Raw genomic sequence first — 54,375 nt, forward strand, 5'->3', positions numbered from 1 at the left:
CGGCGGCGATCCGCAAGGTCTACAACCTCGGCGGCAGCCTGTCGCCGCTGCCCGGCGCGGGCTTCCTCGACGGGCCCGCCGCCCTGTGGGCCGAGCAGCTCACGGAGCTGGTGTTCGAGGCCGGCATGAGCGGGTTCGTGCTGGCCCCGGGGGTGGAGGCCGAGCGGGACCTGCGGGTGTTCACCGAGGAGGTCGCGCCCGCCGTACGGGCGGCCGTGGCCAGGGAGCGCGGCCGGCCCGCGCCCGAGCCGGTCCGCCCGCAGGTGACGATCCCCGACCTGGACGAGGCCGGCCGGCCCAGGACGGCGGGCGGCGACCCCGCGTCCCTGACCCCCGGCCAGGCCCGGCTGGGCCGCCGCCTGGTGGACGTGCACGACGGCTACCGCGCCCAGCTCCGCCAGGTCAGGGACGCGGTCGAGCAGGTCGCCGCCGAGACCGCGGCCCCGCACCAGGACGGCGACCGGCTCGCGCTGCGCCAGAACCACTGGACGCTCGGCGTGTTCTGCGCGACCTTCCGCCGCCTGCTGACCGTGCACCACGACGTCGAGCACGACAGCACCTTCCCCGCCCTCACGGAGCGCGACCCCGCCCTGGAGCCGGTGGTCAAGAAGCTGGAGCAGGAGCACGAGGTCATCGCCGAGCTGCTGGACCGCCTGGACCGGGCGTGCGCGGAGATGATCGCCGACCCGGCCAGGATCGACCGGGTCCGGACCGGCGTCGAACGGCTCTCGCAGGCCTTGACCTCGCACTTCGCCTACGAGGAGGAGGAACTGGCCGAGCCGGTCGGCCGCCTGGAGATCGGCCTCTAGCCCGAGGAGCGTTCGTGGACGTGTCCGCGCCCGTGTGGTGGCTGACGATCCTGGGGATCGTCGGCCTGCTGCTGTTCGACTTCTTCTTCCACGTGCGGCAGGCGCACGTCCCCGCGCTGCGCGAGGCGGCCGTCTGGTCGGCCCTGTACGTCGGGATCGCCCTGCTGTTCGGTGTGGGCGTGTGGGTGTTCGGCGGCGCCGAGCCGGGCGCGGAGTACTTCGCCGGGTACGTGACCGAGAAGGCGCTGTCGGTCGACAACCTGTTCGTCTTCCTCGTCATCATGGCGAGCTTCCGGGTGCCGCGCGCCGACCAGCAGAAGGCCCTGCTGTTCGGCATCGTCTTCTCGCTGGTGGCCAGGACCGGGTTCATCCTCCTCGGCGCCGCGATGATCGAGACGTTCGCCTGGGTGTTCTACGTCTTCAGCCTGATCCTGCTGCTCACGGCGGGCAACCTGCTGCGGCCCGAGACCGGCGAGGGTCACACCGACAACATCATGGTCCGCCTGGCCCGCCGGCTGTTCCGCGCCACCGAGACCTACGACGGCGACCGGCTGTTCACGGTGGTGGACGGCCGCCGGGTGATGACGCCGATGTTGCTGGTCATGATCGCCCTGGACGGCACCGACGTGCTGTTCGCGCTCGACTCCATCCCGGCGATCTTCGGCCTCACCCAGAACGTCTACCTCGTCTTCACCGCCACCGCCTTCTCCCTGCTGGGGCTGCGGCAGCTCTACTTCCTCATCGACGGCCTGCTCGACCGGCTCATCTACCTCGCCTACGGGCTGGCGGTCATCCTGGCCTTCATCGGCGTCAAGCTCGGGCTGCACGCCTTGCACGAGAACAACGTGCCGTTCGTCAACGACGGCGAGCCGGTGAACGTCACCGAGATCAGCACCGGGCTGTCCCTGTCGGTGATCGTCGGCGTGCTGCTGGTCACCGTGGCCGCCTCGCTGGCCAGCCCCCGCGGCCGGGCGCAGAACGTGGTGTCGGCCGTCCGCCGGCACGCCCAGGACTACCTGGAGGTGGAGAAGGACGCAGGGCGGCGCGAGGAGGTCTACCGCGACCTGCTCGCGTCCGAGGCGCAACTGGCCGGGCTGCCGGAACGGCAGCGCGCCGGCGTCGCCCGGGACGAGCGGCTGGCGGCCCTGGTGGCGCGGGCGCACGCCGAGCACCAGGACGGGCACCAGGGCGGGCACGGCCCGGCTAGGTAGAGGTGGCCTGGCGGGAGGTCAGTGGGGCCGCGATGTGCTCCAGCGGTGTGCGCTCGGCCTTCACCCCGAAGACGATCTCCACCAGCCCGGCCGCCACCATCATCCCCGCGCCGAAGCAGTAGCCCCAGAACAGCCTGGTGGGGTCGGGGTTGCGCTGGTCGCCGATGAGCGAGGCGAAGACCGTCGGCCCGAACGCCCCCGCGACCTGCCCGAGCGCGAAGAAGATCGCGATGGCCTGGGCCCGCAGCTCGATCGGGAAGATCTCGCTCACGGTCAGGTACGCCGAGCTGGCCGCCGCCGAGGCGATGAAGAAGATCACCGACCAGAGCGCGGTCTGCGTGACCGCCGTCAGCAGCCCCTCCTTGAACAGCCAGCCGGTCACCGCCAGCAGCAGCCCCGAGGTGATGTAGGTGGCCGAGATCATCTGCCTGCGCCCGACCGTGTCGAACAGCCTGCCCAGCAGCAGCGGCCCGAGCAGGTTCCCGGCCGCGAAGGCGAACATGTACTGCGGCACCGAGCCCGCCGGGACGCCGTAGAAGTGCGTCAGCACCAGCGAGTAGGTGAAGAACACGGCGTTGTAGAGGAACGACTGGCAGATCATCAGCGTCGCCCCCAGCACCGAGCGCTCGGGGTAGGTCCGGAACAACGTCCTGGCGACCTGCGACAGCGGCGCGTGGTGCTCGGGGACGATCTCCAGCGCCTGCTCCTGCGGCACCGGCTCCAGCCTGACCCGGTCCTCCCGCTCGACCTCCCGCTCGATGCGGGCGACGACTTGCTCGGCCTCCTCCTCGCGGCCGTGCGTCATCAGCCAGCGCGGGCTCTCCGGCAGGTGCCGGCGCAGCCCCCAGATGGCCAGGCCGATCACCGGCCCGACCGCGAACCCGAGCCGCCAGGCCAGGTCGGGGTCCAGCGGCCCGCCCGGGTGCAGCAGCAGGAACGTGGCCGAGGTGGCCAGCAGCGACCCCAGCCAGTAGGTGCCGTTGATGGCCAGGTCGACGTGGCCCCGGTAGTGGGAGGGGATCATCTCGTCGATGGCGGAGTTGACGGCCGCGTACTCGCCGCCGATGCCCGCCCCGGCCACCAGACGCAGCACCAGGAAGCTCCACAGGTCCCACGACAGGGCGGTCAGGCCGCTGGCGACCAGGTAGATGCCGAGCGTGAGGATGAACAGCTTGCGGCGGCCGAGCCGGTCGGACAGCCAGCCGAAGTAGAGCGCGCCGGCCACCTGGCCGATCAGGTAGACGGTGGCCGACAGGCCCACCTCGGCGGAGGTGAAGCCGAGCGTGTCGGGGCGCTGCAGGAACGCCCCGACGTTGCTGGCGATGGTGATCTCCAGCCCGTCGAGCACCCAGGCCACGCCGAGCGCGATCACCAGCCGGGTGTGGAACGGCGCCCACGGCAGGCGGTCCATGCGGGCGGGGACCAGGCTGCGCACGACGCCGTCCTTGTTCATGCGTCCTTACTCTAAGTGACTATGTGATCACCCATCGGCCCGGGTCCCGTTGCCGTTGCCGGTGCCGTCGTAGCCGAGCAGCCGCATGGCCGTGTCCGGGTCCATGGCCGCGGCCAGCAGCTGGGCCCGCCGGTGGGCCTCGTCGCGCTCGCGTTCCGCCTTGGCCTGCGCCGCCCGTACGCCCCTGGCCGCCACGAACGCGAGCCCGGCGCCCACGACCACCCCGACGACCACCACGAACAGCAGGAGCAGCAGCGCCGGCGAGGCGAGCACGGGAGCCGCCGCGACGTCGGCGCCCGCGCCGGGCACCGCGCCGGTCACCGCCAGCGCCGTGATCAGGGCCAGCGCGATCAGCCCGAGCAGGCTGGCCACGACCAGCCAGGCCCGCCCGGCGCGCCGCCGCGGCCGGACCTCGGCGACCGCCCCGGCAACCGGACCGAAGCCCGCGTGCGGGACGCCGGCCGGAATCCCCGCCGGAACCGCCTGGACCGCCTGGACCACCGACGGGACCACCGACGGGACCGCCGACGGGGCCGCTGACGGGCCCGGGACCGCCCGCGGGCCTGGCGCCCACGGCACGAACTCGGGCCGGTCACCGCCCTGTTCGACGCCCCCGACACCCTGCCCGACGCCCTGCCCGCCGCCCTGGTCGATCCGGGTGACCTCGGCCGTGATCACCTGGGCCGTGGCCGTGCCGGCGGCCGGGGCGGCGAAGGCGCCCGCCCGCGGCTCGGCCTCCTCCGCCGCCGGGCCGGGCAGCTCGCGCTCGATGCGGCTGTGCTCCTTGTGCGCCCTGGCCGCGTCGTGGTGGTAGTCCTCCAGCTGCTCGTAGAGCTCGTCGGAGGCGTAGATCGTGCCGTCCACGAGCGGTCCGCGCTCGCCGCGGATGACGGCCACCACGTCGTCGCCGTTGAGCGTCTTGTGCGTCTCCAGGGCGTGCGCCAGGCACAACACCTGCCGGCGGTGCTCCTCCAGCAGCCGCTCGGTCTTCTCCAGCAGCCGCACCAGGTTGAACTCGATGCGCTCGCCCAGCACGTCGGGGGTCAGGTCGGGCGCGGCGCGCACCGGCTCGCGCTCGGTGATGCCGATGCCGCCTCCCCCGCCGCCCCGGCCGCGCATGGCCTTGCCGCCGTGGATCTCCAGCTCCTGCAGCGCGGGCAGCGACGTGACGCCGGAGCCCATCCCCCAGTACGACTCCATGAGCGCGGTGAGGAACGTGGCCGCGTGCAGGTCGCCGGAGACGCCGGAGGAGTTGTCCTCGCCGAAGAACATGCGCTCGCCGGCCAGCGAGGCCAGGGAGACCATGATGTCGGCCTCGTACTCGGACTTCCAGCGGGTGAACTGGTCCTCGGGCTTGATCGAGGCGACCATGCCCAGGTAGTCGGCGCCCTTCTCGATGGTGGCGATGTCGATCTCCAGATGGAACCGGGTCACGTACGCCACCACCGCGTGACACGCCTCGTGCACGGCCACGGCGTGCCGCTCGCGCTCGATGTACTCGACGTCCTCGGGCGGGCCGAGCTGCTTGAGCCGCTTGGCGCGCAGCACGTCCGACCAGGTGATGACCTCCCGCCCAGCACGGATGGCGGTGATCAGCGACTCGTTGACCAGGTCCTTGATCGTGGCCCCGGTCGCGTACGGCGTGATCGTGGCCAGCTTGTCGATCTGCTCCCCGGTGAGCTCGTGCTCGACCTTGTCGAAATAGCCCTGGTACGTCCGCACCCGCCCGGCCTTGGACGGATAGCCGACCTTGTAGATGCGGTCGATGCGGCCCGGCCGCAGCAGCGCCTCGTCCAGCGCGTCGGGCCGGTTGGTGGCCATCATGACGAGGATGCGGTATTTGGGCGGCGGCTTGGGCCGCATCCCGAGCAGCCGCCTGACCAGCCGGTTGAAGAAGCCCCGCGGCTTCTTGAGCCCGGACAGCTCGGTGAGCAGCGCCTGGAGGGTGCCGGGGTCGCCGCTGTTCATCATGCCGCCGCCGGCGAAGAAGCGCTCGCGCCAGGTGCCCGGCGGGTCGGCGGCCTCGCGCCGGCCCTTGAAGGCCAGCACCGAGCGGCTCTCCTCCGACAGGTACGTCATCCCGTGGCAGCCGGAGTACGCCGAGAAGCCGGAGTGCGCCGACCAGCCGGTGTGGGCCGAGAAGCCGCCCTGCCCCGGCGGCCCCTGCTGGGCCAGCTTGCCGCGCTTGCCGAGCGAGTCGGCCTCGTCGAAGAAGACGATCACGCCGCCGTACCGCAGCGCCAGCTTGCGCAGCTTCCTGAACAGCCCCTTGACCTTCAGGATGCCGACGCCCATGAACATGTTCGTGAAGGCTCCCGGATCCACGAACACGTACGGCTTGCCGGTCTCGCCCGCCACGGCCTCGGCCATCAGGGTCTTGCCGGTGCCCGGCGGGCCCCACAGCAGCAGGCCGCTGGGCACGTACCCGCCGCGCCGCTCGATCTCGTCGGGCCGCTCCAGGAAGACGATGTTCTCCTGGACCCGCTCGACCACGTGGTCCTGGCCCCAGACGTCGGCGAAGCGGGTCTTGATGTCGTCGGGGAAGTACGTCTCCACGCCGCCCCTGGACAGGAACCAGAACAGGCCGACGAACTGGATGATGACGAAGAAGAACAGGAAGACGATCTGCAGCAGGAACGGCAGCGCCTGCCAGATCAGCGTCGGCGCCTGCAACAGGGCGACGAACGGGCTGACGTCCAGCACCGCCCCGGCCACGAGCGCGGTCAGCGTGACGAAGAAGGCGATCTTCAGGGCCCTGGAGATGCGGTACCTGGTCCAGTCGTCGAAGCGCCGGTGCGTCCACCGCTCGAAGCCGCCGAAGACCTTCTGGCTCCAGAACCGGTGGTAGCCCGACCAGTGCTCGCTGACGAGGAAGTGCAGTTGCCGCAGGACCTCGGCGCCGAGCAGCCAGAAGATCCACTGGTACTCGTAGCCGATCTTCCAGGCCGCCTCGGGGAAGGTCACGACGCCCGTCCAGTCGGCCATCACCTTCCAGGTGAGGATCAGGTAGGCCAGGACCAGCGAGATGAGGAACTTGCTCCGGTCCCAGAACTGCATCTTCTTCCTGGTCACGGAGTCCGGGTCGGAGGGCCCGCTGCCGGGGGCGCGCAGCCCTTCGTGCTGAACGGTGGTGGTCACTGACGTCCCCTCATCCGGGCAGCCGGAGCAGCTTGAACGAACCCGCGATCTTGTCGAATTCGGCGCCGCGCTCGCGGTAGCAGGCCGCCCGGCAGCCGATGAGCATGACCGAGACCGTCGCGCCCTTCTCGTCGAGGATGGCGGTCTGGTCGAACGTCTGGACGTCGGCGCCGATCTGGTAGTTGAAGCGCACCCGTACGCCTCTGGCGCCGTTCTCCAGGGCGAGGACGTCGTCACTGAGGAGCTCGAACTTGGCGAACATGGGCGGCCGGCCGGTGCTCATGGCCTGCTGCTCGTACAGCTCGCGCATCGGGTCGGTCACGGGCAGCACGAAGTCGCGCAGGCGGTTGAGCGAGATCGCGTCGCGCTGCTGCTCGGTGAGCTTGTGCACGGTGGCGTACACGAACGGGTCGGACGAGCTCAGCAGATGGTTGACCGACGGCTCGGCCGACTGGTCGAAGGCCGTGGACCAGACCCGCTGCGCGCGGGTCGCCGCCGCCAGCGAACCGGGCCGGTCACCCGTCAGATACAGTTCGATCGGATAGGCGTTGAGCTGCTTGAACGAGGCGGGCACCTTGAAATAGGTGGTGCCTTCCCTGTCCCGTACGTAGGTGAACTCCGGCTGCCCGCACGCCGGCAGCACGGAAATCGCGACCATGAGCGCGATCCAAGCCCGTGTCCTTTTCACCAGGGCTTACCTCCGCTTTACGGACCAACGCAGTTGTTGTGCCCGCTTTCATGCGGAATGAGGCCGGATGCACGATGAGAAATCTTGACCAAATCTTGGCCATTGATTGGCTTTACTTGTTACAGATCACCAAATGATGGTATGCGCCAGGTCGCCACACTCTACGGTCGCCCGGGATACAACGTTCGTGCAACCCCCATTGGTAGACCACAGGAAGTAGCAAAGGATATGAGGACGCCCATCCCGAGCCCCGGAGCGCACCATGAAAGAACCCGCGATGGAGACCGTCGACTCCTTCGGCATGACGGCTGAGCGGCAGTTCGCCGACCTGTGGTCGAGGACCGCCCTGTCGGTCAAGGAGCGCCGGCTGCTGCTGCTCGGGCTGCTCGTCGGACAGGGGCTCGACGAGCTGACCGCCGTACAGCTTGACGTCGCGCTGCGGGCGGGCGACCTGAGCGAGAGCGAGCTGCGCGAAGTGGTGGTCTTCCTGACCCACTACGCCGGCTGGACCCGCGGATCACGGCTCAACGACCAGGTCGAGGAGCTGATCGAGCGGGTCAGGCAGGCTCGATCCGGTAGAGCGGACCCCGCAGGCTGAGCGCGTAGAGCTCGCCGTCGAGCCCCTCCCCGAAGGAGGAGAGCTGCTCGACCCGGCCGATCTCGGCCGCCTTCGACGGCTCCGCCACGGGCGCGGCCCTGACCCAGCCGGCGCAGAAGTCCCCGTACAGGAAGCTGCCGCGCAGCCAGGGCAGCGCGGCGCCGCGGTAGACGTACCCGGCGATCACCGAGCAGGCGCCGTCCTTGTGCAGGGGGTAGGTGATGACCGGCTCGGTCAGGCCGCGGCCCGTGCCGCCGCGGAAGGGCCGCTCGCCCTCGCGCAGGTTCCAGCCGTAGTTCTCGCCGCCCCTGGACGCCGCCGGCTGGCGGTCGACCTCCTCCACCTCGTCCTGGCCGACGTCGCCGATCCACAGGTCGCCGCTGTGCCGGTCGAAGCCGAACCGCCAGGGGTTGCGCAGGCCGTAGGCCCAGATCTCGGGCCGCGCGCCGTCCTTCCCGGCGAACGGGTTGTCCCGCGGCACCTTGTACGGCCTGCCGCGCGGGTCGATGCGCAGGATCTTGCCCAGCAGCGTGCCGAGGTCCTGGCCGTTGCCCTGCGGGTCGCCCGCGCTGCCGCCGTCGCCGAGCCCGACGTAGAGGTGGCCGTCGGGGCCGAAGGCGAGCTGGCCGCCGTTGTGGTTGGCGTACGGCTGGTCCTGGGTGAGCACGTCGCGCCGGCCGGTGGCGCGCCGGCCGTCGAAGGCCCATTCGGTGACGTGGGTGGCGCCGCGCGCGTCGGTCCAGTCGAGGTAGAGCCAGCGGCCGGAGGGATGGAAGGCCACGCCGAGCAGGCCCTGCTCGTTGCCGCCGCTCACCTCGCCCGACAGGTCGACCAGGACGTCGCCGTCCGTGGCGCGCAGCCGGCCGCCCTGCTCGGCGACGTAGAGCCGGGCGTCGCCCTTGCGCACGGCGAGGGCGACCGGCCGTTCGAACCGGCCGAGCTCGCGGAAACGCACCTGCCGGGGAGCGCCCTTCGGCTCGGGGCTCGCCGGCGTGGCAGCCCGGGTGGAGGCCGGCGGGGCGGAGGTCGCAGGGGCCGGGCCGGGCGGGGGCGAGGCGGCCGAGCAGGCGGTGAGGGCCAGGAGGAGCACGGCCGCGAGGGGGCGCACGCCGTCCATACTCGCACGCCCGACCGGGGACGTTAAGGTTCAGGACATGCCTACCGCATTGATCACGGGCGCCACCGCCGGCATCGGCGCCGCGTTCGCCCGCCGCCTGGCCGCCGACGCCTGCTCGCTCGTCCTGGTCGCGCGCGACGAGCAGCGGCTCGTCCAGGCCGCCGACCAGCTCAGGCTCAGGTACGGCGTCGACGTCGAGGTGCTGCCCGCCGACCTGGCCACCGAGGAGGGCCTGGCCAGGGTCGAGTCGAGACTCCGCGACGGCGTCGACCTGCTGGTGAACAACGCCGGCTTCGGCCACCCCGGCGACTTCCTGAAGGTGCCGGTCGAGGACGAGCTGCGCATGCTGAAGGTCCACTGCGAGGCCGTGCTGCGGCTCACCCTGGCGGCGCTGCCCGCGATGCGCAAGCGCGACCGGGGCGCGGTGATCAACGTGGCGTCGGTCGCGGCGTTCTTCTCCCGCGGCACCTACAGCGCCTCGAAGGCGTGGGTGGTCAACTTCAGCGAGTCCGCGGCCAACGACGTGCGCAACCCGCGGATCAAGATCATGGCGCTGTGCCCGGGCTTCGTGCGCACCGAGTTCCACCAGCGGGCGTCCATGGACACCTCGGGCATCCCCGGGTTCCTGTGGCTGAAGGCCGACAACGTGGTCAGGGACGCCCTGCGCGACCTCGCGCTCGGCAAGCGGGTCTCGGTGCCCGACCTGCGCTACAAGGTCATCGTGGCGATCGGCAAGCTGGTGCCGCACAACCTGGCCGGGCGCGTCTCGGCCAGGCTCGGCCGCCGCTGACGTCGGGGCGGCCACAGACGTCGGGGCGGCCACAACAGAGTGGGCCCCCGCCGCGGGAGGGGGTCGCGGTGGGGGCCCGGGACGGCCGTGAGGAACTCACGGCCGGGAACCGGCAGATCCGGCTGGACCTGCTAGCGGTTGGCCTCGTGGCCGATGGCCAGGCCGCTCGTCGGGTCGAAGAAGTGCATGTTGTGCGTGTCCAGCACCAGGTCGATGCGCTGGCCGGGACGCACGTGGCTGCGGGCGTTGACGCGGGCGGTCCACAGGGACTTGTCGCCCACCAGCGGCAGCGCCGCCTCCTCGTCGTCGCCCGTGTCGGCGGCGGCGACGGTGTCCTTGTGCTCGACCGGCGGGGCGTCGATCAGGAACAGCACGTTGATCTCGGAGCCCAGCTCCTCGGTGACCTCCGCCTTGACGGGCAGGGTGGCCCAGCCGTTGGCGTGGTTGCCGGCCGAGTTGGCGTCCTCGAAGTCCGACGGGCGGATGCCGAGGATGACCTTCTTGCCGATGTACTGGTCGAGGCCCGGCTTGTCGGCGAACGCCGAGTCGGGGATCGGCAGGCTGATGTCGGCGAAGCGCACGGCCGCGCCGTTGTCGCGGACCAGCTCGGCGGTGACGAAGTTCATCGAGGGCGAGCCCATGAAGCCGGCGACGAACAGGTTGACCGGCTTGTCGAACAGGTTCTGCGGGGTGTCGACCTGCTGGAGCAGGCCGTCGCGCAGGACGCAGACGCGGTCGCCGAGGGTCATGGCCTCGACCTGGTCGTGGGTGACGTACACGGTGGTGACGCCGAGGCGCTCGTGCAGGGTGTTGAGCGAGGCGCGCATGGAGACGCGGAGCTTGGCGTCGAGGTTCGACAGCGGCTCGTCCATGAGGAAGGCCTGCGGCTCGCGGACGATGGCGCGGCCCATGGCGACACGCTGGCGCTGACCACCGGACAGAGCGGCCGGCTTGCGCTTGAGGTAGGTCTCCAGGCCGAGCATCTTGGCGGCCTCGTTGACCCGCTTCTGGATCTCCGGCTTGGGCATCTTGCGGAGCTTGAGGCCGAAGGCGAGGTTCTCCTCGACCGTCATGTGCGGGTAGAGCGCGTAGTTCTGGAAGACCATCGCGATGTCGCGATCCTTGGGCGGAAGGTGGTTGACCACCTTGTCGCCGATGGCGATCTCGCCGCCGCTGATGTCCTCGAGGCCGGCGATCATCCGGAGCGCGGTCGACTTACCGCAACCCGATGGGCCCACCAGGACCATGAACTCGCCGTCCTTGATCTCAAGGTTCAGCCCGTTCACGGCCTTCACGCCACCGGCGTAGATCTTGTCGACGTTCGTCAGAACGATGGATGCCATGACATTCCTTCGCGCTCCAGGGCGATCGGCCCGGACGTTGGTTCTCGGTTCCCGTGGATACGTTTTCACGTATCTCACCCGAAACGGACATCGGTGTCAAGGGGTACCGCGTGACCAGCCTTTGTAGGCGCGGCGCCCTTCCGGTGCCGCGGAATCCATGATGGAATCGTTTCCATGGAGAAGCGGGCGACGATCAAGGATGTGGCCGAGGCGGCGGGCGTCGGCGTCGCGACCGTGTCCCGGGTGTTGTCGGGCGGCTCGGCCAGCCCCAGCACCAGGGAACGGGTCCTGGCCGTCGCCGCCCAGCTCGACTACCGGCCCAGCGCGCTCGGCCGCAACCTGCGCCAGCGCCGCACCGGCGGCCTGGGCCTGCTGGTGCCCGACCTCACCGACACCTTCTACGGGCAGCTCTGCGAGGGCGTGCTCGCCTGCGCCCGGTCGGCGGGCGAGCCGGTGGTGCTGGGCTCGACGGGCGGCGACCCCGAGCAGGAGGCCGAGCTGATCGGCATGCTGCTCGAACAGAGCGTCGACCGGGTCATCGCGGTGCCCTCCGGCGACGCCGAGACCTGGGCCCCCGCGCTCAGGGCGGGCATGACGGTGGTCTTCGCCGACCGCCTGCCGCCCGAGGCCGGGCGCGACGGCGACCGCGACCCCGCCGAGAGCGCCCTCGACGATCTCATGCTCCTCGACGGCGTGCCCCCCCGCGGACGCGTCCCCGAGGGCGCCGCGCGTCCGCTCGACGTGCCCGCCGTGCTGGCCGACGACCGCGCCGGCATCCGTACGGCCGTGCGCTACCTGCGGGGCCTCGGCCACCGGCGCATCGCCTTCCTCGGCGGCCCCGGCCACGACCGGCGGGCCGACGCCTTCCGCGCGGCCGTGGGCGCCCCGGTGGACGAGGAGCTCGTGGTGTTCGGCACCGGCAGCCGCGACTCGGCCTACGCCGCCGCCTCCGGCCTGTTCCAGAGCCGTCCCGACCTGTCGGCCGTCGTCGCGGGCGGGAACGTCCTGGGCGAGGCGGCCGTGCTGGCCGCCCGCGAGCTCGACCTGCGGGTGCCGAAGGACGTGTCGCTGGTGATGTACGACGACGTGCCCTGGGCCGAGCTGTGCGCCCCGCCGCTGACCGTGATCGCCCAGCCGGGCCGGGACATGGGGTACCGGGCGTGCGAGCTGGTGCTGCGCGAGGGCACCCGGCGGGCGCGCACGGTGGTGCTGCCCACCGAGCTGATCATCCGCGGGAGCTGCGGCCCCCGCAGGTGACCGCGAGGGGCACGTTCAGCCTCCGCCGAGGACGTCCCGCGCGTGCGCCTCGATCACCTGGGCCACCTCCCGGGGCGCCCGCAGGTGCGCGCCGTGCCCCTGCCCGTGCAGCGTGACGCGCCGGGCGCCGGGGATCACCTCCCGCAGGGCGTCGAGCCGCGTGCCGAGATGGGCGGGGCTGCGGTCGCCGCCGAGCAGCACCACCGGCGTGCGGATCGCCGCGTACGCCGCCCGCCGGTCGCCCAGGGCGTCGATCGCCAGCAGGTCGTCGATCTGGCGGGGCGCGCGCAGCCGCGTCGGCCGATGGCAGGCCACCGCCACGGAGGCCAGCCAGGAGACCGCCGGCGACAGGCCCACCACGTCCCTGAAGAAGATCCGCATCGCCCGGCCCGGCCGGCCCGCCGCCACCGCGGCCTCGGCCGCCTGGCTCGCCGCGCCGCCGAGCGAGGGTCCGAGGGCGACGGGCGGCTCGTACAGGACCGCGCCCGCGAAGGCGTCCGGCGCGAGGAGCAGGGACTCCAGCGCGGCCACCGCGCCGGACGAATGCCCCACGAGCAGGACGGGCCCGCCGAGCGCGGCCGCCACCGCCACCGCGTCGGCGGCCTCCTGCGCCATGGTGGCCGGCCCGGCCAGGTCCGGCCGGTACTGGCGGCGCCGGACGCGCACCACGCGGAACCGCGGCGCGAGCAGCCCCGCGACCTTGCCCCACTGGGTGCCGTCGTCGAGCCCCGCGTGCAGGACGAGGACGGCCGGGCCCCGCCCCTCCTCGACCACCCGGACGTCGGTCCCGTCCGCGGATGTCACCATGAGCATGGCGCCTCCTCAGTGCGGCCACTGTACGCCTCCTCAGCCCCGTAGTACCTCAGAGCTACGCGAAAGGTGCATCCCCCAGCGGGAAGCCGACTACAAGGCGTGATCCCTACCTTCGGTGCCGGAAGGAAGAACCGGCACGGAAGGGGACCATCCGCCATGGCATCGCTGAGGAACCGCCTGCTCGCCGCGCTCGTCACCGCTTCGGTGGCGGTGCCCGTGTCCGGCGCCGGCGGGTCCGCGGGGGTGCCCGCGCCCGTTCCCGCCGCCGTGGCGCCGCTGCGCGCCGCGACCCCTGCCGCGTTGTCCGCCGGGCTCGCCGGGCGGTACGCCGCCGGGCGCGCGGCCGTCCTGGCCGCCGAGCGCACCGCCGCCGCGCGGGGGCACCGCCGGCGGGCGGCGGCGCTGCGGGCCATGGCCGGCCCGTCGCGCACGTTCCTGTCCTTCGACGGGCGCGACGGCGGCCGGACCGTGGAGGTCTTCGGCGACCTGGCGACGGCCCGGCGGATCGCCGTCCTGGTGCCCGGCTCCGACACGAACCTCGACCGGTACGGCCGCCTGCACGCCGGCGCGACGCGGCTGCGGGAGGCGCTCGGCGACGGCTCGGCGGTCATCGCCTGGGCCGGCTACCGCGCGCCCGGCACGCTCAGCCTGGACGTGCTGACGCCCGCGCGGGCCGACGAGGCCGTGCCCGGGCTGCGCGCGTTCGTCCGGGAGCTGCGCGCGGTCAAGCCCGGCGCCCGGCTGTCGCTCGTGTGCCACTCCTACGGCTCGGTGGTGTGCGGACGGGCCGCGCCCGGCCTGGACGTGGCCGACATCGTCCTGATCGGCAGCCCCGGCGCGGGCGTCCGCGACGTCGCCGCCATGCGCACCCGCGCGGTCGTGTGGGCCGGGCGGGGCGCCGCCGACTGGTTCTCCGGCGTGCCGCACGCGCTGGTCGAGCTGCCGTTCGTCACGGTCGGACTGGGGGCCGACCCGGTCTCGCCCGGGTTCGGCGCCCGCGTCTTCGCGGCGGGCGACGGCGGCCACAGCGACTACCTGCGGCCCGGCTCCCCCGCCCTGACGGCCGTCGCCCGCATCGTCTCCGGAGAGGCCGCCCGTGATGTCTGACTCCTCCCTCCGCATCGTCTCCGGAGAGGCCGCCCGCGATGTCTGACTCCTCCCTCCGCACCCGCTCCGGCCCGCGTGGGCTCGCCGCGCGCGTCGAGGCCGGCACGCCGCCGGAGCGCGACCGGGCCCTGGACGCCCTGCGGGCCCTGGCCATCCTCGGCGTGGTGGCCGGGCACTGGCTGGTGACCGCCGTGGTCAGCGACAGCGGCAGCCTGCGCGTCACCAGCCCGCTCAAGTACCTGCCGCAGCTGGCCCCGATGTCGTGGGCGTTCCAGATGCTGGCGATCTTCTTCCTGGTGGGCGGCCTGGTCGGGGCGAAGGGCCACCGGTCGGCGCGGGCCGCCGGCATCGGCTACGTCCCGTGGCTGCGCGGCCGGTTGGGGCGGTTGTTCCGCCCGGTGGCGGTCGTCGCGGCGGTGTGGGCCGTGGCGGCGGTCGCGATGCTCGCCTCCGGGGTGCCGCTGGAGGACGTGTGGCTGCTGGTCAGGGTGGCGTCGGCGCCGATGTGGTTCCTGCTGGTGTTCGCCGCGCTGACGGCGGCCACGCCGCTGGCCGCGCGGCTGCACCCGGCCTGGCCGCTCGCGGCGGTGGCGGCCTGCGACGCGGTGCGGTTCGGGCCCGGCGGGCCGGAGTGGTTGTGGTGGGTGAACCTGGCGGCCGGGTGGCTGGTGCCGTACTGCCTGGGCGCGGCCTGGGCCCGCGGGCGGCTGCGCAGCCGGGCCACCGGCTGGACGCTGCTGGCCGGCGGCGCGGCCGCGGCCCTGGCGCTGGTGGTGTGGGGCGGCTACCCGGCCACCATGGTCGGCGTGCCGGGCGCCCCGGTCTCCAACCTGGACCCGCCCTCGCTCGCGGCCGTCGCCTTCGGGCTCGCCCAGTGCGGCGCGGCGCTGCTGCTGCTCGGCCCGCTGCGCCGGCTGCTGCGTCGCCCCGCCGTCTGGGCGCCCGTGGCCGTGGCGAACCTGGCCGCGATGACGATCTTCCTGTGGCACCAGACCGCGCTGATCGCGGTGACCGAGCTCGGCCTGCTGGCCGGCCCGCCGGGCGGCGCCGCGCTGCCCGGCCTGCACACCCCGCCCGAGGAGCTCGGCTGGGTGGCGGCCCGGCTGGCCTGGCTGCCGGCGTTCGCTGTGGCGCTGCTGGTGTGCTGCGCCGCCTTCCACGCCTACGAACGCCGGCGGCCCCGCTAGAGCAGCTTCTCGATGGCCGCGACGACGGCCGGGTCGTCGGGGGCGGTGCGGGGGCGGAAGCGGGCCACGACGTTGCCCTCGCGGTCGAGCAGGAACTTCTCGAAGTTCCACTGGACGTCGCCCGCCGCACCCTCCTCGTCGGGGGCCTCGGTGAGCTCCGCGTAGAGCGGGTGGCGGCCGGGGCCGTTCACGTCGGCCTTGGCCAGCAGCGGGAAGTCGACGCCGTAGGTCGCCGAGCAGAACTCCTGGATCTCCTCCGCCGTGCCGGGCTCCTGGCCGGCGAACTGGTTGCAGGGCATGCCGACCACGCTGAAGCCGCGCGGGCCGAAGTCCTGCTGGAGCTTGACCAGGCCGGCGTACTGCGGGGTCAGGCCGCAGCGGGAGGCCACGTTGACCAGGAGCACGGCCTTGTCGCCGGCGAGGTCGCCGAGCGTGGTGGGGGCGTCGGCGAGGGTGCGGAGCGGGATGTCGCGAAGGCTCATGATCTGAAGCTTACAGAACGACGCCGGCCGCAGATTGTGACCTATTCCTCATTTTTACCGCGAAACCCCTGAATATCAATATGTCGCGATCTTGGAATTACACCTGATTTTTCATGGTCAATTAGGAAATGTGGGCGTTTGTCAGGCAGGGTGACGCGGTCCCCGTCCCCTTCGAAAGGGAATCCGCATGCCCATGCTCCGCCGTACCGGTGTCCTGGTCCTCGCCGCAACGCTCGCGACGGTGACCGGCACCACGGCCGCACAGGCGCAGAGCTCCCAGAGCAGTGGCAGGAACAAAGCCATCGCCAAGTCCCTGGTCGCCCAGCGCGGCTGGGGCGCCGCGAGCTACGGCTGCCTGGTCAGGCTCTGGGCCAGAGAGAGCGGCTGGAACCACAGGGCCGGCAACCGGTCGGGCGCCTACGGCATCCCGCAGGCGCTTCCGGGCCACAAGATGGCCTCCTCGGGCGCCGACTGGCGCACGAACCCGCGCACCCAGATCCGGTGGGGTCTGGGTTACATCAAGCAGCGGTACGGCTCGCCGTGTCGCGCGTGGGCGCACTTCCAATCCCACAGTTGGTACTGAGCCAAACCCCAGGTACGTCCGCGTTTTTACTCAAGGACATGCCATATGGGCGACGGGCCGGGCAATCCTGGCCCAGCGAGATCGCCCTTTATCCGAATTGAGCGCGCAAACACCTGTCCTTCGCGTGTCGAGATCGCGGCCCGCGGTCACGGCCCGTAATAGGAATCGTGCTTGAGGACACGTCGTGGCGCCTTCCGGGCCGTCCAGCACGATCGGGCGGTACAGGATCCCGGGAGGCCGCGCGGACCCTCCGCGTCCGAGCCACGGACGCCGGACCGGCAGGGCGCCCCGAGAGGGCGCCCGTCCGCACGCGACCCGAAAGCAAGGATCGCCTTGGACAGCAAACGCGTGCTCAGCGGCACTCTTCTCACTATCAGCGCGTTCGGCGTCAGCACCGGCCCGGCCTGGGCGGAGTCCCGGCCTCCGGTGATCAAGATGCGGACCTGGACAACGTCAGCGCAACCGAAGATCGCGGCCGTACGGCCCGCCGGAAGAAACAAGAAGATCGCCCTGGGACAGGTCGTCCAGCGCGCGTGGAACTACCGGGAGTTCCGCTGCCTGGACAACCTGTGGACCAGGGAAAGCAATTGGAACCACCACGCGCTCAACCGGTCGTCGGGCGCCTACGGCATCCCGCAGGCGCTGCCCGCGGGCAAGATGAGCGGCGCGGGCAAGGACTGGCGGTCCAACCCCGAGACGCAGATCCGCTGGGGCCTGGCCTACATCAAGGGAAGGTACGGCAGGCCCTGCGGCGCCTGGGGGCACTGGCAGTCGCACAACTGGTACTGATCTCGCGTGCCGGAGGGCACCCGGGCCGGCCCGGGTGCCCTCCTACTGACCCGCGTGCACCGCGATGGCCTGGATGAGCAGCTCGACCCCGAACTCGAACTCCGCCTCGTGGTCGCACTCGGTCAGCAACGGCGCCAGCGCGCTCACCTCGGGGAACAACGCCGGATCGACGACGGCGGCCTCGACCGTGCGGCTGTGGACGGGCGCGAACGTGGGCGTCACGCCGACCTCGCGCAGCAGCGAGCCCACGATGAAGGCGATGAACATGCGCAACATCCGGACGGCGTCGGGCCCGTCGAAGCCCGCGCCGCGCAGCGTGGCCAGCGCCCGCTCGACCGGCAGCAGCCCGGCGTGGGAGTGGAGCTGGCGGCTGACCACCACCATGGTCGAGCGCGGATGGTGATGGGCGATCTGCCGGAAGGCCCGCGCCTGCGCCCGGACCCGGTCGGTCCAGTGGGCGTCGGGGTCGTCGGTGAACTCGATGCCGCTCAGCACGCTCTCGGCCACGCCGTTGAGCAGGGCGTCCTTGTTCGGCACGTGGTTGTAGAGGGACATCACGCCGACGCCGAGCTCGGCCGCGATGCGGCGCATGGAGACCGCGTCGGCGCCCTCGCGCTCGATGAGGTCGATGGCCGCGGCCACGATGCGGGGCCTGGACAGGGGCTCGGTGGTCATAGCTCATTCTATTGACGTACGTACACCGTACGTGCAAGGGTCGAGCCGTGGACGTACACCGTACGTAATCCCCCTCGCGGAGGTCCCCCATGTCGACGCACGATCTCTACACCCTCCCCGCCGAGCTCTCCACCTGGGACGTCGGCATGGCCGGCGCCAGCCGGTTCACCTGGGAGTACGACGAGGGCCGCGACCGCATGCTGGCCTTGTACCAGAAGGGCAAGGACAAGCAGTGGGACTCGGTCAAGCGCATCGACTGGGATTTGGAGGTCGACCCGTACAACGTGCTCGGGATCCCCGACACCACGATCGCCATCTACGACACCCCGCTGTGGCGCCGGCTCGGCCCCCAGCAGCGCCAGGACGTGCGGCTGCACGGCGCGGCCTGGCAGTTCTCCCAGTTCCTGCACGGCGAGCAGGGCGCGATGATCTGCTCGGCCCGGATCGTGGAGTCGGTGCCCGACCTGGACTCCAAGTTCTACGCCGCCACCCAGACCATGGACGAGGCCCGCCACGCCGAGACCTACGCCCGCTTCCTGCAGGAGAAGGTGGGCCTGGCGTACCCGATCAACGAGCACCTCAAGGCGCTGCTGGAGAGCACGCTCAGCGACTCCCGCTGGGACATGCCCTACCTCGGCATGCAGGTGCTCATCGAGGGCCTGGCCCTGGCCGCGTTCGGCGTCATGCGCGACATCACCACCAAGCCGCTGCCCAAGCAGATCCTCGCGTATGTGATGCAGGACGAGGCCCGGCACGTCGCCTTCGGCCGGATGGCGCTGCGCGACTACTACCAGAACCTGTCGGAGTCGGAGCTGCGCGAGCGCGAGGACTTCGTCATCGAGGGCTGCTACCTGATGCGCGACCGGCTGCGCGGCGCGGAGTCCTGGGAGCACCTGGGCCTGTCCAGGGCCGAGACCGACGAGGTCATGCGGGCCACTGACCAGTCGGAGTACCTGCGGCTGTTCCGCTCGCTGCTGTTCAGCAGGATCGTGCCGTGCGTCAAGGACATCGGGCTGTGGAGCCCGCGGCTGCAGCAGGCGTACGCCGACATGGGCGTGCTGGAGATGGCCGGCCAGTCGCTCGACGCCCTCATGAAGCAGGACGAGGACATCGCCGACAAGCTGGACCAGGACCGGTTCGCCGCCGAGGAGGCCGAGCGGCACGCCGAGGTCGCCGACACGATCGCCCTCGGCTCGTCCGCCCCCTGACCGGCTCGTCCGCCCGCTGCGCCGGGCGGCGTCCTCAGCGTCCTCAGCGTCCTCAGCGTCCGCGGTGGAAGCGCCGGTGCAGGTCGTGCACCTGCCCGGCCAGCTCCGGGACGGGCCCGTCCACCTCGACGCCCGGCGCGACGGCGTTGACCGGCAGCGTGCTCACCGGCGGCGCCGGCACGCCCAGCTCCGTCAGCCAGCCGGCGAGCTGCGCCGACGACGCCACGTACACGATGCGCCCGAGGCCCACCCAGGCGTGGGCCGCCGCGCACATCGGGCAGTGCTCGCCGGAGGTGTAGACGGTGGCCGCCGCCCGCTCGCTCGGGGTCAGGTTGGCCGCCGCCCACCGGGCCAGCTCGAACTCCGGATGCCGGGTGCGGTCGCCCCCGGCCACCCGGTTGTGGTCCTCGGCCAGCACCGCGCCGTCCGCGGCGACCAGCACCGACCCGAAGGGCTCGTCGCCCGACTCCAGCGCCTCGGTGGCCAGCTCGACACAGCGCCGCAGGTACGGCAGTTCACTCTCGTGGATCATCGCGACTTCCTGTCCGGTGAGAAAGCTGAGCGGAAAGGACAGCTCCGCCTTAGCCCGGGCCGCGCCCGCGCCGCAGGTGGACGTGTGCCCGGCCGTCCGGACGACGGCGAGCGCGGGGTCGCCGGACGTGCCGTGAGGGTCTGGTTTCTGCCCGTAACCTGCAGAAACCCCCACATATACCGCAAAAAATGGGTTGATCCCACGTATTAATCTGGATGGGATGCCTCCCGATACTGACACACCTCGCCGTCCCCTGCTGTCCTCCAACTCCCTGTGGCGGATGAAGTCCTACCTCCGCCCGTACGCCGCCAGACTGGTGCTCATCTGGCTGGCCGCGATCCTCAGCATCGCCGCGAGCATCGCGCTCCCCCTGATCAGTGAGAAGGTCATCGACGGTCCCGTGACGCGGGGCGACTCCGACGGGCTGCTCCCGCTCGGTCTCATCGCCCTGGGCGTGGGCGTCGTGGAGGCCGGGCTGATCTTCCTGCGGCGCTGGACCCAGGTCAAACCCGTCCTCGGGCTGGAGACCGCGATCCGCGACGACCTCTACGAGCACCTGCAGCGCCTGCCGATGGGCTTCCACGGCGACTGGCAGTCGGGCCAGTTGTTGTCGCGGGCCACGACGGACCTGTCCACGATCCGCCGCTTCCTCGGCTTCGGCATGCTCTTCCTGGTGATGAACGTCCTGCAGCTCATCACGGTGACCGTGCTCCTGCTGAACAAGTACTGGCCGCTCGGGCTGCTGGTGCTGGCCTCGGCCGTGCCGATCGTGTGGACGTCCCTGCGGTTCGAGAAGCGGTACATCAAGATCTCCCGCCAGGTCCAGGACGAGCAGGGCGACCTCGCCACGCTCGTCGAGGAGTCGGCCATCGGCATCCGGACGATCAAGGCGTTCGGCCGCCGCCACCACGTCTACGACCGCTACGACGAGGCGGCCCGCAAGGTGTACGGCAGCTCGGTCGACAAGGCCACCCTGTCGGCCCGGTTCTTCGCCTTCCTGGAAGTCATCCCCAACGTCACCCTCGCCCTGGTGCTGCTGCTCGGCGCCCTCGCGGTGGGCTCCGGCTCGATGACGCTGGGCACGCTGGTCGCCTTCACGACCCTGATGCTCCAGCTCGTCTGGCCGATCGCCAGCCTCGGCTACATCCTGGCCATGGCCCAGGAGGCGATGACCTCCGCCGACCGGGTCATGGAGGTCATGGACACCGTCCCGGCGATCGAGAGCGGCACCCGCACGATCGAGCTGCCCCGGGGCCACCTGCGGTTCGAGGGCGTCGGGTTCGCCTTCCCCGGCGCCGACCAGCCGGTGCTGCGCGACGTGTGGCTGGACGTGCGCCCCGGCGAGACGGTCGCGATCGTCGGCGCGACCGGCGCGGGCAAGACCACGCTGACCGCGCTGGTGCCCCGGCTGCTCGACGCCACCACGGGCCGCGTCACCATCGACGGCGAGGACGTGCGCGACCTCGACCTGACCACGCTGCGCTCGCTGGTGGCCACCGCGTTCGAGGAGCCGACGCTGTTCTCCATGAGCGTGCGCGAGAACCTCATGCTCGGCCGGCTCGACGCCTCCGAGGAGGAGCTGGCCGCCGCGATCGCCACCGCCCAGGCCGGCTTCGTGTACGACCTGCCCTGGGGCCTGGACACCCGCATCGGCGAGCAGGGCCTGTCGCTGTCCGGCGGGCAGCGGCAGCGGCTCGCCCTGGCGCGGGCGGTGCTGAGCAGGCCGCGGGTGCTCGTCCTCGACGACACCCTGTCCGCGCTCGACGTGGAGACCGAGGCGCTGGTGGAGGAGGCGCTGCGGCACGTCCTGCGCGAGGCGACCGGCATCGTGGTCGCCCACCGCGCCTCGACCGTGCTGCTGGCCGACAAGGTGGCGCTGCTGCGCGACGGCACCATCACCCACGTCGGCCGCCACCACGAGCTGCTGGCCGACGTGCCCGAGTACCGCGAGCTGCTGGCCCAGGACGCCGACTTCGACCCCTCGGAAGGAGCCCTGCGATGACCACCGCCCCCGTCTCCTCCTGGCGCGGCGTGGCCTCCGAGGAGCAGGACGAACTGCCGGAGAAGGTGTCGGTGCTGCTGCGGGAGCGCTCCCGCAGGCTGCTCGGCGACCTGCTGCGTCCGTACCGCAAGGCCATCGCGCTGCTCACCGCGATCATCGTCGTCTCGAACGCCGCCGCGCTGGCGATCCCGTACCTGGTCAAGGTGGGAATCGACGACGGCATCCCGCCGATGACCCGCGGGTCGGGGCCGGAGATCCTGCTGGTCGTGGTCGGCGTGATCCTGGCCGCGGCCGTCACGCAGGCGCTCACCCGGCAGGCGTTCCTGCGCCTGTCGGGGAAGATCGGCCAGAGCGTGCTGCTGGAGCTGCGCAGGCGGGTGTTCGACCACTTCCAGCGGCTGTCGCTGAGCTTCCACGAGAAGTACACCTCGGGCCGGGTCATCTCCCGGCTGACCTCCGACATCGAGGCCATCTCCGAGCTGCTCCAGTCGGGCTTCGACGGGCTGGTCAAGGCGGTGCTGACGATGTTCGGCACCGCCGGCCTGCTGCTCATCCTCGACGTGCACCTCGGCCTGGTGGCGCTGGTCCCGCTGCCGCTGCTGCTGCTGTTCACGCGGTGGTTCCGGCGGCAGTCGGTGATCGTCTACCGGCGGACGCGGGAGACGGTCGCCCTGGTGATCGTGCACTTCGTGGAGTCGATGACCGGCATCCGCGCGGTGCAGGCGTTCCGCAGGGAGCCGCGCAACCAGGAGATCTTCGCCCAGCTCAACGACGACTACCGGGACGCCAACGCGCGCAGCATGGTCCTGGGCGCGGAGTTCATGTTCGGCATCAAGCTGATCGGCAACCTGACCGTGGGCGGGGTGCTGCTCTACGGCGGCTACCTGGCGATCCAGGGCGAGGTCACGGTCGGCGTGCTGGCCGCGTTCCTGCTGTACCTGCGGCAGTTCTACGAGCCGATGCAGGAGCTCAGCCAGTTCTACAACACGCTGCAGTCGGCGGGCGCGGCCCTGGAGAAGCTGTCGGGCGTGCTGGAGGAGGAGCCGGGCGTGCCGGAGCCGCGCCGGCCCGAGCCGCTGCCCCAGCAGGCCCGCGGCATGGTCCGCTTCGAGGACGTGCGCTTCGCCTACGTCGAGGAGATGCCGATCCTGCCCGGCCTCGACCTGACGATCCCCGGCGGGCAGAGCGTGGCGCTGGTCGGCGCGACCGGCGCGGGCAAGACGACGCTGGCCAAGCTGATCTCCCGCTTCTACGACCCGACTGCGGGCCGCGTGCTGCTCGACGGGGTCGATCTGCGCGACCTGGACGAGACGACGCTGCGCCAGGCCGTCGTCATGGTGACGCAGGAGAACTTCCTGTTCAGCGGCACGGTCGCGGACAACATCAGGTTCGGCCGGCCGGACGCCACCGACCGGCAGGTCCGCGAGGCGGCCAAGGCGATCGGCGCGCACGAGTTCGTCGCCGGGCTGCCCGACGGCTACGACACCGAGGTCGGCAAGCGCGGCGGGCGCATGTCGGCGGGCCAGCGGCAGCTCATCGCGTTCGCCAGGGCGTTCCTCGCCGACCCCGCGGTGCTCATCCTCGACGAGGCCACCTCCAGCCTCGACGTGCCGAGCGAGCGGCTGGTGCAGCGGGCGCTGCGCACGATCCTCGCCGACCGCACCGCGCTGATCATCGCCCACCGGCTCTCGACCGTGGAGATCGCCGACCGGGTGCTGGTCATGGAGGCCGGCCAGGTCGTCGAGGACGGGCCGCCCGACCGGCTCATCGCCGCCTCGGGCCGCTTCGCCGGGCTGCACCGGGCCTGGCTGGAGAGCCTGAGCCAGTGACCGTGACGCCGCCGGCCCACCGGGCCGGCGGCGCGCGGGCGCGTCAGTGGTGGACGGGCGCGACGGCCACGAGGCCGCGGTACAGCTCGTACCCGACGAACAGGGCGACGGGCACCCCGATCGCGACGAGCAGCCGACCGGCCAGAGGCGTCCCCGCCAGGGGCGCCTTCGGCTCCTCCAGCGCCGGACCCGACGCGGCGCCGAGCTCGGGCACGAGCTCGGGCCGCACCTCCGGTGCCGGCCGCAGCTCAGGGTGCCTGGCCAGGTAACCGCTGGGGAACGACGTCACGTGGTAGGCGCCGCATCCCGGGCAGCACGTGCCCGATGAGGGAGGTTGCACGGCAACGCCGGAGCTGAGCCAGATCTCGACCTGATTGCCGTGGTCGTCGGCGAAATGCCGGACGACGAATTCCTCCTCCCAGACACGCAGACAGCGCAGGCACTCGAAGGGCCAGGTCTCGCGGGTCTCGAACCCGTCGCGCACGAGGATCACCCCCGGCTGGGGATTCAGTGGTCTAGACCTGAGTCTCCGCCTGACCCCGCGCCTGCGCAAGGCGCACCTTATGACACTTCAAGCTACGAAACGCTTACCAAGTGTCATGGTTTAGCGCCGTTTTTCGGCACTTGCCCGCCCGCCGTCGCGTCTCCCGTCAGTACGGACGCCGCGGCGGAACCGGGCTGAGCAGCGGCGTGGCGTCGGGCACGACGGGCTCGTCCGACCGGAACAGCTCCGGATGACGGGCGAGATACCCGGCCGGGAACGTGGTGGTCTGCTGACAGCCGCACTGCGGGCAGATCACCCCGTACGACGGCGGCGGCACCACGAGCCCGTCCCTGAGCCAGATCTCGGCGGCGTTCCCGTGCTCGTCGTCGACGTGCCGGACGAGGTAGTCCTCTTCCCAGACGTGCCAGCAGCCGCGGCACTCGAAGGGCAGGGTCCTGCGTTCTTCCTCCACTGAGGTCACCCCCTCTCTACGAGTGTCCGCCTCACCTGCGGAACATCGCAAGCCGGGGTCACCGGACCGTGAGCACGAAGGTGGCCGCGCCGAGCACGACGCTGAGGGTGCCGAGCCAGGCGAACAGCGCGTCGAGGCCCGCGTCGATGGGCCGTCCGCCGTGCAGGGCCTCCTGGACCCGGCGGAAGCGCACCCCCGTCCTGATCAGCAGGACCGCGCCGCACAGCGCGGCCAGCGCGAACCCCGCGACGGCCACGGCGGGCAGGCCGTGGCGCACCGCGAGCCCGGCGGCGCCGAGCCCGCCCGTGGCCAGCGCCACGGCGGTGCGGACCCAGGCGAGCCGGGTGCGCTCGCTCTGCAGGCCCTCGTCCCAGATCTCCTGTGACATCTACACCGACAGGATGATGAGCACGAGGGCGACGATCGCCACGGTGGCCACGCCGTACCCGAAGACCGCCGCGAGGGCGGGCGGCGGGAGCGGCGCCTGGTTGCGCAGGGCGCGCTGGATGTTGCGCCAGCGCGGATAGGCCATGCCCGCGGCCAGCGCGGACAACGACACCAGCATGACCGCCAGCACCGTGCGCACCCACGGGACGAACACCTCGGAGGGCACCGCCGCCATGGCCACCCCGCCCGCGCTGAGCGCCAGCGCCGTGCTCAGCCACGTGAGGAAGGTGCGCTCGTTGGCCAAGGTGAAACGCGGGTCGGGCTCCATGCCTTATATGGTAATTCGTCCCCTTTTCCCCTAGAGAAGCCGGGATTTCAGCTGCACGCCTTGGCGACCTGCTGGGCGTAGTCGACCGCCTCGCTGCCCACCTTCTGGGCCGCGTCGACGGCGTCGTTGACGTTCTGGACGTCGATCCCGCCCAAAGTCTTGGCAAGGTCTTCGCTGGCCTGCTTGAGCGTGGTGTTGGCGGCCTTGTCGGCCACGTCGTTGAGCTTGCCCGCGGCGTCGTCGAGCGCCTTCTCCATGGCCTTGGGGTCGTCGGTGAGGTCCTTGACCTTGGCGGCCAGGTCGGTGACGATCTTCGGCGCCTCCAGGCACGCCTGGGCCTTGTCGATCGTGTCGTTGACCTCGCCGCACCCGGCGGCCAGGACGCATACGGCGAACAGCGCCAGGGGCACGAACCGGCTCTTGATGAGTCGCATACATCGACCTTACCCAGCGCCCCGCGCCCGCGGCGGCGCGCGCGATCAGTGAACAAGCCCCGTTCGACGGCCGGCGGCGGCGAAGGCGGCCGCGATCCGGTCGAGCTGGGCGTCGGTGTGGGTGGCGGTGAGGCTGACCCGGATGAGCGCCTGCCCCGGCGGCACCCCCGGCGAGATCATGGCTGTGGTGAACACCCCTTCGTCGAACAGCTCCCGCCACAACCGGAAACACAGCAGGTCCTCCCCCACCGGCACGGCGATGACCGGACGGTCCGACGGCACGACGGCGTACCCCAGCCCGGCCAGCTCGCCGCTCAGCCGCCCGGCCGCCGCCCGCAACCTGCCCCGCCGCTCGGGCTCGGCGACGACGATCTCCAGGGCGGCCAGCGCGGCGGCGGCGCAGGCCGGGGACAGCGCGGCGGTGAACACCATGGACCGCGCGTGGTGGCGCAGGTACAGGATGATCTCCTCCGGCCCGGCGACCGCGCCGCCGATCGTGCCGAACGACTTGGAGAAGGTGACGGTCTGCACGTCCACGGCCTCCTCCAGGCCGTGCGCCTCGGCGGCGCCGCGACCGGCGTCCCCGAGCAGGCCGGCGTCGTGGGCGCTGTCCATCACGACGCGGGCTCCGTACGCGCGGGCGAGCTTGGCGATGCCCGGCAGGTCGCATACGTCGCCCGAGGTGGAGAACATGCCCTCGGTCACGATCATCCGGCCGGCGTCCGGGTCGGCCGCGGCCAGCAGCCGTTCCAGGTGGTCCATGTCGTTGTGCCGGTAGCGGCGTAACCGGGCTCCGCCCAGGCGTACGGCGTCGATGAGGCACGCGTGCACCAGCCGGTCGCCGAGCACCACGTCGCCGGGCCCCAGCAGCGCGCCCAGCGCGAGGTTGGCCAGGTAGCCGGCGCTGGTCACCATGGCCGCCGGACGCCCGAGGAACTCCGCGAGCCGCGCCTCCAGCTCCTCGTGCAGCGCGAGAGAGCCGTTCGTCAGCCGCGAACCGCCGCTGCCCGCCCCGAGCCGGCGGATCGCCGCGACGGCGGCCTCCTTGACGCGCGGGTCCCCCGAGAGCCCGAGATAGTCGTTGGACCCGGCCTGCACCAGCACCCGCCCGCCGACCACCACCTCCCCGTCGCCCGGCCGCTCCTGGATCGCGTGGTAGTACGGATAGACGCCCAGCTCCTTGACCGGCTGGTACCCGGGCAGACGACACTTCGCGAACACATCGGCCATGCCTTCTCACTCCCCTGAGCGCGGACCCCCTGGGAAGAGTCTGGTCGACCGCCCCGCGAACCGCGCGGACCTCGTTCGCCGAAGGCCCGGAACGCACGGCGTTCTCGCAGGCCAGGGCCCGGACAGGAGGTCTGGGCGGAAGGCGTCGGCGGCCGGGTCCTAGGATCTGATCCATGGCAATGTGCGAGCATCTTTCCCAGGCCGACGACCCGGCGGCGAAGACCCCAGAGGGCTGCGAGGAGTGCCTGGCCAGCGGCAGCCGATGGGTGCATCTGCGGCGCTGCCTGGAGTGCGGCCACATCGGCTGCTGCGACTCCTCGCCCAACAAGCACGCGACCAAGCACTTCCACGCGACCGCGCACCCGGTGATCCAGTCGTTCGAACCGGGCGAGGGCTGGCGCTGGTGCTTCGTGGACAACCAGATGGGCTGACCCGGCCGGCGCCCTCGCGGGGACCGGCGGGGTCAGCGTTCGAGGATGGCCTCCTCGAAGTCGAGCTGGGCCATCACCTCGCGCAGCACCTCGTCGTCGAGGCGGCGCTCGTCGCGCAGGCGGACGAACACCTCGCGCTCGGCCGTGAGCATGTCACGGCGCAGCCGCCGGTAGATGCTGCTGGGAGTCTCGGCGCCGCCCTGCGCGGTGCCGCCGCCCAGGCGTTCCCACGCGGTCAGCGACCGCCGCCACGACTTCTCCCTGAGCTGGTCGATGACCTGCTTCTTGATCTCGTCGGGCTCGCCCTCCTGCTCGACCAGCCGTTCGAGCTCGGCCAGGCCCGCCTCCAGCGCGGCCTGCTGGGCGGCCGCCTCGGCCAGCGTGTCCTCGTAGCGCTCCTGCTCGCTCGACACGCGCAGCTTCCTGATCAGCGCGGGGAACGTCATGCCCTGGATCAGCAGGGTGCCGATCACCGTGGTGAACGTCAGGAACAGCAGCATGGCCCGGTCGCGGGCCGGGATCTCGGGCGGGATGGAGAACGCCGCCGCGAGCGAGACCACGCCCCGCATGCCGGCCCAGCCCAGGATCACCGTCTGCTGCGGGCTGGGCGCCGGGCCCCGCCGGACGAGCTTGACCAGCGGGGTGAAGGCGAACACCCACACGAACCTGGACACGATCGTGACCGCGAGCACCGCCAGCGCGTAGCCGGCGACCTGCCACGGGCCGTAACCGGTGATGCCCTTGACCACGGTCACGAGCTGCAGCCCGATGAGCGCGAAGACGATCGACTCCAGGAAGAAGTCGGTGACCTTCCACACCGCGTCGGACACCAGCCGGGTGCCGAACCCCCGCTGGTGCATGCGGTTGCCCAGGTAGAGGCCGACGACCACGACGGAGATCACGCCCGAGGCGTGCACCGGCTCGGGCCCGAGCCCGGAGACGTGCACGGACTCGGCCGCGAGATAGGCCGCGAACGGGATCAGCAACATCAGCGTGTTCTCGACCAGCGAGTCGCGGGTGTGCTGGAACACCCAGGCGAACACGAACGCCAGCGCCAGCCCGATCGCCACGCCGCCGAGCGCCGCGAACAGGAACTGCGCCACCCCCTGGAGCAGGTCGATGCTGCCGCCCACGGCCGCCCCGATGGCCACCCGGTAGGCCGTCAGCGCCGTGGCGTCGTTGAACAGGCTCTCGCCGATGAGGATCGTCAGCGACCTGCGCGGCAGCCCGAGCCGCCGGCCCACGGCGACGGCCGCCACGGCGTCGGGCGGCGCGATGATCGCGCCGAGCGCGAAGGCGGCGGCCAGCGGGAGCTGCGGCAGCAGCAGGTGGACGACCAGCCCCACCACAGCCGTGGTGAACAGCACCAGACCGATGGACAGCAGCGCCACGGCCCGCTTGACGTCACGCAGCCGCAGGTAGGAGCTGTCGAGCGCGGCCGAGTAGAGCAGCGGCGGCAGGAACACGAACAGCACCAGCTCCGGCTGCAACGGCACGGCCGGCACGAGCGGCGAGACCAGCAGGCCGGCCGCGACCAGCAACAGCGGGGCCGGCCAGCCCCGCCGCCGGGCCACCGCCGCGACCGCGACCGCGCCACCGGCCATCAGCAGCAGTTGCAGGCCCATGGTCGGGTTCAACGACGTTCCTCCAGCTCGCCCGGGTGGATGCCGAGAGCGTACCCGGCGGGCGGGAGGAGGGTGTCACCACTCCCGGCGGTCGTGCCCGTCGCCGTAGTCCTGCTGCTGGTCGGGGCGCAGACGTTCGCCGGTCGAGAACAGGGGGTCCGTCACGTAGGGACGGCCCATGTTCGGGTCGGACGACTGCGGCGGGTACTCCTGGCGGCCGAGCGCCAGCAGCGGGTCGACCGGGTTGGGCTGCGCGGGCTGCTGGTAGCCCTGGTAGGTGTCGGCCGCGCGGTAGGAGTCCTGGGCGGGGGCGGGGTTGCGCCTGCGGCCGGCGCCGGGGATGCCGTGCATGGGAGTGCCGAGCCCCGCCGTGCTCTGCGGCTGCGCCTGAGACGGGGGCTGAGGCTGGGACGGGGGCTGCTGGTAGGAGCCGTAGGAGTCGGAGGAGTACTGCTGGGCCGGCGGGAAGGGGTCGGCGGCCTGCGAGGGGAACCCGAGCGGGTCGGTGCTCAGCGGCGCCGGGCGGCGCTGGCCGGCGGGCAGCTGGTAGACGGGCTCGCCGCTGTCGACGTACTGGGGGCCGGTGAAGGGGTCGCCCGTGTACTGCGGGCCGCTCAGCGGGTCGCCGGCGTACTGCGGGCCGCTCAGCGGGTCGCCGGTGTACTGCGGGCCGCTGAAGGCGTCGCCCGTGTACTGAGGGCCGCTCAGCGGATCGCCCGTGTACTGCGGGCCGCTGAACGGGTCGCCGGTGTAGTGGGGGCCGCTGTGCGGGTCGCCGGGGTACTGGGCGGCGGGCTGCTCGACGTACTGGGGGCCGGTGAAGGGGGTGCGCTCGCCGTACGACGGCGTCTCCCGGGGGCCGGTGGTCTCGCTGTAGGAGGCCACCAGTTTGTCCTGCGGCGCCGGGCCGCGCGCGACCAGCACGTCGTTGGGCGACAGCGACGCGGTGGGCCGCTCGTCGAGCGCGGGCGGCGGAGGCTGCTGGGCGTGCTGGGGCGGCCGATGGTACGTCCCGGTGCCCGGCATGACCTCGGTGCCCGGGTCGGCCGCGGGCACCGCGGGCTGCTCGCCCGTGGCCTCGGCGTAGCCGTCGTCGAGCGTGTCGAGCAGCCTGCCGACGTCCTCCATCGGCATGCGGAAGCTCGCTGTGCACATCTCCCCTCGCCACAGGCTGAGGACGAGTGTGCCCTCATGCCACGTGACCCGGAGGCACCGCTCCTGACCTCGTGCATCGAAGAAGACTTCGCCGAACGACGGCAACGGGACAACTTCCGACATGGCAGACATACTGCTTTAACCAGCCTTTATTCGTCCACTCAACCCCGGAAAACCCTACCTAACCGCTCTCACCATCGAGACCGTGAACCCCATCGATCACACCTGCAAGATCTTCCTGACCAGTTGAAGTTCCGCTCGACAGTGTGCCATGCGAGTCCCGCGCGGAGCCCGCGAACGCCGGGATGCGCATGACCGGACACAGGGCGTCCCGGCGCGTCGGCCCGGGATTGCGGGTACCGTTGACGACCGTGCCGGACTCCCATCTCCCGTCAGTGGACGAACTGCTCAGCATCGCGGTCGGCGCTCTCGGAGGGAGCGAACGGCAGGGCCAGATCACCATGGTCAAGGCCGTCCAGAAGGCCATCGACGACGAGGAGCACCTGGCCGTCCAGGCGGGCACGGGCACCGGCAAGTCGCTGGCGTACCTGGTGCCCTCGATCCGGCACGCCATGGACAGCGACACCCCCGTCGTGATCTCCACGGCCACCATCGCGCTGCAGCGCCAGCTCGTCGACCGCGACCTGCCCCGGCTGGCCGAGGCGCTGGGCAAGGAGCTGCCGCACGAGCCGACGTTCGCCATACTCAAGGGCCGGCGCAACTACCTGTGCCGCTACAAGGCGACGGCGGGCTGGCCCGAGGAGGACGAGCAGGACCAGCTCTTCGACCCGCGCGAGGTGAGCGCGACCGGCCGCATGGTCCAGCGCATCCAGGAGTGGGCCGACGAGACCGAGACGGGCGACCGCGACGAGCTGGTGCCCGGCGTCAGCGAGCAGGCCTGGCGGCAGTTCTCGGTGAGCGCGCAGGAGTGCCTGGGCGCCACCCGCTGCCCGAGCGGCGCCGAGTGCTTCGCCGAGCTGGCCAGGGCGCGCGCGGGCGAGGTCGACGTCGTGGTGACCAACCACGCGCTGCTGGCCATCGACGCCATGGGCGACCTGCCGGTGCTGCCCGAGCACGAGGTCGTGGTCGTCGACGAGGCCCACGAGCTGGTCGACCGGGTCACCTCGGTGGTCACCGCCGAGTTGTCGGAGGCGTCGGTGATGCTGGCCGTGCGCCGCGTCGGCCGGCTGATCGAACAGCCGCTCGCCGACCAGCTCATGGAGGCGGGCGAAGACCTCAAGGCGCTGCTGGCCGCCGCGCCGCCCGGCCGCATCGACGAGCTGCCGCAGGTGCTCGGCCTCACGTTGCAGCTCATCCGCGACACGGCCTGGCGCTGCATCACCGCCATGGGCCCGCGCAACGCCGACAAGGACGACCCCGACAAGGCCGGCCAGCGCAAGGCCGCCTTCACCGCGCTCGACGAGGTGCACGACACCGCCGTCCGCATGCTCGACGCCTACGGCCACGCCTCCGAGGCCGACCGCGCCGAGGTGGTCTGGCTCGACGGCGCCACCGACCGACGTCCGCCCATGTTGCGGGTCGCGCCGCTGAGCGTGAGCGGCATGCTGCGCGACCGGCTGTTCGGCGAGCGCACGGTGGTGCTCACCTCCGCCACGCTCGCGCTCGGCGGCACGTTCGACGGGTTGGCCGCGCAGTGGGGGCTGGGCGACAGCAAGCGCTGGCAGGGCATCGACGTCGGCTCGCCGTTCGACCACCCGCGCGCCGGCATCCTCTACGTCGCCAAACACCTCCCCCAGCCGGGCCGCGACGGGCTGCCGCAGCAGTATCTCGACGAGATCACCGAGCTCATCGAGGCGGCCGGCGGGCGCACGCTGGGCCTGTTCTCCTCGATGCGCGCCGCCAAGGCCGCCACGGAGGCGCTGCGCGAGCGGCTCGACGTGCCGCTGCTGTGCCAGGGCGACGACTCGACCATGCTGCTGGTCAAGCAGTTCGCCGAGGACGAGCCGACCTGCCTGTTCGGCACGTTGTCGCTGTGGCAGGGGGTCGACGTCCCCGGGCCGTCGCTGCGGCTGGTCATCATCGACCGGGTGCCGTTCCCGCGTCCCGACGATCCGCTCACCTCGGCCCGGCAGCGGCACGTCGCGGCGCGCGGCGGCAACGGGTTCATGGCGGTGGCGGCCAACCACGCCGCCCTGCTGCTGGCCCAGGGCGCCGGCCGGTTGCTGCGCGCCCAGGACGACAAGGGCGTCATCGCGGTCCTCGACCCGCGCCTGGCCACCGCCCGGTACAGCGGTTTCCTGATGGGGTCGTTGCCGCCGTTCTGGCGTACCACGGACCCGGCCGTCCCCCGCGCCGCGCTCAAGCGCCTGTCCGCCGAGTCCTGACCGTCGCGGGCCCGCGAGGCCACGGAGTCGGGCAGGGCGGGCTCGCGTGACGGCGGCCCGCCGGTGCAGGGTCAGCGGGCGTCTTCTGGAAGGCCACCGGCCCCGTACGGCGGGCGGCCTGACCGGTCCTGCGAGGGCGGCTAGAACGGGGTGAGGTCGGGGCGCTTCGGGGTGAGGCCGTCGCCGGAGGAGGTGCCGCGCAGGCGGCGGGACATCCACGGCACCAGGTGCTCGCGGATCCACTGGGCGTCCTCGCGGCGCCGCGCCCGCGGGTCGACCAGCCGCTCCGGCCACTCCTTGCGCCAGTCGTCGAACGGCACCCCGAGCACGTCGAGCACGCGGGCCGCCACCAGCCGGTGGCCGTCCTCGTTCATGTGCAGGCGGTCGGCGCTCCAGGCCCGCCAGTCGCGCAGCCCCTGCATCGACCACTGGTCGACCAGCCGGCAGCCGTAGAGGTCGGCGATGGAGCGGATGTGCAGGTAGAAGATGGCGAAACGACCGCGCAGCCGCCGCATGAGCGGTGTGTCGCGCGGATCGACGCCGGTGAACAGCAGCACGTCCGCACCGCCGGCCCGCAGGTCGCGCACCGCGCGGGCCAGGCGCTTGGCCATCACGTCGGGGTCGCTGCCCGGCCGCAGCAGGTCGTTGCCGCCCGCGCAGAAGCTGACCAGGTCGGGGCCCATCTCGATGGCCCGCGGCACCTGCTCGGTGATGATCTGGTCGAGCAGCTTGCCGCGGACGGCCAGGTTGGCGTAGCGGAACGCCGGGTCGTCGGCGGCGAGCCGTTCGGCGACCCGGTCGGCCCAGCCGCGGTAGTGCCCGTCGGGGCCTGGATCGTTCAGTCCTTCGGTGAAACTGTCCCCGAGTGCGACGAAGGACTTGTATTGCCTCATGAGCTGCTGTTCATCTCCGCGATAGCGTGTAGCGCCAGGACGTAGGACTGTAGTCCGAATCCGGCGATCGTGCCCGTCGCCACCCCGGCGACGACCGAGGTGTGGCGAAACTCTTCCCTCGCCGCGGGGTTGCTGATGTGCACCTCGACGAGCGGGGCGGTGCGCTGGGCGATGGCGTCGCGCACGGCGTAGGAGTAGTGGGTGAAGGCGGCCGGGTTGAGCACAACCGGGATGCGGCCGTCGGCGGCCTCGTGCAGCCAGCCGATCAGCTCGGCCTCGTCGTCGGTCTGGCGCACCTCGACCTGCTCGCCGAGCTTGCGGCCGGTCTCGCGGCACAGCTCGGCGAGGTCCTCCAGCGTCTCGGCCCCGTAGACGTCGGGCTCTCGGGTGCCGAGCCGGCTCAGGTTGGGGCCGTTGAGCACGAGGATCATCGTGCGATCTCCTTGTAGGCGGCTTCCAGCAGCTCTTCGGCGGGGTCTTCGAGGCGCCCGGGCCTGGCCAGGTCGTCGAGGACGACGAAGCGCTGCTTGGCCCCCCGGTTCTTCTTGTCCAGCCGCATGTGGTCGCGCAGCCGCGGCCAGGCGCCGGCGTGGTAGGAGACCGGCAGGCCCACGGAGGTGAGGATCGCGCGGGTGCGGGCGGTCAGGTCGGCGCGGCCGGACAACCGGGACAGCTCGGCGGCGTAGACCATGCCGATGGCGACCGCCTCGCCGTGGCGGATCGTGTAGTGCTCGTCGCGCTCGATGGCGTGGGCGAGCGTGTGGCCGTAGTTGAGGATCTCGCGCAGGCCCTGTTCGCGCAGGTCGGCGCCCACGACGCCGGCCTTGACGCGGATCTTGCGCTCGATCAGCTCGCGGGTGTGGGGGCCGTCGGGCCTGGTGGCCCCCTCGGGGTCGGACTCGACCAGCGTGAGGATCTGCGGGTCGGCGATGAAGCCGCCCTTGATGATCTCGGCGAGCCCCGCCACGTAGTCGGCCTTCGGCATGCCGGGCAGCACCGCCAGGTCGCAGAGCACCCCGGCGGGCGGCAGGAACGTGCCCACCAGGTTCTTGCCCTCGGGCGTGTCGATGCCGTTCTTGCCGCCGACGGCGGCGTCGACCATGGCCAGCAGCGTCGTCGGCACGAGCACGACCTGCACGCCGCGCAGCCAGGTGCCGGCCACGAACCCGGCCAGGTCGGTCGTCGCGCCGCCGCCCACGCCCACGACGGCGTCGGAGCGGGTCAGGCCGTGGCGGCCGAGCGCGGACCACAGGCCGGCGGCCACCTCGGGCGTCTTGCACGCCTCGCCGTCGGGGACGGGCAGGTCGGCCACCTCGTAGCCGGCCTCGGCCAGCGCCGCGAGGACCGGGCGGGACAGCTCGGGCAGGCCCTGCGGGCGGACGACGGCGACCGTGCGCACGCCCGGCCGCAGCAGGCCCGGCAGCTCGGCCTGCACGCCGCTGCCCACCACGACGTCGTAGGGGCTGTCGCCGGATACGGGGATCCGCGTCGCGGTCATGCCGGCAGGCCCTCCAGGATCTCGTCGGCGAGCTCGCCGGGGTCGCGCTTGTCGGTGGCGAGGGTGACCACGGCCAGGCGCTCGTAGACCGGCCGCCGCTCCTCCATCAGCTTCTTGAGCTGGCTGCGCGGGTTGAGCACGAGCAGCGGCCTGGCCGAGCCGAGCCCGACCCGCTGGACCGCGTCGGCCAGGCCCACCTGCAGGTAGACGACGTGGTGACCGGCGAGCAGGGCCTGGGTCTCCTCGTTGAGCACGGCGCCGCCGCCGAGCGACAGGACGCCGTCGTGCTCGGCCAGGGCACGGCGCACGGCCTGGTGCTCCAGCTCGCGGAAGCGGGCCTCGCCGTCCTCGACGAAGATGTCGGAGACCGGCTTGCCGGCCACCTCCTCGACGTCGGCGTCGGTGTCGCGGAAGGCGACGCCGAGCCGCTCGGCCAGCAGCCGCCCGATCGTGGTCTTGCCCGATCCGGGCGGGCCGATGAGCACGGCTCTGGTCACTGGTCGCTCACCCCTTCTCGTTCGCTCCGCGCGGCCGTCACTTGATCACCATCGAGGAGAGGTAGCCGGACAGGTTGCGGGCGACCTCCTCCACCGAGTCGCCGCCGAACTTCTCCAGGGCCGCGTCGGCCAGCACCAGCGCGACCATGGCCTCGGCCACGATGCCCGCGGCCGGGACCGCGCACACGTCGGAGCGCTCGTGGTGGGCCTTGGCCGCCTCGCCGGTCTTGACGTCGATCGTGGCCAGGGCCCTCGGCACGGTGGAGATGGGCTTCATGGCGGCGCTGACCCGCAGGACCTCGCCGTTGGTCATGCCGCCCTCGACGCCGCCCGCGCGGTTGGTGACGCGCTTGACGCCGTTCTCGGCGGTGTACTCGATCTCGTCGTGGGCGCGCGAGCCGGGCCGGCGGGCGGTCTCGAAGCCGTCGCCGACCGCGACGCCCTTGATCGCCTGGATGCCCATGAGGGCCGCGGCGAGCCGGGAGTCGAGCCTGCGGTCCCAGTGGGTGTAGCTGCCCAGGCCGGGCGGCAGGCCGTAGGCGAGCACCTCGACGACGCCGCCGAGCGTGTCGCCCTCCTTGTGCGCCTGGTCGATCACGGCGACCATGGCGGCGCTGCCCTCGGGGTCGGAGCAGCGGACCGGGTCTTCGTCGATCCTGGCCAGGTCGCCGGGGCCGGGCAGCACGTCGGTCGGGGTCTGCGCGCCGCCGATGGAGGTGACGTGGCTGACGATGTCGACGCCGAGCGCCTGCTTCAGGAAGCGCCTGGCGACCTCGCCGAGCGCGACGCGGGCCGCGGTCTCGCGGGCGCTGGCCCGGTCGAGCACCTGGCGGGCGTCGTCGAAGCCGTACTTCTGCATGCCGGCCAGGTCGGCGTGGCCGGGGCGGGGACGGGACCGCGGCGCGTTGCGGGCCAGGCCCTCCAGCTCGGCCGGGTCGACCGGGTCGGCCGACATGACCTTCTCCCACTTGGGCCACTCGGTGTTGCCGACGCGGACGGCGACCGGGCTGCCCATGGTGCGGCCGTGGCGCACGCCGCCGACGATCGTCACCTGGTCCTGCTCGAACTTCATCCGCGCGCCGCGGCCGTAGCCGAGCCTGCGGCGGCGCAGGGCCTCGTCGATCGCGGCCGTGGTCACCTCGACCCCGGCGGGCAGTCCTTCGAGGATGGCAACGAGTTCGGGGCCGTGGGACTCTCCGGCCGTCAACCAGCGCAACATGACTCCAAGTCTTCCACGTGCGGCCGGGTGGGATGTCCGTCGTTCACCAGCCGAGACAGAGCGCCACGAAAGCACCGAGCAGCATGAACGGCCCGAAGGGGAACTGGGTGTGCCGGTCGCCCCGCCCCGTGAGCAGCAGGGCGACCGCGTACAGCGCGCCGAGCACCTGCCCGGCGAACGCCGCGGCCACCCACGTCTGCCAGCCCATCGCCGCCGCCGCCATGCCGATGAGCCCGGCCAGCTTGACGTCGCCGAGGCCCATCGCGGCCGGCCTGGCGAACCACAACAGGCCGTAGACGGCCGCCAGGGCCGCCGCGCCGAGCAGCGCGCGCGGCAGCTCCCCGGTGGGGAGCAGGGTCAGTGCGATGATCGGGTACGCGGGCAGCGTGATCGCGTCGGGCAGCAGGGTGGTGCGCCAGTCGATGACCGCCAGCGCCGTGCCGGCCAGCGCGAGACCGGCGTACGGCGGCCCGGCGAGCCAGGCGGTCAGCGCCGTCACGGCGGCGGTCAGCAGTTCCACGCCGGGCGGCCAGGACGGCGGGGACGCGAGGTCGTCGTAGGCGTCGGCCAGCGCCCTGACCTGGGGGCCGGCGACCAGACCGAGCAGCGCCATCAGTGCGACCACGAGCAGACCCTAATGCGGCGGCCCGGCGGCCGTCCCGGGATCGCGGCGGGCGGCCCGGGTATGGCGTGCGCCAAGAGCGAACCCGCGTCCCGGCGGGCCCTCGCGCCCCGGACGGACGCCCGCGACGCACGCCGGCGGTCATGGGTTCGGGGGCGATCCCCCAAGGAACTTTGATCGTCTCGGCCGGGGTGGCACGCGGCTTGCGGGGTGGTCAGGAACCTACTTTCTGTCGTGGCCCCCCGGAAGAGTGACCGAGAGGAAGACCCATGTTCCGTGGCATCCTGGCCGGCGGCCTCGCGCTGAGCGCCGCAAGCCTCATCATGACCGGCCCCGCCGCGTACGCCGACCTGCAGGCCCCTTACGCGCGGGCCGCGGCGATCGTCGACGCGGACGGCGAGCTGAACAACGGCAAGAACATCCTCAAGACGTGGCGGGCCTCGACCGGCCGCTACTGCGTGATGGTCGACAGGCACGTCACCACGTCCACCGCGGTGATCCAGATCACCCCGCGGGCGCCCCGCCGCCTCCCGTTCATCGCCTACCGGAACTCGTCGGCGACCTGCCACGAGTCCAACACCATCACCGTCGGCGTCTACGACACCAGCAGCGGCCGGCTCGCCGACGGCGGCTTCGACCTGACCATCTCCTGACCGCGAACCGAGGGAGCACCCCTATGAACATCATCCGGCGCGCCGCCGGCGTCGCGCTCGTCGCGGCGGCCGTCCTGACGCCCGCGGCGGCGTACGCGGACACTCCGTACGCCCAGGCCTCGGCCACCGTCCGGGCGGACGGCGCGGTGACCGCGAGCAAGAACGTCGAGGAGGTCAGGCGCATGTTCCGCGGGACGTACTGTGTGATCCTCAGCGACGACGTCGACTACGACGGCGACCTGGCGATCCACGTGACGCCGACGGGCCGGTCCACCTACCCGCGCTCGCTGTCGGTACAGCGCGGGGCGGCGATCTGCGGCGGCCACTACCGGGCGGTCGCGGTCTACAGCCAGCTCGCCGACGGCGTGGCGGCCGACACCGGGTTCTACCTGACCGTCTCCTGACGACGTCCGTTCTTGGGGACGTCCGTTCTTGGGGACGTCCGCTTCTGAGGACGTCCGCTTCTGAGGACGTCCGCTTCTGAGGACGTCCGGCGAACGCCCCCGGCCGGTGACCGGCACCGGTCGGGGGCGTCGGCGCGTCAGGCTCACGCGAGAGCGTCCGGCTGCGCGAGAAGCGGCGTTCAGCCGCTTCCGCGGGGGGCGGGGGTCCGGCGCGGGAGAAAAGCGGTGTTCAGCCGTTTCCATCGGGAACGCGGTGTTAAGCCGTTCCGCCGGAGACGCGGTGCCCAGCCGGTTCCGCCGGGGACGCGGTATTCAGCCGTTTCGCCGACGCGGTGTTCAGCCGTTTCGGCGGGAGAACCAGCGGCGGCGGGGCGGCGGGGCGGGCTCCATCCTGGCGACGGTGACGCCGCCGAGCTGGTCCACGGTGCCGGACTCGACCGCGGCCAGCGCCCTCAGCACCTCGCCCTCGATCACGAACTGCACCGGCCCGGCCACGTCGACCACGACCGCCGCGGCCTCCTCGTGAACGGCCGCCCGGCAGACCTGGAGCGTGCCGGTCTGGATCGGGCGGGCGTCCTTGCGCCATCTGGTCAGCGCGTCGGTGCCGGTGAAGGCGAGCACCGCGTGCCTGCCGTCCTGGCCGACGAGCTTGGGCAGCGCCATCTCGCTCTCCTTCTCCTGGCGCAGCCCGTGCTCACCGACCTCGGACTCGGTCAGCAGGGCGACCACCGGCACCAGCAGCCGCGCGCCGCTCAGCGCGGCCAGCACGTCGGCGGGGCCGCACGCGCCCGCCTCGTAGGCGGCCAGGGCGGCGGCCACGGCGGGGGCGGCGCTGCCGTCGTCGTCGGGGTCGAGTGGCTGTGGGATGGTCGGCACAACGAACGAGACTACCCGCGGGCCTCACCGCCCCCGTCCCTGGAGCCGCCCTGGAGGCGTTCCGGCGATGCTCCCCGGCGTTCCGACGGGCTCGTCGGGGTTCCGGCGGTGCTCGTCAGCGTTCCTGCGGTGGTCGTCGGGGTTCCGGCGGTGTTCTGTCGGGGTGGGCTGCTAGACAGGTGCGGTGCGGATCTCTCGGCTCCCCCTCGACGAGCAGACTGCGGCCGTGCGGGCCGTGCTGGAGACCGACCCGGTGCTGGTGCGGGTGCTCGGCGGAGCTGTCAGGCTCGGCCTGCCCGGCTGGTGGCTGGCGGCGGGCGCGGTCGTCCAGGCGATCTGGAACCACGTGACGGGCCGTCCGCCGGGCTACGGCGTCAAAGACTATGACCTGATCTATCACGATCCGTCCGACCTGTCGTGGGAGGCGGAGGACCGCGCGATCAGGGCCGGACGGGAGCTGTTCGGCGACGTGCCGGTGGAGATCCGCAACGAGGCCCGCGTCCATCTGTGGTACGAGCGCCGCTTCGGCGTGCCGTGCCCGCCCTACGACAGCTCCGAGGCCGCGATCGACTCCTTCCCCAGCACCACGAGCGCGATCGGCGTCCGGCTCACCCCGTCGGGGGCGTGGCGGATCTACGCCCCCTACGGCGTGGCCGACGCCTTCAACCTCGTGCTGCGTCCCAACCCCCGGCAGGCGCCGCGCGAGGTCTACGAGGCCAAGGCGGCGCGCTGCGCCGAAGCCTGGCCCGAGCTGACCGTGCTCCCCTGGTGCAGGCCGGGGCCGGCCGGTTAGCCGTGGGGCCGATCGGTCAGCCGATGCCCGGTCGGTCAGCAACGCCCGGCCGGTCAGCCGAGGTCGGCGATGGCCGCGACCGGGCCGCCGCCCGACGGCCCCTGGTGCACGGCGGCCACCGAGACGAACACCGCGGGGTCGCCGGTGACCGAGGCCGCCACCCCGCCGACGGCCGCCTTGATCTGCCGGTGCCAGTGCACGTCGGAGTCGTCCAGCATGATGTTGCGCCGCCCGCGCACCCGTCCCGACGGGTCGGCCTCGCACTTCATGAACACGTTGACCAGCCGCCCGCCGAGGTCGGAGGGGTGCGGGCGGTCCGGCAGCGGCAGCCCGGCGTCCCTGATGGCCGCCCAGATGCCGTCGGCGTCGAGCGCGTCCTTCATGACGCTGTGCCCGATGCGGTAGCGCCCGCCGACGCCGCGCACGTTCCCCACCAGCACGATCTGCGCCCGGTCCAGCTCCACCCCCGACGAGCACGACGCCACCGAGGAGTACAGCGACAGGTCCTTGTGGATCTGGTCGGCCCGGGGCATGTCGATCTCGCCGAGCGCGACGGCGATGCCGAGCGCGGTGGTGGAGTTGGACAGGTCCATCGACGGACCGGTCTCCTCGATGGCGGTGTCCTGGCCGCGGCTCCTGGCCTCGGTGATCGTGGCCAGCGTGAGCAGCGGCGTCTTGGTCTGGACGTAGTGCACGTCGCGCGGGTCGTCGATGCCGGCGATCTTCATGGCCTCCCGCACCCCGGCGGCCACCTTCTCCACCATCGCCGGACGGCCGATGTCCTCGGGCAGGATCACCTCGCTCATCGCCACGCCCACCGACAGGCGCGGCTCGTCGCTCATCGGCGCGTCCGCCGTGGTGGCGAAGACGGTGGCGTGCGGGCTGAGGACGCCGTCGGTGCCGCCCGACCACACCAGCGGCACGCTCTCGGGGGACGGGTGGCCGTGCTCGGCCAGGACCTCGCGGAAGGCCCGGTCGGCCAGGATGCGCGTGTAGTCGTTGACGCCGCCGTTGCCCTCGGTCTTGCCGATCACCGCGAGCACCCGGCGCGCCTCGATCACCCCGTCCGCGATGAGCCGGGACAGCCCGGAGGCGTCGGTCACGCTCTCGATCGGCACCTTTCGCACTTCAATCGGGTCCGGCATGCGTTGCCCCTTCTCCAGTACCGGCTTCCCCACCGTCGCGACGCTAGCCGAGCGGCCCGGCGGGGTTCATGGGCAATGTCTGCCCATGAACGGCCGCGGCGATGTCAACGTGCGCTGGCCGGTCAAGCTCTCGGCGGAACCTTGAAGCGCACAAAAGGAGCGAAGGTAGTGTTCCCGGATGTGATTCGCGAAGCACACGTCAACGGCATCAAGCTCGTCTACCGCGAGGAGGGCGATCCCGCCGCTCCGCCGCTGGTCCTCGTCCACGGCAGGACCGCGAACCACAACGACTGGAACGGCGTCATCCGGCACTTCGCCGCCCGTCACCACGTTTTCGCCCCCGACCTGCGCGGCCACGGGGCCAGCGACCGTCCGGGCGAGTACGCGGTCGGCACGATGGCCGAGGATGTCGTAGCGCTCCTCGACCACCTGGGGCTCGACCGCGTCCGGCTGGTCGGGCACTCGCTCGGCGGCATGGTCTCCTACCACCTGGCCATGCGCCACCCCGAGCGGGTCGAACGGCTGGTGCTGGAGGACGTCACCGCGCCGTACCCGATCAAGGGACGGCAGCCGCTCGTGGAGGACGATTCCACCGGCTTCGACTGGCGGATGATGCACCAGACCGAGCCGTACATCGTCGATCCCGACCCGGCGCTGGCCGCCGAACTGGGGAAGATCACGGCGCCCACGCTGGTGTTGTCGGGCGGACGGCTGAGCCCGTTCGACGCCCCCGGGCTGGCCCGCCTGATCCCCGGCGCCGAACTGGTCACCATCGAGGCCGGGCACCTCATCCATGTCACCGAACGCGCCGCCTTCCTGGCCGCCGTGGACGCGTTCCTGGACAGGTGAGCTCGGGCAGGTCCGGACCTCTATGCTGGTCATCCCCCCACGATTGACGGAGACCCGCTGTGTCCAGCCCCTCACCGGCCCCCCGTCCCGGCATGACCCCGGAGCGGGTCGGGATGTTCAGCGACGCGGTCTTCGCGATCGCGATCACGCTGCTCGTCCTGGAGATCCCCCGTCCGGCGGACGACGACTTCCGTGACCTCGCGGGCTTCCTGAGCCATCACCAGGGCTCGTTCGCGGCGTTCGTACTGGCCTTCCTGATGTTGTGGTTCAGCTGGCGGGCCCACCACACGCTCTTCGACCAGCTCCACCGGGTCTCCCAGCCGGTCCTGCTGCTGCACGTGCCGCTGCTGCTGTGCTCGGCGTTCCTGCCGTACACGATGAACCTGTGGAGCGAGATGTCGGCGGCCGACGTCGACGTGCAGGCGTCCAAGGGGCTGGCGCTGGCCCTGTTCGCGGGGACGGAGGCGATCCTGATGTTCTGCCAGGGCGCGCTGTTCACGCTCGCCCTGTCGCAGGGGCTGCTCAACACCCACGCGAGCAGGCGGCGGATGGCCACCTCGGCCTGGGTCTACTGGGGCTGCGGCGTGCTCTGGGCGGTCAGCGCCGTCCTGGCCTTCGGCGTCGGCGAGCAGTCCACGTACCTGTGGATGGCCACGCCGGTCGTGGTCGCGGTCATCGTGCTCGTCCGCAGGCGGCTCGCCGCCGGCGCGGTTCAGCCGGATGTCACGGGGCAAACGTGACCTCAATGTCACAAAGATCCGCCAAGGTGAAAAGGTGCGAACGAGGCTCAGCGATCACGTAAGGGAACGACTGGGCACGTTCGGTCTCATGGCGCCCTCGATCGTGCAGTGCGCGGTGGGCGCGGCGCTGGCCTGGATCGTCGCCGTCGACCTGCTCGGGCACGCCCGGCCGTTCTTCGCGCCGATCTCCGTGCTGATCTGCGTCGGCGTGGGGCTCGGCCAGCGGCTGCGGCGCGTCGCCGAGCTGGTGGTCGGCGTGAGCCTCGGCGTCGGCGTGGGCGACCTGCTGGTGTCCTGGATCGGCTCGGGGCCCTGGCAGCTCGCGCTGGTCGTCGGGCTGGCCATGGCCGTCGCGCTGCTGCTCAACGGCGGGGCGCTGTTCGTCGCGCAGGCGGGCTCGTCGGCGGTGCTGGTGGCCACGCTGCTGCCCGGTGAGAACGCCGGCGGCCTCGACCGCATGGCCGACGCCCTCACCGGGGGCGTCATCGGTGTCGCGGCGGTCGCGCTGATGCCCGCCAGCCCGTTCACGATCGCGGCCAAACACCTGTCGGGGGTGCTGGACGCGCTGTCCACCGTCCTGGAGCAGGCGGCGGAGGCGATCGAGAAGCGGGACGTCGACCTGGCCGCCGAGGCGCTGGAGGAGGCGCGGACGACGCAGGCCGCCGTCGAGGAGTTCGCGATGGCGCTGGAGACCAGCAAGGAGATCACCATGATCTCGCCGCTGCACTGGCATCGCCGGGCCGCCCTGGCCCGGTACGAGACCGCCGCCGTCCCCGTCGACCTGGCCCTGCGCAACGCCCGGGTGATGGTCCGTCGCACGCTGGCGGCGCTGGGCGAGGCGAGCCCGCCGCCCACGGCGCTGGCCGAGGCGATGCGGGAGGTCTCGGAGGCGGCGCTGCTGCTGCAGCTGGAGCTGGCCGCCGGACGCGATCCCCTGCTGGCGCGGCAGGCGCTGCTGGCGGTGGCCGGCCGGGAACGGCCCGAGCGGCTGGGCTTCTCGGCGCACGTCATCATCGCGCAGCTGCGGTCGATCGCGGTGGACCTGTTGCAGGCGACGGGCCTGGAGCACGAGCAGGCCAGCCAGGCGCTCACCCCGCTCGACGAGCCCCACAGCAGCTAGCCCACAGAGACACCGCGGCCACTGGGGTTTCCGGGGCCGCCGGGGCCATCGGCCGCACACGTCTGCCCGCGCACGTCGAAGGCGGGCGCCCGTACGGGCGCCCGCCTTCGCGGTTCTGCGATTGCGCGGTTCCGCGACTACGTGGTTCGCGGTTCCGCGGGAGGTCAGACCGTCTGGAGCGCGGCCTCGGCCTCCAGGGTCGCGGCGGTGGCGTTGATCACGGCGGCCACTCGCAGCGCCTCCTGGACCTGCTCACGCGGCATCCCCGCGCCCCGCAGCACCTGCTCGTGCGACTCCAGGCAGCGGCCGCAGCCGTTGATCGCGGAGACCGCCAGGCACCACAGTTCGAAGTCCGTCTTGTCCACGCCCGGGTTGCCGATCACGGTCATCCGGAGCCTGGCCGGCAGCGTCGCGTACGTCTCGTCGCCGATCAGGTGGGTGGCGCGGTAGTAGACGTTGTTCATCGCCATGATCGACGCGGCCGCCTTGGCGGCGGTGAACGCCTCGGCCGACAGGTGGTCGGCGGCGTCCTGCGAGAGCTCGGCGATGACCCGCGCCGACCTGGTGGCCAGGGCGCACGCCAGGACGGTGCCCCAGAGCTGCTGGTCGGTCAGCGACGAGGTGGTCGTGACCGAGCCCAGGTTGAGCCTGGTGTCCTTGGCGTAGTCGGGCAGGAGCGACTTCAGGGTGTCGACGCTCACTGGGCCAGCAGCTTCTGGGCGTCGAGGCCGGCCTCGCCCTTGTTCCAGTTGCACGGGCACAGCTCGTCGGACTGCAGGGCGTCGAGGACCCGCAGGACCTCCTTGACGTTGCGGCCCACGGAACCGGCGGTCACCATCGAGAACTGGATCTCGTTGTTCTGGTCGACGATGAACGTGGCGCGCTGGGCGACGCCGTCCTGGCCGAGCACGCCGCAGGCCTGCGACAGCTCGCGCTTGATGTCGCTCAGCATCGGGAAGGGCAGGTCGCGCAGGTCCTCGTGGTTCTTGCGCCAGGCGTGGTGCACGAACTCGGAGTCGACCGACACGCCGAGCACCTGGGCGTCGCGGTCGGCGAACTCGCCGTTGAGACGGCCGAACTCGGCGATCTCGGTCGGGCAGACGAACGTGAAGTCCTTCGGCCAGAAGAACACCACGCGCCACTTGCCCTCGTAGGTCTTGTGGTTGATCTCAGCGAACGCCTTGTCGGGGTCGAGGTCGACACAGGCCGTGAGTTCGTACTCGGGGAAGCGGTCACCGACGGTGAGCAAGTTCCTACTCCTTCGGAGGAAGTGCGGGTCAGGGCACCTACGTTGCCGCACCTAATATTGATTCGAGAAATCGAGTAGTTGGACCAATCTGAGAGGTGATTCCTATCAGTGAGCCCATGCCCACCCTCGCTCAGCTGCGTTCTTTCCTGGCCGTGGCCGAGCATCTCCACTTCAGGGAGGCGGCGACGGCACTGAAGATGAGCCAACCTACCCTGTCCGGAAATATCGCCTCATTGGAGGAGATATTGGACACACAGCTGCTCGAGCGGACCACCCGGAAGGTGCTGCTCACCTCCGCCGGCGAGCGCGTGGCCGAGCACGCCTGGCGGGTGCTGGCCGCCGTGGAGGACCTGATGGGCGAGGCCGCCCAGAACCGCGAGCCCTTCAGCGGCCCGGCCCACCTCGGCGTGATCCCCACCGTGGCGCCGTACGTGCTGCCCGCGCTGCTGCCCATGTTCGCCCAGCGCTTCCCGCAGCTCAAGCTGACCGTCCACGAGGCCAAGACGGAGACCATCCTGGAGGAGGTCCGCGAAGGCCGGCTCGACCTGGTCCTGCTCGCCCTGCCGACGGACGTGGGCGGCCTGGTGGAGACGCCGCTCTACGACGAGGACTTCCTGCTGGCCCTCCCCCACGACCACCCCCTGGCCGCCGACCCCGCGCCGCTCGACCGCGACGTGCTCAAGGGCCTGGACATCGTCCTCCTCAACCAGGGCCACTGCCTGCGCGAACAGGCCATCGACGTGTGCCGCGAGGTGGGCGCGCGGGCCACCGCGACCACGTACGCGACCAGCCTGCCGACGCTGGTGCAGCTCGTGGCGGGCGGCCTGGGCGTGACGCTGCTGCCGGAGTCGGCCGTGCCGGTGGAGACCGGCAAGCGGGTACGCCTGGCGCTGCGCCGCTTCGCCGCCCCCGCCCCCGGCCGTACGATCGGCCTGGCCTACCGCGCCTCCTCGGCCCGCGTGGCCGAGTACGACCAGCTCGCCAAGGCCGTCCGCACCGCCATCCGCCAACGCCGCCTCCCGGTCAAGCTCATCTCGTGAGCGGGGTCAGCGGGGGACGAGGTGGAAGAAGGAGGCGTCGGCAGGGGTGTGGGCGGGGTCGGAGAGGTCGTCCAGGCGGGTGACCGCCTCCGGCGGGAGGGTGAGGTCGAAGGCGGCCAGGTTCTCCCGCAGCTGCCGCACCGAGCGCGGCCCGAGCAGCACCGACGTGACGCCGGGACGCCCCGCGACCCACGCCAGCGCGACCGCGGCCGGGTCGGCGCCCAGATCGGCCGCGACCTCGGCCAGCCCCTCCGCGACGGCCAGGTTGCGGTCGTTGAGCAACGACTGCGCCCAGCGAGCCGCGCCGGGCATCCCTGCGCCGAGCAGGCGGCCCATGCGGCTGTCCGGGTCGGGGAGCTCGCCGCGCCGGTAGCGGCCGGTCAGGACGCCGCCGCCGAGCGCCCCGTACACCACCGTCCCGAGGCCGAACCGGGCGCAGGCGGGCAGGATCTCGGCCTCGACGACCCGCTGGAGCAGCGAGTACTGGGGTTGCAGGCTCACGAACGGCGTGCCGCCCACCCGCTGGGCCGCCCACTGCGCCTCGACGATCTGGGCGGCGGTGAAGTTGGAGCAGCCGAGGTAGCGCACCTTGCCCGAACGGACGAAGCCGTCGAGGGTGGCCATCGTCTCCTCGATCGGCGTGCCCGGGTCCCACTGGTGGCACTGGTAGAGGTCGATGTAGTCGGTGCCGAGGCGGCGCAGGCTGGCCTCCAGGGCGCGGGTGAGGTGCCGTCTGGACAGGCCCCGCCCCTCCGGGCCGACCGGCATGGCGCCCTTGGTGGCCAGCACGACCCACTCGCGTCTGCCGCGCAGCGCCCGGCCGACGATCTCCTCGGTCTCGCCCCGGTGGTAGAGGTCGGCGGTGTCGATGAAGTTGCCGCCCGCGTCGAGGTAGGCGTCGACGACGCGGCCCGCCTCGGCCGCGTCGCCCGCGGCCAGGCCGTGCTCGGTGCCGAAGTTCATGGTGCCGAGGCAGGCGCGCGAGGAGGGCCCATGCGTGCCGACGCCCGGCGCAACCGCGCCCGCGTGCTGGAGGCGGCCGAGGTCGTGCTGGCCCGCGACGGGCTCGACGCCTCCATGCGCGAGATCGCCGCGCTGGCCGGCGTGGGCGTGGGGACGATCTACCGCCAGTTCCCCACCAAGGAGACCCTGTACGCGGCGATCGTGGCCGACCGGCAGGAGCGGCTGGCCGAGATGGCCGAAGAGCTGGCCGGCGCCGCCGACGCCGGAGCGGCCTTCTTCGAGTTCTTCGACCGCATCGTGGCCTACTCGACGGTCAAGAAGATCCTGGTGGACGCCCTGGCCAGCGCGGGCATCGACGCCAAGGCGGGCGCGCCCGACATCAGGGGCGCGATCAGCGCGCTGCTGGAACGGGCGCAGCGGGCCGGGGCGGTGCGCGCGGACGTGGGCATGGCGGAGCTGCTCGCCCTGCTCAGCGCCGCCTGCCTGGCGGCGCAGCACCACAACTGGAGCGACGACCTGCGGGCCAGGGCCCTGGCCGTGCTGTTCGACGGCCTGCGCCGGGCTACCCCTGCGACAGGCGCTTGAGCCGGGTCACCGCCTCGTCGATGACCTCGTCCTTCTTGCAGAACGCGAAGCGGACGAAGTGCCGGCCGCGTTCGGGGTGCTCGTAGAAGACCTGCGTGGGGATGGCCACCACCCCGGCCAACTCGGGCAGGCGGCGGGTGAGCTCCAGGCCGTCGGTGAAGCCCAGCGGCCGGATGTCGGTCTGCACGAAGTACGTGCCCGCCGGACCGAACACCTCGAAGCCCGCCGCCGCCAGCCCGTCCATCAGCCGGTCGCGCTTGTCCTGGAGCCCGGCGCGCAGCGCGGCCACCCACTCCAGCTCGGTGCGCAGCCCGTACGCCACCGCCAGCTGCCAGGGCGCGCTCGCGGTGAAGGTGAGGAACTGCTTGACCGTCGAGACCGCCCGCACCAGCTCGGGCGGCGCGCACACCCAGCCGGTCTTCCAGCCCGTGACCGAGAACGTCTTGCCCGCCGAGGAGATCATGACCGTGCGCTCGCGCATGCCGGGCAGCGTGGCCAGCGGGACGTGCTCGACGCCGTCGAAGGTGAGGTGCTCGTAGACCTCGTCGGTGATCGCGATCAGGCCATGCTCCTGGCACAGCTCGGCGATGACCGTCAGCTCGTCCCTGGCGAACACGGTCCCCGTCGGGTTGTGCGGTGAGTTGACCAGGATCGCCCGGGTACGCGGCGTGACGGCGGCGCGCAGCTCGTCGGGGTCGAAGGTGAAGCGGCCCTCCACCGGACGCAGCGTCACCGCCGCGAGCCTGGCCTGGGCCAGCGCGATCGAGGCCGCGTAGGAGTCGTAGTACGGCTCGAACGCGATCACCTCGTCGCCCGGCTCGCACAGCGCCAGCACGCTCGCCGCGATGGCCTCGGTGGCGCCCACGGTGACCAGCACCTCGCCCGCCGGGTCGTAGTCGAGCCGGTAGTGGGCCATCCGGTGCTCCGAGACCGCCTGCCGGAGCTCCAGCACCCCGGGCCCCGGCGGGTACTGGTTGGCGCCCGAGGTGATCGCCTGCACGGCGCGGTCGAGCATGGCGGCCGGGCCGTCGGTGTCAGGGAAGCCCTGTCCGAGGTTGATGGACCCGGTCTGCACGGCGAGCGCGCTCATCTCGGCGAAAATCGTCGTGCCGAAGGCGCGCATCCTGGAAACAAGTGGTTCGGTCACGCCCCCACACTATTAGTCTCGTCTCGTGATCATCCGGGTCGTGCTAGCCCTCGTCCTGAGCGTTCCCCTCGTCACGCCTGACCCGCCTCCTCCCGTGGAGGCCGCGCCCTGCCCGGTCGTCGTGCCGGAGCGCACCGTCTGCGGATTCCTGCTGGTCCCCGAGCGCCGCGACACGCCGGGCCGGACCATCAAGGTCGGGTACGCCGTGCACACCTCGACGGCCCCCGGCCGCAAACCCGATCCGATCGTCTACATGGGCGGCGGGCCGGCGTCGTCGTCGCTGCAGCTCACCGGGTTCCTCAGCCAGATGTTCCCCGACCGGGACGTGGTGACGATCGAGCAGCGCGGCGGCAAGTACTCCCGCCCGGTGCTGGGCTGCCCCGAGACGGCCGAGGCGCTGCTCGGACGGCTGCGCAGGCCGCCCGCCGACGTGGGCGCGGCGGCCCGGCGCTGCCGCGCCCGCCTCCAGGAGCAGGGCGTCGACCTGCGCGGCTACCACACCAAGGAGATCGCTGCCGACGTGGTCGCCCTGCGCCAGGCGCTCGGTCACCCCTCCTGGAACCTGTTCGGCGTCAGCTACTCCACCCGCGTCATGACCGACGTCGCCGCGGCCGACCCGCAGGGCGTGCGCTCGGTCGTGCTGGACTCCTTCCTGCCCGAGTCCGTGGCCTGGTACGACGACGCCGACCGCAACCTGCGCGACACCGTGGCCGCGCTCGGCGTGGGCGACGCCTTCGACCGGGTGGTGGCCGGGCTCAACCGCTCCCCCGCCCGGGTGCCGACCACCGATCCGCTGCTCGGCCGGCCGTTCACGGCGACGATGTCCGGCGACGACGTGGCCACCGTCCTGGCCGAGGCGCTGCACGAGGCCGACGTGTCGGCCGTGGCGCCCGCGCTGGTCGGCGGGCTGGCCGAGGGGCACGAGGAGCTGCTGCGGCCGCTGGCCGACGCGGTGGGCGAGGGGCTGGTGTCGCACGAGTTCGGGCTGTACCACGCGGTGCAGTGCCAGGACGAGGTGCCGTTCAACACCTTCACCACCAAATCCCGACTTTTCACGGTAAACGCGGACAAAGCGGTGTGTGATGCGTGGCAACTTCCCAAGTCCGCCCCCGTGAACGCCGTCCCCAAGGCCCCCGTCTACGTCGTCGGCGGCGATCACGACCCCACCACCCCCGCGAGGACGGCCGGGCCCGCTGCCAGGGCCATCCCCGGCGCCCGGTTCGAGACGTTCCCCGGCAGCCACGCCGTCTTCCTCACCAGCGCGTGCGCCAGGAAGCACATCGCCGAGTTCGTCGAGGCTCCGGGCGGCGTGCCGCCGAAGCCGTGCGAGCCCGACCCGGGCCGGCCGCCGACGCTCCGGCTCGCCGACACGCACGTCACCGGCGCGCCGTACCGGATCTCGCAGGCGCCCTGGCTGGCCGTGCCCTTCGCGCTGTTCGCGCTCGTCTCGCTCGTCCAGCTCGGCGCCGGCGCGCTGCGCGGCCGGTCGGTGACCGCCTTCGCGGGGCTGGCCGGCGTGGCGTTCGCCGGGCTGACCGGCCAGGCCGTCTACGGTATGGCGAGCAGGAACGAGACGGCCCTGGCCGTCGGCGTCCCCGCCTCGGTCGGCGGCCCGTACACGTGGATCGCGGTGGCCTCGGCCGTGCTGAGCGTCGCGGCCCTGTTCCACGCACGGCGGTGGCCGCACATCGTGGCGGCGGTCGCCGGCGCCGGATTCCTCGTATGGTGGTTCACCTGGTTCCTGTGACGCGCATCCGCGAGCTGGACGCCCTCCGCGGCTTCGCGGTGGGCGGCATCATGCTGGTCAACACCTGGCAGCACGCCAGCCACGAGCCCTACACCGGCATCGACCGCACGATCGAGGCCCTGTTCCAGAGCCGCTTCTACCCGATCTTCTCGCTGCTGTTCGGCATCAGCTTCGTGCTGTTCCTCGACCGTTCGGGCAGCCGCTGGGCGCTGGCCCGCCGGCTGGCCTGGCTGGCCTGCTTCGGCCTGCTCCAGCACACCTTCTACGAGGGCGAGGTGCTGACCGACTACGCCCTCTACGGCCTGGCGGTGCTGCTGCCGGCCTCGTTCCTGCCGGGCGGCCTGCCGGTGCTGGCGCTCGGCGTCGTGGCGACCGTCTGGGCCACCTGGCACGGCGCGGGCCCGTCGCTCATCCCCGGGCTGTTCCTGGTCGGCATGGGGCTGATGCGGCTGCGCCCGCCGCGGAGCCTGCTGGCCCCCGTGTTCGCCGCCGCGGCGCTGACCTCCCTGGTGCTGACGGTCACCTGGGCGGGCGTCGCGGACGTGCCGGGGGCGGGCGACTGGACCGTCTACAGCGTGGCCGCGCTGGCGGGGGCGGCGGCGTACGCCGGCGGGCTGCTGCTGGCGCTGCGGCCGTGGTCGTCGGCCCTGCTGGAGCCGCTGGGCCGGATGGCGCTGACGAACTACGTCACCGGCACGGCGGTGATCGCGCTGTGCACGGTCCCGCTGAAGACCGGCGCCACCCGCTGGCCGGTGCTCGCGGTGGCGCTGACCACCGTGGTGGCGCAGACGTTGTTCAGCGGCTGGTGGCTCACCAGATTTCGGTACGGCCCACTTGAGTGGATCTGGCGGTGCCTGACCTGGTTTCGACTGGTGCCCAACCGGTTAGAGTCGGGCCGTGACCACAATCGCCCTCTGCCAGATTCCGGTCTCTCCTGACCCGGCCACCAACCTCAAGAGGGCCAGGGAGGCGCTCGCCCGCGCCGAGGGGGCCGACCTGGCGATCTTCCCCGAGGCCACCCTCACCCGTTACGGCAGGCGCGTCACCGAGCTGGCCGAGCCGCTCGACGGGCCGTTCGTGTCGGGGCTGGCGGAGGCGGCCCGCACCCACGGCCTGGCGGTGATCGCCGGCGTGTTCGAGCCGGGCGAGGGCCCGGCCGGCGCCAAGGTGCACAACACGGCCGTGGCGATCGGCCCCGACGGCGACATCAAGGCCGCCTACCGGAAGATCCACCTGTTCGACTCCTTCGGCTCCAAGGAGTCCGACCTGGTGGCGCCGGGCGCCGAGCCGGCCGTGGTCGAGCTGGCCGGGCTGCGCGTCGGGCTGGTCACCTGCTACGACATCCGCTTCCCCGAGCTGACCAGGGCGCTGGTCGACAAGGGCGCCGACCTGTTCGCGGTGATCGCCGCCTGGGGGTCGGGCCCGCTGAAGGAGGACCATTGGGTCACGCTGGTCCGCGCACGGGCCCTGGAGAACACGATGTGGACGGCCGCCGTCGGCCAGGCGCCCAACCCGGAGGAGTCGAAGGACGGGTTCGGCGTGGGCCGCAGCATGCTGGTCGACCCGCTCGGAGTGGTCCGGGCCGACCTCGGCACCGGTCCAGGGGTCCAGCTCGTCCGCCTGGACACCGAATGGACGGCCACCGCCAGGGCCATGCTCCCGTGCCTGGATCACCGGGTGCTCAAGGGTCAACCGACCGTAAAGTAGAGCCATGAGCGGAACGCAGATGCAGAAGGTCGTGCCGCCGCGTCTGCTCGTGCCGTACCTGTCGGGCAAGCGCACCGTGATCTCCGGCTACGTCTACCGGGTCCAGGACTGCGTCAGGCTGACCACGCCGGCGGCCCTCTACTACGGCCTCGACCTGTCCTTCGACGGCTCGGAGCTGTTCCCCGAGGTGCCCGAGCTGTACCTGATGCGCTGGCACGCCCGCGACGTCGACACCTACGCGGTGCCCTACGGCCCGCACATGGGCGGCGACTGGAGCGACGTGCCGCCGTTCGCCGGCAACGGGTTCACCACCTCGCCCGACCACGTGGTGCCGCAGTTCCACACCGTCCCGATGCCGATCCCGGCGGGGGCGGAGATCGTCCACGTCACCGGCGAGGGCGAGCGGCCCTTCGCCGGCTACGACGGCCTGACCTGGCGGCCCGCCGCATGAGCGAGCAGATCACGCCGGTCGCCTCCGGCTTCGTGGCCCGCTTCGGCGAGCGCACGCTGCCGGCCGCCCTCGGCCCCGACAACGACCAGGTGGTGCTGTTCAGCGAGGTGGAGCTCGACGGCTTCGAGCCCGCCTCGGGCTACTGGCGGCGGGTGGTGGCCAGGTCGCGGCTGGAGTGGCTGGTGCTCGTCCGCACCGTCGGCGCCTTCGGCGGCGAGCCGTGCATCGTCCTCGACGAGGACGACGACGGCCTGCACATCGCCTACACCGGCCACAGCGGCATGAAGGCCGAGGCGCTCGGCTACTGGATGGTCGACCACGGCGCGTACGAGGTGGTCGTGCCGCGCGAGGAGGTCTTCTCCATCCGCGTCGAACGCATCCCCGTGCCGTAGGAGGTCAGCCCAGGGCGCGGTAGCGGGCCAGGCGGGCCGCCAGGCGGTCGGCCGGGGGCACCGCCAGCAGCTTGGCGATCTCGTGCTCCAGCGCCCGCCCCACGCGCTCACAGAACTGCCTGGGCTCGTAGGCGGCGTCGGGCAGCTCGGGGATCACCCGGTCGACGATGCCGTCGCGCCGCAGGTCGGTGGCCCGGATGTGCTGGGCCTGGGCGATCTCGGGGGCGAAGTCGACCGACCGGTAGAGGATGGCCGAGGCGCCCTCCGGCGGCAGCGGCGACAACCAGGCGTGCTGCGCGCACAACACCCGGTCGGCCGGCAGCAGCGCCAGCGCCGCTCCGCCCGCGCCCTCGCCGAGCAGCAGGCACACGGTCGGCGCGTCGAGGGTGACGAGCTCGGCCAGGCAGCGGGCGATCTCGGCGGCCAGCCCGCCCTCCTCGGCCGACTTCGACAGGTCGGCCCCCGCGGTGTCGACCACGGTGACCAGCGGCAGCCCCAGCTCGGCCGCCAGGCGCATGCCGCGCCTGGCCACCCTGAGCCCGGCCGGGCCGAGCGGCGAGCGCCGGCGCTGTCTTCGCCGGTCCTGGCCGAGCACCACGGCGGGCGCCGACCCGAACCTGGCCAGCGCCAGCACGAGCCCCGGCTCGTTCTCGCCGGCGCCGCTGCCGCTGAGCGGCGTCACGTCGGTGGCGGCCAGCTTGAGCAGCGTGCGCACGCCCGGACGGTCGTCGCGGCGCGAGCGGGTGATCGCCTCCCACGCCTCCACCGGCCGCAGGTCCTCCTCGGGCGGCTCGCCCGCCTCGACGCCGGTACGCGCGGCGCACAACACGGAAAGGGCCCTGATCGCGACCCTGCGGGCGTCGTCGGCCGATACGACGGCGTCGACCAGGCCGTGCTCGTAGAAGTTCTCGGCCACCTGGACGCCCTCGGGAAAGGGGTAACCGTGCAGCGCCTCGAACACCCGCGGCCCGAGGAACCCGATCAGCGCCCCCGGCTCGGCCGCCGTGACGTGCCCGAGCGAGCCCCAGGAGGCCAGCACGCCGCCCGTCGTCGGGTGCCGCAGGTAGACGACGTACGGCAGCCCGGCCGCGCGGTGCTCCTGCACCGCGACGGTGATCCGGACCATCTGGACGAACGCCAGCGCGCCCTCCTGCATCCGGGTGCCGCCCGACGCCGGGGCGGCCAGCAGCGGCAGCCGCTCACGCGTGGCGCGCTCGACGGCGGCCGCGATGCGGGTGGCCGCGGCGACCCCGACCGACCCCGCCATGAAGGAGAACTCGCAG

57 protein-coding genes (2 of these 57 only partly in view) are annotated in these 54,375 nt (G+C 72.2%); 27 read left to right on the forward strand and 30 right to left on the reverse strand.

Going from position 1 to position 54,375, the window contains the following annotated elements; translation table 11 throughout:
* Positions 1-809, forward strand: the 3' portion of a protein-coding gene (locus AB0J71_RS12760; RefSeq protein WP_364414149.1) for an LLM class flavin-dependent oxidoreductase. 646 nt of this gene lie to the left of the window's left edge; the window shows 809 of its 1,455 coding nt (coding positions 647-1,455); its start codon lies off the left edge, out of view; its stop codon occupies positions 807-809.
* Positions 810-823: 14 nt separating this feature from the next.
* Positions 824-2,020 carry a TerC family protein gene (locus AB0J71_RS12765; protein WP_364414151.1) on the forward strand — a complete coding sequence of 399 codons (1,197 nt, stop codon included), beginning with the start codon at positions 824-826 and terminating at the stop codon, positions 2,018-2,020.
* Here the strand turns inward: AB0J71_RS12765 and AB0J71_RS12770 are convergent.
* From AB0J71_RS12770 to AB0J71_RS12780, 3 genes are read right to left on the reverse strand one after another with little or no spacing between them, the layout of a single operon-like run.
* A complete protein-coding gene (locus tag AB0J71_RS12770) occupies positions 2,013-3,473 on the reverse strand; it encodes an MFS transporter (RefSeq protein ID WP_364414152.1) in 1,461 nt (486 codons plus the stop codon). The genes AB0J71_RS12765 and AB0J71_RS12770 overlap by 8 nt on opposite strands.
* A gap of 27 nt (positions 3,474-3,500) precedes the next feature.
* Positions 3,501-6,611, reverse strand: a complete 3,111-nt coding sequence (locus tag AB0J71_RS12775) for an AAA family ATPase (RefSeq protein ID WP_364414153.1) — start codon at positions 6,609-6,611, stop codon at positions 3,501-3,503.
* Between the two features lie 10 nt (positions 6,612-6,621).
* On the reverse strand, positions 6,622-7,269 hold the full coding sequence (locus AB0J71_RS12780; protein ID WP_364414154.1) for a hypothetical protein: 648 nt from the start codon (positions 7,267-7,269) through the stop codon (positions 6,622-6,624).
* Between the two features lie 292 nt (positions 7,270-7,561).
* On the opposite strand from AB0J71_RS12780, the gene AB0J71_RS12785 reads away from it, so the two are divergent.
* The gene (locus AB0J71_RS12785) at positions 7,562-7,897 is read left to right on the forward strand and encodes a carboxymuconolactone decarboxylase family protein (protein ID WP_352324894.1); all 336 of its coding nucleotides are present in this window, start codon (positions 7,562-7,564) and stop codon (positions 7,895-7,897) included.
* On the opposite strand, the gene AB0J71_RS12790 is transcribed toward AB0J71_RS12785, so the two are convergent.
* Positions 7,857-9,005 (reverse strand): PQQ-dependent sugar dehydrogenase, encoded by a 1,149-nt coding sequence (locus tag AB0J71_RS12790; RefSeq protein WP_364414156.1) that lies wholly within the window; start codon positions 9,003-9,005, stop codon positions 7,857-7,859. The two genes, AB0J71_RS12785 and AB0J71_RS12790, sit on opposite strands and share 41 nt — an antisense overlap.
* 46 nt (positions 9,006-9,051) lie before the next feature.
* Here AB0J71_RS12790 and AB0J71_RS12795 point away from each other — a divergent pair, with 46 nt between their 5' ends.
* Positions 9,052-9,804, forward strand: coding sequence for an SDR family oxidoreductase (locus AB0J71_RS12795; RefSeq protein ID WP_352324896.1), 753 nt, complete (start codon positions 9,052-9,054; stop codon positions 9,802-9,804).
* Positions 9,805-9,935: 131 nt separating this feature from the next.
* Here the strand turns inward: AB0J71_RS12795 and ugpC are convergent, their stop codons facing one another.
* Positions 9,936-11,147 carry a sn-glycerol-3-phosphate ABC transporter ATP-binding protein UgpC gene (gene ugpC / locus AB0J71_RS12800; RefSeq protein ID WP_352324897.1) on the reverse strand — a complete coding sequence of 404 codons (1,212 nt, stop codon included), beginning with the start codon at positions 11,145-11,147 and terminating at the stop codon, positions 9,936-9,938.
* A gap of 174 nt (positions 11,148-11,321) precedes the next feature.
* Here ugpC and AB0J71_RS12805 point away from each other — a divergent pair, with 174 nt between their 5' ends.
* The gene (locus AB0J71_RS12805) at positions 11,322-12,404 is read left to right on the forward strand and encodes a LacI family DNA-binding transcriptional regulator (protein WP_364414158.1); all 1,083 of its coding nucleotides are present in this window, start codon (positions 11,322-11,324) and stop codon (positions 12,402-12,404) included.
* Positions 12,405-12,419: 15 nt separating this feature from the next.
* Here AB0J71_RS12805 and AB0J71_RS12810 read toward each other — a convergent pair whose 3' ends face one another.
* A complete protein-coding gene (locus AB0J71_RS12810) occupies positions 12,420-13,217 on the reverse strand; it encodes an alpha/beta hydrolase (RefSeq protein ID WP_364414159.1) in 798 nt (265 codons plus the stop codon).
* A gap of 156 nt (positions 13,218-13,373) precedes the next feature.
* Between AB0J71_RS12810 and AB0J71_RS12815 the strand changes: the two genes are divergently transcribed.
* Both AB0J71_RS12815 and AB0J71_RS12820 read left to right on the forward strand, forming a co-directional pair.
* Positions 13,374-14,324 carry an alpha/beta hydrolase gene (locus tag AB0J71_RS12815; RefSeq protein ID WP_364414161.1) on the forward strand — a complete coding sequence of 317 codons (951 nt, stop codon included), beginning with the start codon at positions 13,374-13,376 and terminating at the stop codon, positions 14,322-14,324.
* 38 nt (positions 14,325-14,362) lie between these two features.
* Complete coding sequence (locus AB0J71_RS12820) at positions 14,363-15,511, forward strand: acyltransferase (RefSeq protein ID WP_352324901.1); 1,149 nt, start codon at positions 14,363-14,365, stop codon at positions 15,509-15,511.
* On the opposite strand, the gene AB0J71_RS12825 is transcribed toward AB0J71_RS12820, so the two are convergent.
* A complete protein-coding gene (locus AB0J71_RS12825; RefSeq protein WP_352324902.1) occupies positions 15,508-15,993 on the reverse strand; it encodes a glutathione peroxidase in 486 nt (161 codons plus the stop codon). The genes AB0J71_RS12820 and AB0J71_RS12825 overlap by 4 nt on opposite strands.
* A 187-nt stretch (positions 15,994-16,180) precedes the next feature.
* Here AB0J71_RS12825 and AB0J71_RS12830 point away from each other — a divergent pair, with 187 nt between their 5' ends.
* Both AB0J71_RS12830 and AB0J71_RS12835 read left to right on the forward strand, forming a co-directional pair.
* Complete coding sequence (locus AB0J71_RS12830; protein ID WP_352324904.1) at positions 16,181-16,576, forward strand: transglycosylase SLT domain-containing protein; 396 nt, start codon at positions 16,181-16,183, stop codon at positions 16,574-16,576.
* A gap of 333 nt (positions 16,577-16,909) precedes the next feature.
* Positions 16,910-17,365, forward strand: coding sequence for a transglycosylase SLT domain-containing protein (locus tag AB0J71_RS12835; protein WP_352324905.1), 456 nt, complete (start codon positions 16,910-16,912; stop codon positions 17,363-17,365).
* Positions 17,366-17,407: 42 nt separating this feature from the next.
* Here AB0J71_RS12835 and AB0J71_RS12840 read toward each other — a convergent pair whose 3' ends face one another.
* A complete protein-coding gene (locus tag AB0J71_RS12840; RefSeq protein WP_352324114.1) occupies positions 17,408-18,040 on the reverse strand; it encodes a TetR/AcrR family transcriptional regulator C-terminal domain-containing protein in 633 nt (210 codons plus the stop codon).
* Positions 18,041-18,129: 89 nt separating this feature from the next.
* Here AB0J71_RS12840 and AB0J71_RS12845 point away from each other — a divergent pair, with 89 nt between their 5' ends.
* Positions 18,130-19,248: a ferritin-like domain-containing protein gene (locus AB0J71_RS12845; RefSeq protein WP_352324113.1), complete on the forward strand. Its 1,119-nt coding sequence runs from the start codon at positions 18,130-18,132 to the stop codon at positions 19,246-19,248.
* A gap of 52 nt (positions 19,249-19,300) precedes the next feature.
* On the opposite strand, the gene AB0J71_RS12850 is transcribed toward AB0J71_RS12845, so the two are convergent.
* Positions 19,301-19,780: a nucleoside deaminase gene (locus AB0J71_RS12850; protein WP_352324112.1), complete on the reverse strand. Its 480-nt coding sequence runs from the start codon at positions 19,778-19,780 to the stop codon at positions 19,301-19,303.
* 220 nt (positions 19,781-20,000) lie between these two features.
* Between AB0J71_RS12850 and AB0J71_RS12855 the strand changes: the two genes are divergently transcribed.
* Both AB0J71_RS12855 and AB0J71_RS12860 read left to right on the forward strand, forming a co-directional pair.
* Positions 20,001-21,782, forward strand: coding sequence for an ABC transporter ATP-binding protein (locus AB0J71_RS12855; protein ID WP_364414163.1), 1,782 nt, complete (start codon positions 20,001-20,003; stop codon positions 21,780-21,782).
* Entirely contained in the window at positions 21,779-23,611 is a 1,833-nt protein-coding gene (locus tag AB0J71_RS12860; RefSeq protein WP_352324110.1) for an ABC transporter ATP-binding protein, read from the forward strand. Before AB0J71_RS12855 ends, AB0J71_RS12860 begins: the two co-directional genes overlap by 4 nt.
* Before the next feature lie 43 nt (positions 23,612-23,654).
* Here the strand turns inward: AB0J71_RS12860 and AB0J71_RS12865 are convergent, their stop codons facing one another.
* The 6 genes from AB0J71_RS12865 to AB0J71_RS12890 form a co-directional block, all read right to left on the reverse strand.
* Positions 23,655-24,095 carry a hypothetical protein gene (locus AB0J71_RS12865; protein ID WP_352324109.1) on the reverse strand — a complete coding sequence of 147 codons (441 nt, stop codon included), beginning with the start codon at positions 24,093-24,095 and terminating at the stop codon, positions 23,655-23,657.
* 166 nt (positions 24,096-24,261) lie between these two features.
* A complete protein-coding gene (locus AB0J71_RS12870; RefSeq protein ID WP_352324108.1) occupies positions 24,262-24,567 on the reverse strand; it encodes a hypothetical protein in 306 nt (101 codons plus the stop codon).
* A gap of 58 nt (positions 24,568-24,625) precedes the next feature.
* A complete protein-coding gene (locus tag AB0J71_RS12875; RefSeq protein WP_352324107.1) occupies positions 24,626-24,955 on the reverse strand; it encodes a DUF202 domain-containing protein in 330 nt (109 codons plus the stop codon).
* Entirely contained in the window at positions 24,956-25,282 is a 327-nt protein-coding gene (locus tag AB0J71_RS12880; RefSeq protein WP_352324106.1) for a DUF202 domain-containing protein, read from the reverse strand.
* A gap of 47 nt (positions 25,283-25,329) precedes the next feature.
* Entirely contained in the window at positions 25,330-25,716 is a 387-nt protein-coding gene (locus AB0J71_RS12885; protein ID WP_352324105.1) for a hypothetical protein, read from the reverse strand.
* 45 nt (positions 25,717-25,761) lie between these two features.
* The gene (locus AB0J71_RS12890) at positions 25,762-26,946 is read right to left on the reverse strand and encodes an aminotransferase class I/II-fold pyridoxal phosphate-dependent enzyme (protein ID WP_364414165.1); all 1,185 of its coding nucleotides are present in this window, start codon (positions 26,944-26,946) and stop codon (positions 25,762-25,764) included.
* A 173-nt stretch (positions 26,947-27,119) separates the two neighbouring features.
* Here AB0J71_RS12890 and AB0J71_RS12895 point away from each other — a divergent pair, with 173 nt between their 5' ends.
* Entirely contained in the window at positions 27,120-27,377 is a 258-nt protein-coding gene (locus AB0J71_RS12895; RefSeq protein ID WP_352324103.1) for a UBP-type zinc finger domain-containing protein, read from the forward strand.
* A 32-nt stretch (positions 27,378-27,409) separates the two neighbouring features.
* Here AB0J71_RS12895 and AB0J71_RS12900 read toward each other — a convergent pair whose 3' ends face one another.
* Together AB0J71_RS12900 and AB0J71_RS12905 are read right to left on the reverse strand one after the other, a co-directional pair.
* Entirely contained in the window at positions 27,410-29,014 is a 1,605-nt protein-coding gene (locus AB0J71_RS12900) for a Na+/H+ antiporter (RefSeq protein WP_352324102.1), read from the reverse strand.
* 63 nt (positions 29,015-29,077) lie between these two features.
* Positions 29,078-30,136 (reverse strand): hypothetical protein, encoded by a 1,059-nt coding sequence (locus tag AB0J71_RS12905; RefSeq protein WP_364414167.1) that lies wholly within the window; start codon positions 30,134-30,136, stop codon positions 29,078-29,080.
* A 392-nt stretch (positions 30,137-30,528) separates the two neighbouring features.
* Here AB0J71_RS12905 and AB0J71_RS12910 point away from each other — a divergent pair, with 392 nt between their 5' ends.
* On the forward strand, positions 30,529-32,502 hold the full coding sequence (locus AB0J71_RS12910; protein WP_352324100.1) for an ATP-dependent DNA helicase: 1,974 nt from the start codon (positions 30,529-30,531) through the stop codon (positions 32,500-32,502).
* 140 nt (positions 32,503-32,642) lie between these two features.
* On the opposite strand, the gene AB0J71_RS12915 is transcribed toward AB0J71_RS12910, so the two are convergent.
* From AB0J71_RS12915 to AB0J71_RS12940, 6 genes are read right to left on the reverse strand one after another with little or no spacing between them, the layout of a single operon-like run.
* Complete coding sequence (locus AB0J71_RS12915; protein ID WP_352324099.1) at positions 32,643-33,395, reverse strand: SGNH/GDSL hydrolase family protein; 753 nt, start codon at positions 33,393-33,395, stop codon at positions 32,643-32,645.
* Complete coding sequence (aroQ, locus tag AB0J71_RS12920; protein WP_352363963.1) at positions 33,392-33,826, reverse strand: type II 3-dehydroquinate dehydratase; 435 nt, start codon at positions 33,824-33,826, stop codon at positions 33,392-33,394. The genes AB0J71_RS12915 and aroQ overlap by 4 nt, the downstream gene beginning before the upstream one ends.
* Positions 33,823-34,893: a 3-dehydroquinate synthase gene (gene aroB / locus AB0J71_RS12925; RefSeq protein ID WP_352324097.1), complete on the reverse strand. Its 1,071-nt coding sequence runs from the start codon at positions 34,891-34,893 to the stop codon at positions 33,823-33,825. Before aroB ends, aroQ begins: the two co-directional genes overlap by 4 nt.
* Positions 34,890-35,390, reverse strand: coding sequence for a shikimate kinase (locus tag AB0J71_RS12930; protein ID WP_352324096.1), 501 nt, complete (start codon positions 35,388-35,390; stop codon positions 34,890-34,892). The genes aroB and AB0J71_RS12930 overlap by 4 nt, the downstream gene beginning before the upstream one ends.
* 37 nt (positions 35,391-35,427) lie before the next feature.
* Positions 35,428-36,609 (reverse strand): chorismate synthase, encoded by a 1,182-nt coding sequence (gene aroC, locus AB0J71_RS12935; RefSeq protein WP_352324095.1) that lies wholly within the window; start codon positions 36,607-36,609, stop codon positions 35,428-35,430.
* A gap of 43 nt (positions 36,610-36,652) precedes the next feature.
* Entirely contained in the window at positions 36,653-37,234 is a 582-nt protein-coding gene (locus tag AB0J71_RS12940) for an A24 family peptidase (protein WP_364414169.1), read from the reverse strand.
* A gap of 266 nt (positions 37,235-37,500) precedes the next feature.
* Between AB0J71_RS12940 and AB0J71_RS12945 the strand changes: the two genes are divergently transcribed.
* Positions 37,501-37,884: a hypothetical protein gene (locus AB0J71_RS12945; RefSeq protein WP_352324093.1), complete on the forward strand. Its 384-nt coding sequence runs from the start codon at positions 37,501-37,503 to the stop codon at positions 37,882-37,884.
* A 23-nt stretch (positions 37,885-37,907) separates the two neighbouring features.
* Positions 37,908-38,288 (forward strand): hypothetical protein, encoded by a 381-nt coding sequence (locus tag AB0J71_RS12950; RefSeq protein WP_352324092.1) that lies wholly within the window; start codon positions 37,908-37,910, stop codon positions 38,286-38,288.
* 336 nt (positions 38,289-38,624) lie between these two features.
* Here the strand turns inward: AB0J71_RS12950 and AB0J71_RS12955 are convergent, their stop codons facing one another.
* On the reverse strand, positions 38,625-39,164 hold the full coding sequence (locus AB0J71_RS12955; protein WP_352324091.1) for an SseB family protein: 540 nt from the start codon (positions 39,162-39,164) through the stop codon (positions 38,625-38,627).
* A 184-nt stretch (positions 39,165-39,348) separates the two neighbouring features.
* On the opposite strand from AB0J71_RS12955, the gene AB0J71_RS12960 reads away from it, so the two are divergent.
* Positions 39,349-39,957 carry a nucleotidyltransferase family protein gene (locus tag AB0J71_RS12960; RefSeq protein WP_352324090.1) on the forward strand — a complete coding sequence of 203 codons (609 nt, stop codon included), beginning with the start codon at positions 39,349-39,351 and terminating at the stop codon, positions 39,955-39,957.
* Positions 39,958-40,010: 53 nt separating this feature from the next.
* On the opposite strand, the gene AB0J71_RS12965 is transcribed toward AB0J71_RS12960, so the two are convergent.
* Positions 40,011-41,102: a ring-opening amidohydrolase gene (locus tag AB0J71_RS12965; protein WP_352324089.1), complete on the reverse strand. Its 1,092-nt coding sequence runs from the start codon at positions 41,100-41,102 to the stop codon at positions 40,011-40,013.
* Positions 41,103-41,282: 180 nt separating this feature from the next.
* On the opposite strand from AB0J71_RS12965, the gene AB0J71_RS12970 reads away from it, so the two are divergent.
* The 3 genes from AB0J71_RS12970 (at position 41,283) to AB0J71_RS12980 (ending at position 43,811) form a co-directional block, all read left to right on the forward strand.
* Positions 41,283-41,951, forward strand: coding sequence for an alpha/beta fold hydrolase (locus tag AB0J71_RS12970; RefSeq protein WP_352324088.1), 669 nt, complete (start codon positions 41,283-41,285; stop codon positions 41,949-41,951).
* 92 nt (positions 41,952-42,043) lie between these two features.
* A complete protein-coding gene (locus tag AB0J71_RS12975; protein WP_352324087.1) occupies positions 42,044-42,691 on the forward strand; it encodes a TMEM175 family protein in 648 nt (215 codons plus the stop codon).
* 88 nt (positions 42,692-42,779) lie between these two features.
* On the forward strand, positions 42,780-43,811 hold the full coding sequence (locus tag AB0J71_RS12980) for an FUSC family protein (protein WP_364389973.1): 1,032 nt from the start codon (positions 42,780-42,782) through the stop codon (positions 43,809-43,811).
* A gap of 164 nt (positions 43,812-43,975) precedes the next feature.
* Here AB0J71_RS12980 and AB0J71_RS12985 read toward each other — a convergent pair whose 3' ends face one another.
* Positions 43,976-44,512 carry a carboxymuconolactone decarboxylase family protein gene (locus tag AB0J71_RS12985; protein ID WP_352329931.1) on the reverse strand — a complete coding sequence of 179 codons (537 nt, stop codon included), beginning with the start codon at positions 44,510-44,512 and terminating at the stop codon, positions 43,976-43,978.
* Positions 44,509-45,060 (reverse strand): peroxiredoxin, encoded by a 552-nt coding sequence (locus tag AB0J71_RS12990; RefSeq protein ID WP_352329929.1) that lies wholly within the window; start codon positions 45,058-45,060, stop codon positions 44,509-44,511. Before AB0J71_RS12990 ends, AB0J71_RS12985 begins: the two co-directional genes overlap by 4 nt.
* Before the next feature lie 116 nt (positions 45,061-45,176).
* Between AB0J71_RS12990 and AB0J71_RS12995 the strand changes: the two genes are divergently transcribed.
* Positions 45,177-46,100 (forward strand): LysR substrate-binding domain-containing protein, encoded by a 924-nt coding sequence (locus tag AB0J71_RS12995; protein ID WP_352329927.1) that lies wholly within the window; start codon positions 45,177-45,179, stop codon positions 46,098-46,100.
* A gap of 6 nt (positions 46,101-46,106) precedes the next feature.
* Here AB0J71_RS12995 and AB0J71_RS13000 read toward each other — a convergent pair whose 3' ends face one another.
* Positions 46,107-47,063, reverse strand: coding sequence for an aldo/keto reductase (locus AB0J71_RS13000; protein WP_364414171.1), 957 nt, complete (start codon positions 47,061-47,063; stop codon positions 46,107-46,109).
* Between the two features lie 30 nt (positions 47,064-47,093).
* On the opposite strand from AB0J71_RS13000, the gene AB0J71_RS13005 reads away from it, so the two are divergent.
* Entirely contained in the window at positions 47,094-47,648 is a 555-nt protein-coding gene (locus AB0J71_RS13005; protein ID WP_352329924.1) for a helix-turn-helix domain-containing protein, read from the forward strand.
* Here the strand turns inward: AB0J71_RS13005 and AB0J71_RS13010 are convergent.
* The gene (locus AB0J71_RS13010) at positions 47,626-48,795 is read right to left on the reverse strand and encodes a pyridoxal phosphate-dependent aminotransferase (protein ID WP_352329922.1); all 1,170 of its coding nucleotides are present in this window, start codon (positions 48,793-48,795) and stop codon (positions 47,626-47,628) included. The two genes, AB0J71_RS13005 and AB0J71_RS13010, sit on opposite strands and share 23 nt — an antisense overlap.
* A gap of 40 nt (positions 48,796-48,835) precedes the next feature.
* Here AB0J71_RS13010 and AB0J71_RS13015 point away from each other — a divergent pair, with 40 nt between their 5' ends.
* Genes AB0J71_RS13015 through AB0J71_RS13035 form a run of 5 tightly spaced genes read left to right on the forward strand, consistent with a single transcriptional unit; the run spans position 48,836 to position 53,092 of the window.
* Complete coding sequence (locus AB0J71_RS13015; RefSeq protein WP_364414173.1) at positions 48,836-50,542, forward strand: alpha/beta fold hydrolase; 1,707 nt, start codon at positions 48,836-48,838, stop codon at positions 50,540-50,542.
* On the forward strand, positions 50,539-51,480 hold the full coding sequence (locus AB0J71_RS13020) for a DUF418 domain-containing protein (protein WP_352322422.1): 942 nt from the start codon (positions 50,539-50,541) through the stop codon (positions 51,478-51,480). Before AB0J71_RS13015 ends, AB0J71_RS13020 begins: the two co-directional genes overlap by 4 nt.
* The gene (locus AB0J71_RS13025; protein WP_352322421.1) at positions 51,440-52,249 is read left to right on the forward strand and encodes a carbon-nitrogen hydrolase family protein; all 810 of its coding nucleotides are present in this window, start codon (positions 51,440-51,442) and stop codon (positions 52,247-52,249) included. Before AB0J71_RS13020 ends, AB0J71_RS13025 begins: the two co-directional genes overlap by 41 nt.
* A 4-nt stretch (positions 52,250-52,253) precedes the next feature.
* Positions 52,254-52,700: a hypothetical protein gene (locus AB0J71_RS13030; RefSeq protein ID WP_352322420.1), complete on the forward strand. Its 447-nt coding sequence runs from the start codon at positions 52,254-52,256 to the stop codon at positions 52,698-52,700.
* On the forward strand, positions 52,697-53,092 hold the full coding sequence (locus tag AB0J71_RS13035) for a hypothetical protein (protein ID WP_352322418.1): 396 nt from the start codon (positions 52,697-52,699) through the stop codon (positions 53,090-53,092). The genes AB0J71_RS13030 and AB0J71_RS13035 overlap by 4 nt, the downstream gene beginning before the upstream one ends.
* Before the next feature lie 4 nt (positions 53,093-53,096).
* Here AB0J71_RS13035 and AB0J71_RS13040 read toward each other — a convergent pair whose 3' ends face one another.
* Positions 53,097-54,375, reverse strand: partial view of a carboxyl transferase domain-containing protein gene (locus tag AB0J71_RS13040; protein ID WP_364414175.1) — the 3' portion only. The gene runs 206 nt beyond the window's last position; 1,279 of the gene's 1,485 nt are visible here — the last part of the coding sequence; its start codon lies off the right edge, out of view — the gene reads right to left on this strand; the stop codon is at positions 53,097-53,099.

This window comes from Nonomuraea sp. NPDC049637 (assembly GCF_040675235.1).
In the GTDB taxonomy this organism is placed as follows: Bacteria; Actinomycetota; Actinomycetes; order Streptosporangiales; family Streptosporangiaceae; genus Nonomuraea.

What these genes read in the sequence shown, in the direction of transcription:
- AB0J71_RS12875 (WP_352324107.1), bottom strand. Translation starts at nt 24,955, where the DNA reads ATGTCACAGGAGATCTGGGACGAGGGCCTGCAGAGCGAGCGCACCCGG.
- AB0J71_RS12780 (WP_364414154.1), bottom strand. Translation starts at nt 7,269, where the DNA reads ATGGTCGCGATTTCCGTGCTGCCGGCGTGCGGGCAGCCGGAGTTCACC.
- AB0J71_RS13035 (WP_352322418.1), top strand. Translation starts at nt 52,697, where the DNA reads ATGAGCGAGCAGATCACGCCGGTCGCCTCCGGCTTCGTGGCCCGCTTC.
- AB0J71_RS12980 (WP_364389973.1), top strand. Translation starts at nt 42,780, where the DNA reads ATGGCGCCCTCGATCGTGCAGTGCGCGGTGGGCGCGGCGCTGGCCTGG.
- AB0J71_RS12860 (WP_352324110.1), top strand. Translation starts at nt 21,779, where the DNA reads ATGACCACCGCCCCCGTCTCCTCCTGGCGCGGCGTGGCCTCCGAGGAG.
- AB0J71_RS12890 (WP_364414165.1), bottom strand. Translation starts at nt 26,946, where the DNA reads ATGGCCGATGTGTTCGCGAAGTGTCGTCTGCCCGGGTACCAGCCGGTC.
- AB0J71_RS12965 (WP_352324089.1), bottom strand. Translation starts at nt 41,102, where the DNA reads ATGCCGGACCCGATTGAAGTGCGAAAGGTGCCGATCGAGAGCGTGACC.
- AB0J71_RS12770 (WP_364414152.1), bottom strand. Translation starts at nt 3,473, where the DNA reads ATGAACAAGGACGGCGTCGTGCGCAGCCTGGTCCCCGCCCGCATGGAC.
- AB0J71_RS12795 (WP_352324896.1), top strand. Translation starts at nt 9,052, where the DNA reads ATGCCTACCGCATTGATCACGGGCGCCACCGCCGGCATCGGCGCCGCG.
- AB0J71_RS12805 (WP_364414158.1), top strand. Translation starts at nt 11,322, where the DNA reads ATGGAGAAGCGGGCGACGATCAAGGATGTGGCCGAGGCGGCGGGCGTC.
- aroB (WP_352324097.1), bottom strand. Translation starts at nt 34,893, where the DNA reads ATGACCGCGACGCGGATCCCCGTATCCGGCGACAGCCCCTACGACGTC.
- AB0J71_RS12950 (WP_352324092.1), top strand. Translation starts at nt 37,908, where the DNA reads ATGAACATCATCCGGCGCGCCGCCGGCGTCGCGCTCGTCGCGGCGGCC.
- AB0J71_RS12855 (WP_364414163.1), top strand. Translation starts at nt 20,001, where the DNA reads ATGCCTCCCGATACTGACACACCTCGCCGTCCCCTGCTGTCCTCCAAC.
- AB0J71_RS13005 (WP_352329924.1), top strand. Translation starts at nt 47,094, where the DNA reads ATGCGTGCCGACGCCCGGCGCAACCGCGCCCGCGTGCTGGAGGCGGCC.
- AB0J71_RS12845 (WP_352324113.1), top strand. Translation starts at nt 18,130, where the DNA reads ATGTCGACGCACGATCTCTACACCCTCCCCGCCGAGCTCTCCACCTGG.
- AB0J71_RS12905 (WP_364414167.1), bottom strand. Translation starts at nt 30,136, where the DNA reads ATGCCGATGGAGGACGTCGGCAGGCTGCTCGACACGCTCGACGACGGC.
- AB0J71_RS12840 (WP_352324114.1), bottom strand. Translation starts at nt 18,040, where the DNA reads ATGACCACCGAGCCCCTGTCCAGGCCCCGCATCGTGGCCGCGGCCATC.
- aroC (WP_352324095.1), bottom strand. Translation starts at nt 36,609, where the DNA reads ATGTTGCGCTGGTTGACGGCCGGAGAGTCCCACGGCCCCGAACTCGTT.
- AB0J71_RS12825 (WP_352324902.1), bottom strand. Translation starts at nt 15,993, where the DNA reads ATGAGCCTTCGCGACATCCCGCTCCGCACCCTCGCCGACGCCCCCACC.
- AB0J71_RS12880 (WP_352324106.1), bottom strand. Translation starts at nt 25,282, where the DNA reads ATGGAGCCCGACCCGCGTTTCACCTTGGCCAACGAGCGCACCTTCCTC.
- AB0J71_RS13000 (WP_364414171.1), bottom strand. Translation starts at nt 47,063, where the DNA reads ATGAACTTCGGCACCGAGCACGGCCTGGCCGCGGGCGACGCGGCCGAG.
- AB0J71_RS12885 (WP_352324105.1), bottom strand. Translation starts at nt 25,716, where the DNA reads ATGCGACTCATCAAGAGCCGGTTCGTGCCCCTGGCGCTGTTCGCCGTA.
- AB0J71_RS12820 (WP_352324901.1), top strand. Translation starts at nt 14,363, where the DNA reads ATGTCTGACTCCTCCCTCCGCACCCGCTCCGGCCCGCGTGGGCTCGCC.
- AB0J71_RS12915 (WP_352324099.1), bottom strand. Translation starts at nt 33,395, where the DNA reads ATGAGGCAATACAAGTCCTTCGTCGCACTCGGGGACAGTTTCACCGAA.
- AB0J71_RS12830 (WP_352324904.1), top strand. Translation starts at nt 16,181, where the DNA reads ATGCCCATGCTCCGCCGTACCGGTGTCCTGGTCCTCGCCGCAACGCTC.
- AB0J71_RS12975 (WP_352324087.1), top strand. Translation starts at nt 42,044, where the DNA reads ATGACCCCGGAGCGGGTCGGGATGTTCAGCGACGCGGTCTTCGCGATC.
- AB0J71_RS12895 (WP_352324103.1), top strand. Translation starts at nt 27,120, where the DNA reads ATGGCAATGTGCGAGCATCTTTCCCAGGCCGACGACCCGGCGGCGAAG.
- AB0J71_RS12945 (WP_352324093.1), top strand. Translation starts at nt 37,501, where the DNA reads ATGTTCCGTGGCATCCTGGCCGGCGGCCTCGCGCTGAGCGCCGCAAGC.
- AB0J71_RS12810 (WP_364414159.1), bottom strand. Translation starts at nt 13,217, where the DNA reads ATGCTCATGGTGACATCCGCGGACGGGACCGACGTCCGGGTGGTCGAG.
- AB0J71_RS12850 (WP_352324112.1), bottom strand. Translation starts at nt 19,780, where the DNA reads ATGATCCACGAGAGTGAACTGCCGTACCTGCGGCGCTGTGTCGAGCTG.
- aroQ (WP_352363963.1), bottom strand. Translation starts at nt 33,826, where the DNA reads ATGATCCTCGTGCTCAACGGCCCCAACCTGAGCCGGCTCGGCACCCGA.
- ugpC (WP_352324897.1), bottom strand. Translation starts at nt 11,147, where the DNA reads ATGGCATCCATCGTTCTGACGAACGTCGACAAGATCTACGCCGGTGGC.
- AB0J71_RS13030 (WP_352322420.1), top strand. Translation starts at nt 52,254, where the DNA reads ATGAGCGGAACGCAGATGCAGAAGGTCGTGCCGCCGCGTCTGCTCGTG.
- AB0J71_RS12995 (WP_352329927.1), top strand. Translation starts at nt 45,177, where the DNA reads ATGCCCACCCTCGCTCAGCTGCGTTCTTTCCTGGCCGTGGCCGAGCAT.
- AB0J71_RS12815 (WP_364414161.1), top strand. Translation starts at nt 13,374, where the DNA reads ATGGCATCGCTGAGGAACCGCCTGCTCGCCGCGCTCGTCACCGCTTCG.
- AB0J71_RS12785 (WP_352324894.1), top strand. Translation starts at nt 7,562, where the DNA reads ATGAAAGAACCCGCGATGGAGACCGTCGACTCCTTCGGCATGACGGCT.